A 56,244-nucleotide genomic window follows, 5' to 3' on the forward strand; every position below is an offset into this window, starting at 1 on the left:
GGCGGCCTCGCGCGGGTCTGGCTCGCCGAGCAGGGAGTGGCGCAGGTGCCGGCCCCGCCGGAAGAGATGGTGTTCTGGCTGGCGATCGACACCATCGCGGCGCAGCTGGACGTGGCGGAGGAGTCGCCGGAGCTGCGCGAACTGGTGGCGGGGCTGACCGGGCGGCACGAAGGATTCTTCGACGCGGTGTGGCGGGTCGAGCACCCGGCCACGGCGGAGGTACTGGAAGCGGTGGGGCGGCTGCATCCGGAGAAGAAGGCGGCCAAGGAGGCACGGAAGGCGGCCTTCAAGGCGAGGTCCCGGGCGTAGGGCGGGGACCGGGGGCGGGAGCTGCCGGCCCGGGCACGGGGAGGGGACGGGAGCTGCCGGCCCGGGCACGGGGAGGGGACGGGAGCTGCCGGCCCGGGCACGGGGAGGGGGCGGGCCGGGAGAGGTCCCCGGCCCGCCCGGAGGCGCGGTGGTGTCAGACCTGGTAGCGCGTGGTGTGGCGGAACGTGGTCGACGCCCCGTTGAAGCCGTACGTGCCCCGGTAGGACGGCGGGTTCTGGTACTCACCGAGGATGATGAGGGTGGCCGCGCACGACGTGTCGCTGGTCCGCTTGGCGGTGATCCTCAACTGCTGGCCCATCGAGCCGCCCGTGATCTCCCACGGCGCCCCGCAGATCCCGGACACGACGCGCCCGCCTGTGATCACGAAGGGGTACGTGTTCGGGTTGTAGCGCACTTCGAGCTCGAACGTGGTCGCCCCGTTGTGCAGCCGGAGCTTCGCGTCGGTCTGGAGTGCCTCGGCCGAGACGTCCCTGGACTCCTGGTCCGCGGCGTACGCCTCTTCGCGGGTCTTGACCTGTGTGCCCATCGGGTTCACGAAGCGGTGCTCCTGCTGGCCCGACCGGCCTTGCTGACCTGACTGGCCCGACTGACCTGACTGGCCCGGCTCGCCCTTGGACGACTTGCGTGTCTGGGTGCTCATGATCGGTGGTCCCTCCGTTCCTGTCCGGTGGCCATCAGGCCAGCTGCTCGGATATTTCGACGCGCAGCAGCCTGCGTACGTTCTCGATGTGGTTGACGACGGTCACGACCTGGGAGCCCGCGAAGAGCAGCCCGAGCGCCACGTTGTCGAGGGAGGTGACCAGGGAACCCGAGTCGCCGCCCGCCGAGATGTTCGTGGTGAGGATCTGGTCCTTGAAGCGCGCCGTACCCGCCGGGCCGTAGGTGACGTCGATGGTCGCGTCGACCGCCAGGATCCGGCCGAAGCTGATGTTGGTCGTCCGGCCGGTCTTCTTGACCAGGTTGCCGACGCCAACGTTGATCTTGCGCCGCCAGGCGCGCGGCGCGCCGCTGAAGTACTGCTCGCGGCTCGCGTCCTGGAAGTCGACCGCGCCGAGAGCAGCGTCGACGATGTTGTGGTGGCGTTCCAGGGGGAGTTGCGGGGCGAACTGGATCGGAATGAACCGGTCCAGGGTGGCGATCCGGTCCGCCGGGTTCTGCCCGCCGTCGGCGCGGCCCGGCTGGAGGATCGCGCTGCCCGCCGGAGCGCCGTTCGAGTCGGCGAGTACGTGGTTGTTGCTGAGGATGTAGAACTTGGCCGGGGCGCCCAGACCCGCGACGGGCGGGTCCACGGTGGCACCGGGCAGGAAGTCGTACACCACGCTGCCGAGCGTGCCCGCCGTCACCGCCGCGTTCCCGACGGAGAAGCCGGACGGGCACGGGCGCATCCGCCGCCTGAGCAGCTGAGGCTCGAACGTGGCCTGGCCGCCCCGCTCTTCGAGCATCGGCTGCGAGTAGCGTGCCGACCGATCGGCCGCCTGGCCGTCCGGGCGGTACTGGTCCTGCTCCTGACCAGCGGCACCGTACCGCTGGCCGTACGTCTGAGGCTGCGCCGACACATGGCCGACCGCGAGCACGTCGGTGGGCGTGCCGTCGTCCATCCGCTCCGGAACGACGTCGCGCTCGGGCAGCATCGACTCGGGAACCTTCTGGTTCACCAGGACGAGCAGCGCCGGCACGCCGGTGGGTTCTCCGTTGACCCACTTCACGCCGTGGCCGAAGCCGATCACGTTCGCCATCGGCGACTGCGGGCGCAGGAAGTCGGACATCGCCTGCTGGCGGGAACTGTCACTGACCTGCCCGCCGGTGGGTCCTCGCATCATCTCGGGCTGGCTCACGCCAGACCACCTCTTCCCCGGTACATAGGGGGTGCATGGACGTGCATGGAGTACGTGGAGGGTCACCCGGGGGCGCCGGGGGGCATCCTGGCGTGCAGGACGCCCCGGGACGTGCGGGGTCCGTGGGACTGCCGGTGCGTACGGGGACGCCGCTCGGGCACGCCGTCCGGGTCCTGTGCGGATCCTGTGCGGGGACGCCGGCCGCCTCAGGCTCTGTCGCCGCCCGTGTCCTGTGCGTCGATCTCGCCGATCGCGAGCACGCGCACCGGTACGCCTTCGACTTCCCTGGGCACCACGTCTTCGGGACGGAGCCGGTCGCGGGCCACGGTACGGGTCACGAAGACGACGATGACGTCCTCGCCCGAGTACTCGTCCCTGCCGGTGCCGACTCCCGTCACATTGGCCGGCTGGAGCAGCCGGCTCTCATGGAGGTCACGGGCCTGTCCTGCGTCCACATGGCTCGCCCCCTCGCAATCGCTGTGCGGTGGTTCCGGCGGGGCTCCCCCGAACCGAGGCCGGTAGGGCATGTCTATTGCCGCCGCCCCCGGCGGTCAAGGCATTCACCACGAAATCTTGGGAATCCAGGTGATCTGCCCGAGTTGACCTTCTTCTGCGAGGCGGCCGGTCCGCCTTCTACGAGGCGCCCGGTCCGCGCAGCGTCACCAGCTCGCGGCCCACGCACAGATGGACCAGACCGCCGCCCGCCGCCGCCCGTACTCCGCCCATCCGCTCCACCGGCATCGCCCACTCCAGCGCACCGGTGCGCGGGTCCAGGGCGTGCAGGCCCCAGCCGTCCGAACGCCTCCCGGGGGCGGCGGGCAGCGCGGGGTCCGGGCCCGACGCGTAGAGCAGGCCGTCGGCCACCAGCGGGGGCGCGGCGTCGTCGGCGTCGATCCGGCACACGTCCCCCCGCACCCACAGCTGATGCCCGGTCACCGCGTCCAGGGCGCGCAGGTCCCCTTGGGTGCCGGTGTGCACCAGCCCCGCGGTGGCGGTGGGGGTGACCGTCGCCCCGTCGCCCGCCGGACGCGACCAGAGCCGCGTTCCGGTCGCCAGATCCACCGCGGCCACCGCGGACTCACCCGGGTAGTACCGGATTCCGGACGAGCCCGCGTGCGCCTGGGGATGGACGGCACCCCCGGGCACCTCCCGCTCGACCGTGCCGTCCCGGTCGCGCAGGACGATCAGCGGGCCGTCCGCCGGCTCCCGCAGCGAGACTCGCCGCTCGGACGTGGCGACCGCGAGCCGGCCGCCGTGCTGGTGGACCGCCCAGGCCCCGGTCACCGTCCCCGCCCGGTGCCAGAGCGGACGGCCGTCGCGCACTGCGAAGCCGTACGCCCGCCACCGCCGCCCGTGCTCGTCGCGGCGCTCCCAGTCGGTGCTGTCGGCGGCATGCGTCACCAGGCAGACCGACGTGGCAGAGACCGTCAAGTGGGCCGATGCGCCGTCCAATTCACTCGAAGGCGAGTTCGGAACGAACGGCCTGAACGGGTTGCGGACGAGCGGACCACTCGCCCAGCGGCGCGCGCCGGACACCGCGTCCAGGGCCACGATCCCGGGCTCCCGGAGCGGCAGCCGCAGCACGAACACCATGTCGCCCTGCACCCGGACACCCGCCAGGTGCTCCTCCTCGTAGCGCCACCGCACCGTGCCGGTCGACGCGTCCAGCTTGGTCAGTGCCCCGCCCGCCCGCACGTACAACGCGTCGCCGTGCCGCAGCAGTTCACCCCCGTAACCGGGCGAGGCGTCGAGCGCGCGCGACCACACGCCGCGGCCGGAGCGCCACCCGGGGCCGGGCGCGGCCGTTCCGGCCGGCCGTTGCTCCGGCTTCGGGCCGCCGTCGAGCAGGGTGACGGCCGCCGCCGCCGATCCCGTCACCGCGGTCACCGCCGCCCCCGCCCAGGCAAGAAACCGGCGGCGGCGGGGAGCGGGGAGCACAGGCGCCTCCGGTTCCGGTTCGACTTCCGGTTCGGTGCGAGGTACGTCGCGCCGGCCCGGCGGGGGTGCGTCGGCGGGGGGCCGCGGGCGGGTGTCGGTGGCCCTTCGCGGGGTGCGGAACGCCTCCGGGATCTCGTCCTCGGGCTCCGGCGGCTGCGGCCCGGCCGCGACGAGTTCGGCCGTCGCCTCCTCGTGCTCCCGGATCACCCCGAGGATCGGCTCCTCCTGCCACCACGGCACCTGCCCCGCCCGCCGAGAGGTCCAGTCGAGCACCTCCGGGACGGTCGGCCGGTCCGCCGGGGCCGGTGCCAGACAGCGGCGCAGGAAGCCCAGCCAGGCCTCGTCCGGCACGCCGAGCAGGTCCGGCGGCTCGTTCAGGGTGCGGTGCAGCACCTGAGCGGCGCTCCCCGAGCCGAACGGATTGCGGCCGGTGCTGGAGAGCACGAGCAGCGCACCGAGCGCGAACACGTCGGCGGGCGGGCCCACCTGGCCGGCCATGTCGCGGGTCAGCTGTTCGGGCGCGAGGAATCCCAGCTTGCCGGTGGGTCCCCCGGCACCCTTCAACGGCTTCCCGTCCACGTCCACGGCACCCTTCACGAGCTTCGCGAGGCCGAAGCCGAGGACCTGGGGGCCGTCCCGGGTGATCACGACATGGGCGGGTTTGAGGTCGCGGTGCACCAGACCGGCGGCGTGCACCGCGGTGAGCGCCCCGGCCAGCGCCGCGCCGAGCGTGCCCAGCGCCGCCGAGTCCAGCGGGCCGAGCGTGCTGACCGTGTCCACCAGCGAAGGGCCCGCGCAGAACTCGCTGACCAGCCAAGGGGGTTGCGCCCCGGGGTCCGCGTCCAGGACGGCGGCCGTGTGCACGTCGTCGACGGACCGGGCCGCCGTGACCTCCTGGCGGAACCGCTCCAGGAAGTCCGGGTCTGCGGCGAGGCGCGGGTGCACGGTGGTGAGGGCGACCAGCCGCCCGCCGGGGCAGTGCGCGAGCTCCACCCGCCCGGCGGCGCCCTCGCCCAGTGGCGCCACGACCCGGTACCGCGCAGGCCCGGCTGCGGATGTTGCGGCTGCCATGCCCGTAATCCCTCCCGTACGCCCGGCCGAACCCCGGACGCTCTCTGCGACGCCCGGGAAGGGGTGCGCGGTTGCGGGGCCGCACCCGTGGTGACGCACTCCACGCCGACGGCGTCGTCCGCCCCGGCCGCCATCCGTCCCGGGGAAACACTGCCCTGCGCACCTTCCGTGGCGCGCACCGGGGTCGCGCGGCCGGAGCGCCCGCCCGGTCGAATCCGGCTCGAACGGCAGGGAGGGCGACTACTCGAAGGGGGAGTCGGGCCTGACGGCCCCGCACCGCTCGCAACGGGAAACCGGAGGGGGAGGAGACCGGCCGCGGGCCGTCCGGCACGCCCGGCCGGCACACCGTCGACGGGCTGTCCGACTTGGTGTTCCCGAGGGTTCCGCCGCCGGCGGCCGGGCGGTCCGCGGCAGGGACCCGGCGGGGCCCGTGGGACGGCCGTGACGGCCCGGACCAGGGAGGCGGCAGGGAGACGGGCATGGCATCTACCGTCCGGTGGGCGCATACTGGAGGTAATGACTAAGCCAGCCGGAGCCCGGCGACACCTGCCGTCCAGTCCCTTCAACGTCCCGGCCCCGGCCGCCCCGCCCATTGAGAACTACGAGGTGGGAGACCGGGTTTCGCATGATCAATTCGGACTCGGAAGAGTCGTGGGAGTCGAGGGAGACCACGCCGTCCTCATCGACTTCTCCGGGCGTCAGGGGCGGATCCTCAGCCCCTACTCCAAGTTGACCAAGCTCTGAGCCCCCGAGGCTCCGGGACAAAACGCCTCCGCCCCGTTACCCGATCATCACGATTGGGGCACGGAGCGGAGGCGTTTGCCGTGTGCGGGGGAGAAACCCCGTAGAGGGTGGAGCGGGGGGAACCGGGCGTCAGGCGGCGGTTCCGGTCGGTTCGGTCATCGCGTCCGCCCACTCGACGAGGAGCAGTTCGTACTCCTCCGAGGGCCAGGCCCCGGTCGTCGTCTGCGCGTCCACGAGCCGGCGGATCGCCGCGTTGGTCCGGTCCGCTTCGGAGCCGCCCGCGGTGGGCGGTGAGGTGGTGGACATGCTTTCCAGGCTACGGGTGGGCCAGGGGCCCCAAACGCCGATCGCGCGTGGTGTCTGTCACGTGAGCTTCTCCCGCGGCCCCGCCGCCCGGAGCGGCGGGGTGACCCCGCTTACAAGGCCTGGGCGGCGGGGTGACCCGGGTTACAGGGCCTGGGCGGCGGGCTTGACCATTCCCCGGACGGTGCGGGACTTCACGAAGTCGCCGAGGCCGGTCATCTCCCACTCGCCACTGAACTGCTTGATCATCTTGGCCATCATCACGCCCGTCTGCGGCTCGGCGCCGGTCAGGTCGAAGCGGACCAGCTCTTCGCCCGTGGCGCCGTCGAGCAGCCGGCAGTACGCCTTGGCGACCTCGGTGAACTTCTGGCCGGTGAAGGAGTTCACCGTGAAGACCAGCCCCGTCGCCTCCGCCGGGATGCGGCCGAGGTCGACCACGATCACCTCGTCGTCTCCCGCGCCCTCACCGGTGAGGTTGTCGCCGGAGTGCTTGATCGCGCCGTTCAGGATGGACAGCTTGCCGAAGTAGCAGCTGTCGATCATCTTGCGGTTGCCGTCGTAGGCGATGACCGAGGCGTCCAGGTCGATGTCCTTGCCGCGGAACGCGGGCTCCCAGCCGAGGCCCATCTTGACCTGCGAGAGCAGCGGCTTGCCGCCCTTGACCAGGGAGACGGTCTGGTTCTTCTGCAGGCTGACCCGGCCCTTGTCCAGGTTGATCTTCCCGTTGCCCGGGGCGGGCGCGGCCGGTGCTGCCGGGGCCGGTGCTGCCGGGGCGGCGGCGGCCTGCGGGGCGGCCTTCCGCGGGTCGTAGGACGGCGTGGGGGCCGACGGCGGGGCCGCGGGGGCGGCAGCGGGGGCCGGAGCGGCCGCCGGGGCGGGCTCCTCCACGCTCACGCCGAAGTCGGTGGCGATGCCCGCCAGCCCGTTCGCGTACCCCTGGCCTACCGCGCGGACCTTCCACGCGCCGTTGCGCAGGTAGACCTCGACGACGACCAGGGCCGTCTCGCTGCCCAGCTGCGCGGGCGTGAAGGTGGCGATCACGCTGTTGTCGTCGGCGCCGCGCACGGTGGCGGTCGGCTCGATGCCCTGGAAGGTCTGGCCCGCGGCGTCCGGGCTCGCGGTGACGACGATCCGCTCGATGCCGGCCGGCAGCGCACCGGTGTCCACCACGATCGCGTCCGGCGCGGTGCCGTTGCCGGAGCGGTAGGTCACGCCGGGGCCCGCGGGCTGGTTGAAGAAGATGAAGTCGTCGTCGGAGCGCACCTTGCCGTCGGCGGTGAGCAGCAGGCCCGACACGTCGAGCCGCACCGGAGCGGCAACGTCCACGGCCACGCGGGCGGTGGGAAGCGGAATGTTCGAGCCAGAGGTCATTGCGGTCATGCCCCAGGTAACGACCGGGAGGGCTTTGCCGTTCCCTTACCTTGCGACGAATTCCCCGAATGCCGCGAAGGCTGCCCTGACCAGCGGTTTCGCGGAGGACGCGGGCCGTGCGCCCCTGCCGGACCGGTAACGGGGGTTCAGTACGGCCACTGCGGCGGGTCCACGCAGAACGTACCGCCCAGGAAGTCGTGGTCCGGGTCCCCGGGCTCCGGCTCGCCGTGCTCGGCGAGCAGCTTCTGCGCGTACTGCTCGGAGTCGTCCTCGGGCAGGTAGCCCAGTGCCCTCGCCGAGGAGAGGTCCCAGCGCAGCCGGGTGTTGGCCGAGGAGCCGTACACCACCGTGTGTCCGACCGAGGGCGCGCTCAGCGCCGCGACGAACAGACGGGCCGCGTCCCCCGGACTGAGCCACACCGAGAGCATCCGTACCGAGGCCGGCTCCATGGAGCACGCGCCGATCCGCACCGACACCGTCTCCAGGCCGTCCCGGTCCCAGAACAACTGGGCCAGATCCTCGCCGAAGGCCTTCGACAGGCCGTAGTAGCTGTCCGGGCGGTGCGGGGTGTCCACCGGGACGAGCGGGCCGCCGGGGCCCGGCAGCGGGGTGAAGCCCACCGCGTGGTTGCTGGAGGCCTGGACGATGCGGCCGACACCCGCCTCCCTGGCCGCTTCATAGAGGTTGTACGTCCCCTCGATGTTCGACCGCAGGATCTTCTCGAACGGGGCCTCCAGGGAGATCCCCGCCAGATGCACCACGGCGTCCACCCCCGCCACCGCCTCGCGCAGCGCCACCTTGTCGCCCAGGTCCGCGGTCACCGCGGTCGGCTCGCCCTCGATGGGCGTGGCGTCGAAGAGCCGCAGCGTGTATCCGTACGCCGGGAGCAGCCCCCGCATCAGGGTGCCGATGCCGCCGGCCGCGCCGGTCAGCAGAAGAGTGCGGGAAGGGGCGGGCGATGCGGGCATGGAGAGAACTCCTGGGCCTGAGCGGTGTGCACGGGTCGGCGACCGTCGTGACGCTAGGTACCGGGCAGCCCCCCGTCAAGTACGGGACGCGACACGGCGATTCGTGGCTGGAGATGGCCTCGGCCGATGAGTTTTCGCGGCGGCTCCGGTCATCCCTGGTACGGCTCCGCACCATTCCGTCCGGCCTCAGGAGAGAGACCTCATGACCATCACCACGACCGCCGCCGCCACCGCAGTCGTGTTCGACCTCGCACCGGCCGCCCGCCAGGTGGTCCGGCTGCTCGACGGTGTCCCCGACGCGCGCCTGGACGCGCCGACCCCCTGCGCGGCGTTCACCGTACGGGACCTGCTGGCCCATCTCATGGGGGTGAGCGCCGAGTTCCGGGCGGCCGCGGGCAAACGGCAGGCGCCACAGCCCGCCGAAGGGCCCGCCCTGGCACCCGACTGGCGGCGGGCTCTGCCGCGCCGGCTCACGGCACTCGCCGAGGCCTGGCACGGGCGGGACGCCTGGCGGGGCACCACCCGGGCCGACGGGGTCACCCTGCCCGCAGGCGTCGCCGCGCAGGTCGCCCTCGACGAACTGGTGCTGCACGGCTGGGATTTGGCGCGCGCCACCGGTCAGCCCTTCCGCTGCGACCGCGCCAGCCTCCAAGTGGTGTACGCACTGCTCGCCCCGGAGGCGGACAACCCGGCACGGACCCCGATGTTCGGCCCCGTCGTCGACGTACCGTACGGATCGCCCTTCGTGGACCGGGTGGTGGGGCTGGGCGGACGCGACCCGCAGTGGACACCCAGCAGGGTGTAACAGCCACTTGAATCCCCTCGGGGGCTGACGGCGGACCCGCCCTCGTGCCTACCATGCGTGGCTGCGACGCACATCCCACTGCGTCACCATCCGCCCGAGGGGAATCAGCTTGCGTACCAAGGTACTTCCCAGCCTGTTCTGTGCCGGACTCATAGCCGCCACCAGCGTGCTCACCGGCAGCGCCGCCACCGCGGCACCCGCGGCCGCGGCACCCGCGGCCGGCAGCGCGAGGACCGCTGCCGCCGAAGCGGACGCCACGAGCATCCGCGAGAAGCTGGAGCGCATCGAAGGACTGCGCATCGTCTCCCAGACGGAGAAGGAGGGGCGCCCCTTCTTCACGCTCACCCTGAGACAGCCCGTCGACCACCAGAACCCCCGCCGCGGCACCTTCGAGCAGCAGTTCACGCTGTGGCACAAGGACGAGGCGGCCCCGATGGTCCACTTCACCGGCGGCTACACCCTCTCGTCCTCGACCAGGGAGCTGACCACGCTGCTGGGTGCCAACCAGGTCAGCGTCGAGCACCGCTTCTTCGCCAAGTCCGTCCCCGCGGGGAAGACCGACTGGCGGAAGCTGACCATCCAGCAGCAGGCCGCCGACGAGCACAACATCGTGCAGGCCATGAAGAGCATCTACCGGGCGAAGTGGCTGGGCACGGGCGCCAGCAAGGGCGGCATGACGCAGGTCTACCACGAGCGCTTCTATCCCGGGGACCTGGACGCCGTCGTCGCCTACGTCGCCCCCAACGACGCGGACAACCGCGACGACCACGTCTACGACAACTTCTTCAAGACCGTCGGCACCCCCGAGTGCCGCACCGCACTGGACGCCGTGCAGCGCGAGATGCTGGTCCGCCGCAAGAGCATCCTGCCGCTCTTCGAGGCCACCTCCAAGGAGCAGGGCCTCACCTTCCAGCAGCTCGGGACCACCGACAGGGCCTACGAGTTCTCCGTCCTGGACCAGGTCTGGAACTTCTGGCAGTCCGGCTCCTACACCAACTGCCCGACCGTCCCGGACGCGAAGAAGGCCACCGACAAGGAGCTCTACGACTGGTCGCTCGGCCACGGCCTGTCGATCTACTCCGACAGCGACGCGGGCCCCGCGGGCACCGGCCCCTACTACCGGCAGGCCGCCGCCCAGCTCGGCTGGGCCGACCTGAAGTTCAAGCACCTGCGGGACGTCCGCAATCACCCGGACATCTACCAGCCCAACTCCCTGCTCCCCGCCGACATGCGCACCTCGTACAGCGGCTGGGACGCCAAGGACGTCGACCGCTGGGTGAAGACCCGCGGCGAGCGGATGATGTTCGTGTACGGGCAGAACGACCCGTGGAGCGCGGAGCGCTACCGCCCCTCGCGCCACGACTCGCACCTGTACGTCGCCCCGAACACCAACCACGGCGCCCTGATCTCCAAGCTGACCCCGGAGCAGCGCGCCGAGGCGGAGGCCACCGTCAAGCGGTGGGCGGGCGTGAAGTAGCCCGTACGTGTCCGGCACGGCCGAGTGGTGCCGTGCCGGACACGCCGCCGGGCCATGAGGGCTCAGCCGCCCAGTGCGGCCTTCATCATCTTCTGGGCCACCGGGGCCGCCAAACCGTTTCCGCTGACTTCCGAGCGGGCCGCGCCGGAGTCCTCGATCATGACGGCCACCGCGACCTCCTTGCCCGTCGACGCGCTCTTCGCGTACGAGGTGAACCAGGCGTACGGCGTCTTGCTGTTGTTGAGGCCGTGCTGCGCGGTGCCGGTCTTGCCGCCGACCTCCGCGCCAGGGATGCGGGCGTTCGTGCCCGTGCCGTCCTCGACGACCGTGACCATCGCGCTGCGGAGCTGTTCGGCGGTCCGCTCCGAGACCACGCGCCGGGAGCCCGCCCCGTCCTCGTACTTCTCCAGGACGTCGCCGCCGGCCGTGGTCACCTCGGACACCATGTGCGGGGCCGGCATCTCGCCGCCGTTTGACAGGGCCGCCGACACCATCGCCATCTGGAGCGGCGTCGCCGTCACGTCGAACTGGCCGATGCCGGACAGCGCCGTCTGCGCCTTGTCCATGCCCTTGGGGTACACGCTCTCGTACGCCCGCACCGGCACGTCCAGCTGCTCGTTGTTGAAGCCGAACTTCTCCGCCATCGCCTGCACCTTGTCCTGGCCCAGGTCCACGGCCAGCTTCGCGAAGACGTTGTTGCAGGAGTACTTGAGCGCGGTGCGCAGGGTCGCGTTCTCGCAGGGCGCGGACCGGTTCTCATTGTGCAGGACCGTCCGGGTGCCGGGCAGGGTGTACGGGTCGGGGCTCCCTGTGGGGGTGTCCACCGACGCGTACAGCCCGTTCTCCAGCGCGGCCGACGCCACGACCAGCTTGAACGTCGAGCCGGGCGGCAGCGGCTGGCGCATCGCCCGGTTCGTCATGGCCTTGTCCTCGTCGCTGCCCGCGGTCAGCCTGCGCCACTCCTCGCCGCCGTCCTGCCCGCTGATCTTCGACGGGTCGTAGCTGGGGGTACTGACCATGCCGAGGATGCGCCCCGTCTTCGGGTCGATCGCGACGGCCGCGCCCTTCTTGTCGCCGAGCGCCTCGGCCCCGGCCTGCTGGACGGCCGGGTCGATCGTCGTCACCACGTTGCCGGGCCGGGTGGGCTTGCCCGTCAGCAGGTCGGCGGGGTTCTTCAGCCGGTTGTCCGTGCCGTCCAGCACGTCGCGGTAGATGCCCTCCAGCTGCGTGGCCCCGTACACCTGCGAGCTGTAGCCGGTCACCGCCGCGTACAGCTTGCCGTCGGTGTACGTGCGTTGGTAGGCGAGGTCGCTGCCCTCCGTCCTCGTCGATCCGGTGACCGGGGAACCGGCCACGATGATGTTCCCGAGCGGGTTCGCGTACTGCGCGACGATGTTCCGCCGGTTGTCCTTGTGGTCTGCGAGCGCCTTGCCTTCGTACGCCTGCACCCAGGTCACCCGCACCAGAAGGGCGAGGACGAGCAGCAGGCAGAAGACCGCGGCGTGCCTGATCGTCTTGTTCATCCTGCTCAGAAGGACGAGCGAGAGGCGTCCGGGTGTTCCCGTCACGCCCCGTTTCTCATGGTTTCTTCATCGGGACCGGCCGCCCTCTCACGGCGTGCCGGTCAGCGGGGCCGTCAGCGGGGGCCTCAGCAGGGCGTCAGCGGGGAGTCAGCGGGGCCGTCAGCAGGGCCGTCAGCGGGGCCGGATGAAGCCCGATTCGTAGGCCACGATCACCGCCTGGGTGCGGTCCCTGGCCCCGGTCTTCGCCAGTACCGCCGCCACATGGGTCTTCGCGGTGGCCGCCCCGAAGCCCAGGGCGGCGGCGATCTCCGCGTTGGTCAGGCCCTTGGCCATCAGCCGCAGCACCTCCAGCTCCCGGTCGGTGAGCCGGTTCACCCACGGCGGGGCCGCCGACCCGGTGTGTCTGCCGTACTCGGCGGCCAGCGCCCGCACCGCCGCCGGGAACAGGAGGCTGTCGCTCCGGGCGACCAGCCGGACCGCTTGCACCAGGTCCTCGGCCGCCGACCGCTTCAGCAGGAACCCGGCCGCGCCCGCGCGCAGCGCCTCGTACACATAGCTGTCGTTCTCGAAGGTGGTCACGACGACGATGCGGGGCGCCGGGTCGAGAGTGGCCAGCAGCTGCTCGGTGGCGCGGATGCCGTCGATCTCCGGCATCCGTACGTCCATGAGCACCACATCGGGGCGCAGCGCCCGCACCACCGAGACCGCCTCGGCGCCCGTGGCCGCCTCCCCGACGACCTCCAGATCGGGTTCCGCTTCGAGGATGACGCGCAGCGCGGTGCGGACCATCCGCTCGTCGTCGGCGAGGACGACGCGGACGGGAGGGGAACCGGGGGCAGGGTGGGTCATCGGGTGCCGCCTTCCTTGCGAGAGGTACGGGGGGACCGGCGGGTACGGCGTGCGCGGGCGGTGCGGGTGGCGTCGGAGGTGTCAGAGGACTGGGAGGTGTCAGAGGTGCAGGAGGTGCTGGAGGCGTCGGACGTGCGGGAGGCTTCGGACGTGCGGGAGGCTGCGGACGTGCGGGCCGCGCCGGTGTCCGGTGCGAGCGGCAGCCGGGCGTAGAGCCGCCACATCCCGTCCTGCGGCCCGGCCGTGCTGTGTCCGCCCAGCAGGATCGCCCGCTCGGCCGTGCCGCGCAGCCCGCGGCCGCCGCCGGGGCGCACCACGGGCCCGCCGGCCGGCAGGGGATTCTCCAGCACGATCTCCAACTCGCCTTCCGTCAGAGCGACATGGAGTGACACCGGGACCTGGCCGCCGTGCCGCAGCGCGTTGCTCAGGCCCTCCTGGACGATCCGGTACGCCTCCCGCGACACCGGGTCGGGGACTTCGGCCGGGTCGCACTCCCCGGTGCGCGCGACCGGCACGCCACTGCGGGCCACCAGGTCGTCCAGCGCGTCCAGGGCGGGGCCGGAGAAGTCCGCGCCGCCGTCCGCCGGACTGTCCTCGCCCCGCCTCAGCACACCCAGTACGGCGTCGAGTTCGCCGACCGTGCGGCGGGTGGTCTCCTCGATGGCGGCCAGTGCCTCCCGGACGAACTCCACGTCCGAGGCCCGCCCGCTGTCCAGCACCTTGCGGGCCGCCCCCGCCTGGAGGGTCACCGCGCTCAGCGCGTGCCCCACCGAATCGTGCAGCTCCCGCGCCAGCCGGTTGCGCACCGCGAGATCGGCGGCCCGCCGCTCCGCCGCCGCGAGCCTGTCGGCCGGGGTCGGCCCGAGCAGCACGGGCGCCGCCCGGGCCAGCAGCGCGGCCGACCCGGCACTCGCCGCCGCCAGCAGCACCATCGACACGACACCGATCACCGGCGAGAGCACGAGCGTCCAGGTGTCGCCGGTGAGCGGCGGGACGTCGAAGCCGGTGCCCCGCAGCGCAGGCACGAACGGCAGCACGACGAGCAGCACCGCGAACGGCGTCAGCGCGAGCGACGCCCCGCCGATCACCCCGCCGAGGGTCAGGTGCAGCGTGAACCACCCGGCGGTCCGCACCCGCGCCGCCCGCGTCCCCGCCGCCCCGCCCGCCAGCCCGTCGCCGCCGCCCGCCGCGTCGGGCAGCAGCTTCAGCGAGCGGACCGCCGCCACCGAGAGCGGCCTGGCCGGGGCGAACAGCCCGAAGACGGCGGTCATCGGCAAGGTGGCCAGCAGCGCCAGGAACTGCGCCGGTACGGAAACGAAGACGTTGGGCGCACCGACCACCGGACCGACCACCACCACCGCGACCAGGTAGAACGGCATCAACAGGGCGGCGCCCACGATCAGATGGAGCCAGCCCGCCCGCGCCCGCCGGCCCAGCAGCCACTCCAGCCGCGCAGGGCTCATGCGGTGTGCCGTCGCCGCAGGAAGAACGCGGTGCCGCCGCCCAGGGCGAGGAATCCGGTGATCATCTGGACAGCGTAGGTCAGCGTCAGCGCCGTGATGGGCCGCATTCCGTCGTCGCCCATGAGAGCGATGCCGAACAGCTGCCAGCCGCCCCAGCAGCCGAGCGCGGCCGACGCCGCCCAGGCCCCGGCCAGCGGCACCCTCAGCGGCAGCCCGCCGCCGAGCCGCAGGGCGAGCACCAGCAGACTCACTGCCAGGAGCAGGGCGAACGAGGCGTGCACACCGTCCACGATCCGCTCGTCGAGCGACAGCACGCCCGTCCCGTTCTCCCCGCCGCCCACCGCGAGGCCCGCGCCCGCACCGGCCGCCCGCACCGCGTGCGGTACGGCGACGAGCGCGGCCAGGACGGCGGTCACCACGGCCGTGGCGCGCACCACCACACTCTGCGGCGCGAGCCCGCGGACCGCCCCCTGCCACAGGTGCCCCCACCGCTCCCGGGCATACAGCACGAACAGCGCGCCCAGGGCGGCGCCCTGCACGAGGAAGCCGCCGTACACCACCCCGAAGACCCACTCGTCCAGGAACGGCGCACTGCCCGCGGGGGCGGGTCCGCCGCCGGTGAACACCTTGACCGCCAGCTGGACCGGGAAGGCCGTCATGATCGGAGCGAGCAGTCCGGTGGCCGCCCACATGGGCAGCGTGAGGACGGGAGCGGGAACCCGGCGTCCCCACGCCTGGGTGAGCAGCAGGGCCAGCACGATCACGCAGGTGTCCATCAGGACGGTGCCCGCGTTGACCAGCGCCATCGTGTCCGAGTGCGCCAGCAGGAAGCTCCCGTCGGGGATGCCCAGCCGGCCGCCCGCGATCCAGCTGACCTTGAGGGCCAGGTACGGGACGCAGGAGACGACGGCCAGGGCCCGCAGGACGCGACGGGCGGGCGACGGAGGGATGGCGCATGCAGCCTGAACTGCGGGTGCGGCGAGCGGAGTGTGTGTCATGCCCTTCACCCTCCCGGCCACGCGGCCCGGGTACGTCCTGCCTGCCGGTGATCCGCCTCCGCCGTGCGGGGGAGACGATTGCCCGTTGGCCGGGAATCCCCGTTGAGCCGGGAATGGCAGGGCGTCCGCCTTCGTTGCCCCCTTTGTTGACACTTGTACTTGTGCGATCCGAGAGAAGAAAACCCATGGTCACGCCCGCCACCGCCCCCGCTTCCGGCCCTCTGCGCGTGGAAATCTGGTCCGACATCGCCTGCCCCTGGTGCTATGTCGGCAAGGCCCGCTTCGAGAAGGGGCTCGAGGAGTTCGCGCACCGGGGCGACGTCGAGGTCGTGCACCGTTCCTTCGAGCTCGACCCGAGCCGCGCCAAGGACGACGTCGTCCCCGTGGTCGACCTGCTCGCCCAGAAGTACGGGCGCACCCGTGAGCAGGCGCAGGCGATGGAGGAGACCGTCGCCGCCAACGCGCACGCCGAAGGCCTGGGCTACCGCACCGAGGGCCGGGACAACGGCTCCACCTTCGACATCCACCGGGTGCTGCACCTGGCCAAGGCCCGCGGCCTGCAGAGCGAGCTGCTCGACCTCGCCTACCGGGCGAACTTCGCCGAGGAGCACTCCGTCTTCGACGACGAGGTCCTGGTGACGCTCGCGGTGCGCGCCGGGCTGGACGAGCAGGAGACGCGCGCGGTGCTCGCCGACCCGGCCGCGTACGCCGAGGACGTCAGGGCCGACGAGCGCGAGGCCGCCGAACTGGGCGCGAACAGCGTGCCGTTCTTCGTCTTCGACCGCCGCTACGGAGTCTCCGGCGGCCAGCCGGCCGAGGTCTTCACCCAGGCGCTGGAGCAGGCCTGGCGGAGCCGCGGCCCGCTGACGGCGCTCGCCTCCACGCCGGACGCCGACGGCGCGGCCTGCGACGCGGACGGCAACTGCGCGTAGCCGTCGCACCCGGGCGGACGAAGGGGAAGCCCGCGGAAGGGAGTTGACCGCCGCGCCGGGGTTTCCCGGTGGGCGGAAGCCGCCCGGCAAGGCGGGATTCCCAGTGGACGGGAGCCGCCGGGCGGGGCGGGATTTCCGGTGGACGGGGCGTTGGCCGGCGGGGCAGAGTTCCCGCATGACGTCTACTCCTCTCCGCAGCCTCGCCCCGGAAGAGTTCGCCCCCGAGACGACCTACCTCAACACCTCCTCGTACGGTCTGACCCCGCGCCGTACCGTCGAAGCGGTCAAGGCCCTCGTCGAGCAGAACGCCACCGGCACCACCCCCAACCCCGGCACCTACGAGTCCTTCGAGCAGGCGCGCGAGGCCTACGGGCGGCTGATGTCGGTGCCCGCCGCGCGGGTCGCCGTCGGCACCTCGGTCGCGGTGCACGTCTCGGTGATCGCGAACGCGCTGCCGACCGGCGCCGAAGTCCTGATCCCCGAGGGCGAGTTCGCCTCCCTCGTCACCCCCTTCTCGGTACGCGGCGACCTCAAGGTGCGGTACGTCCCGCTGGACGACCTGGCCGCCGAGGTCCGCCCGGAGACGGCCCTGGTGGCCTGGTCGGCGGTGCAGTCGGCGGACGGCCGGATCGCCGACGACGCGGCGGTCAGGGCGGCCGCCGCCGCCCACGGCGCCCGCACCCTCGCGGACCTCTCCCAGTCGGCGGGCTGGCTGCCCTCCTCGGCCGGGTCCTACGACTACACGGTGGCCGGGGGCTACAAGTTCCTGCTCTGCCCGCGCGGCGTCTCCTTCCTGACGGTCTCCGAGGACGCCCAGGAACACCTCGTACCGGTGCAGGCGGGCTGGGTGGCCGCCGAGGACACCTGGGCCAGCACCTACGGCCCGGTCACCGAATTCGCCCGCTCCGCCCGGCGCTTCGACGCCTCGGCGCCGTTCCTCTGCTACGAGGGTGCCGTCCGCTCCCTGGAGCTCGTGGAGTCGCTCGGGCTCGAAGCGATCGGCACCCACAACGCGGCGCTCGCCGGCCGCCTCCGGGCCGGCCTGAGCGACCTGGGCCGCACCCCGGTCGCCTCCCCGGGCTCCGCCGTGGTGGCCGTGCCCGGCCTCGGTGACCGGGCGGACGACCTGGCCCGCGCCGGAATCAGGGCCTCGGCCCGCGCGGGCAACCTCCGGCTGTCGTTCCACCTGTACAACGGGACGGCGGACGTCGAAAGGGTGCTGGAAGTGCTGGGGCGGGACTAGGGCCGGCCACCCGGCCCGGCATGGTCGGCCCGGCATGGTCGGGCCGGGTGGTTTCCGGGCAAGCTCCTGCGTCCGCAGGGGCGGGCGTGGGTAGACTTTTCCATGCCTCTCACGGAGCGGGACTTCGCAGGCGCCACCGAACTGCTCGACGTGATAAGGAAGTTGACCCGGCGCAAGCGCTTCCTGGAGCGCACCCCGGAGAACGAGGTGCGCGGCGAGCGTCCGCTGCCCCTGGTCTGCCTGATCCGCGACCAGGGACCGAACGGCTTCCTCGGAGACCTGGGCGAGAGATGGCGGGCGTCCGAAAGCCGGCACCGGGCGCCGCACTGCTACCTCGACGCCGGCGCCACCACCGCGGGGAACGGCGCGGGGGAGTCCGGCCCGGCGCATACGCCGGACGGCGGGTCCCGCCGGCCCGAGCAGCCCTCGCGGCCCGACCGGGGCTTACGGCCGGAGCAACCCTCACGGCCCGACCAGGCCCTACGGCCGGAGCAGCCCGAACCGCCGCCACCGCCCGAGCCGCTCCTTCCCTTGCTGAACCGGCTGGCCACCGCGCTCGGCAACGACACCCGCAGCCCCACGCGCCCCTTCCGGTTCGGTTTCTACCGGCTCGCCGCCTGGCTGACCACCGAAGACCTCTCGGAAGCGGCGCGGCAGGGCGAGAAGGACAGAGAGGTCGGCGAACTGCTCCGCGGCCGGGGCGCCGGGGCGCACCAGCTGGACCCCGGCGTGGTGGCCGACACGGTGAACGCCTCGCCCCCGCCGCTCAACTTCGTCGCCTCGCTGCTGCGGCTGTTCGCCGAGGTCGGCCGGCTGCTGGGCCTGCGCAGAACGGGCCTGGCGCAGGAGGCCCGCTGGTTCATGCGGCAGCCCTTCATGGCCCCGCACTCGACGACGTTCCGCGGGCTCGCGAGCCGCCTCACCCTGGACAACCGTGACTCCGAGGACCTGGCGGAGATCAAGAAGCTGCTGGTGCACGCCTTCCTCGAAGACCTGCGCAGGACCTACCGGCGCAGCCGCAGGCGGGTGTTCCCCCGCCGTGCGGGATGGCGGCGCACCGCGTACCTCACCGTCCTGCTGGACAACGTCACCGAGGAGAACGGCGGCTGGGAGCTCCTGCGGCTGATCACCCAGGTCCGCAACGTGACCGGTGACCTCGATCCGCTCCTGGTGGTCGCGGCCGGCGACGAGCGGCCCGCGATGCTCGAAGCGGGCGAGGGCGGCGCACTCCACCCCGCCACGGAGGCGCGGACCGCCCTGGAGGACTGGGAGGACCATCTGCCCCGCAAGCGGCAGCAGCTGGCGGACAGCGCCCGCTACGTGTGGATCGCGCTCCCGCCCGCGCAGAGCGCCGCCGCGCCGTCCAGGGGCCGGCGGACCGCGGCCTTCGAGGCGCCCGCGCCGCCCGTACTGAGCCGGCGGGGGGTCGGGGAGGCACTGGCGGCAGGCCTGCTGGCGCTGGCGCTGCTGCCGGTGACCCTGAGCGTGGCCGACGAGTGGGGCGCCGACTGCACCTACTTCAGGGACGCCCTGTACGAGGGGGTCTCGGTGCGCACGGCCGAGCTGGCCCCCGGGGTCAGGCAGTGCATCGGCTACAGCGACAACGAGGTGCAGGTCTTCGGCGTCAACAAGCGGCTGGTGAAGGCCCAGAGAGCGCTTTTCGAGCAGAACCGCAAGGCGGCGGAGAAACACCGCGAACGGCCCGAGCGCCCGTACGTCACCCTCGTGCACTTCGTCGGCCTCACGCACCACAAGGACGACCCGGACACCGACCACGCGGCCGCCGAGGAACTGGAGGGAATGCTCCTGCGGCAGCGGGCGCAGAACGACATCAAGTCCCTCGGGGAACCGCTGCTCCGCGTCGTCGTCGCCAACGGCGGCGACGGGATGCGCCAGGCCCCGCAGGTGGTGCGGGAGATGCTCCGGCCGCTGTTCGAGGAGGACCCGTCGGTGATGGCGGTGGTCGGTCTCGACCGCACGGTGAGGGAGACCAAGGAGGCGATCACCGAGATCGGCCTGGCCGGAGTTCCGACGATCAGTACCACGCTCACCGGCACGGGTCTTGGCACCCTTTCGCCCCTCTACTTCCAGATGGTCCCGGACAACACGGTGCAGGCCCGGCTGATCGCCGAGTACGCCCTCCACCGCGGCGCCGGGAAGGTGGAACTGCACCATCCGGAGCAGGCCGACGAGTACGTGAGCACCCTGCTCGGCGCGACCAGGAAGGAACTGGCCCGGCTGAAGATCCCGCAGGGCGACGCTCCGTGGAAGGGCAGGGCCGACGGCGTGCCCTCGCTGTGCGCGGGCAACCGGGACCGCAGGCAGGAGATGGTCTTCTACATCGGCCGCGAGGGCGCCTTCGGCGAGTTCATGCGGGCCGCCACCAAGGGGTGCACCGACCTGGCGGACCTGCCGCTGATCGTCGCGGCCGACGCGGTGTCCCGGTTCGTCGCACAGGGCAACCGCCTCGCCGATCCGGACCTGGCCGGGCGGCCCATGTCGTACGTGGGGATGGGCAGCCTCGTCACGCTGGCCGGGAAGTCGTGTGCCGAGAAGGGGGAGCCCGCGGCGGCGCTGGGAAAGGGGGACTCGCTGCAGAGCTTCTGCGCGGGCTACCGGGAGCTGCGCGACGAGCTGGAGGCGGAGTTCCCGCCGGAGAAGGACGGCACGTCCGAGGGGCCCACGACGCCGTGGCCCGCCGAGCGCACGGGCATGGCGTACGACGTGGCGGAGCTGGTCGTGCACACGGTCTCGGAGGTGCGCAAGCAGCTGGAGTCGCAGCACCGGCCCGCCTCGCCGCACCGGGCGGCAGTCGCCCAGCAGCTCAGGGACACCACGTTCCAGGGCGCGACCGGCCCGGTCGATTTCGGCACGTCGCGGATAGGCAACGAGCGCATCCTCGCCGTCCTGCGGATCGACAGCATCTCCGCGCTGAAGGACTCGCCCGCCTGCGACTTCCTGCTGGGCGACCTCCCGGGCAAACTGCGACCGGACCCGCGGACCCACTGCCCGGTGTAGCGGCCGGTTCAGTGCGGCGGCCCTTCCGCGACCGCCGCACCGGACATGTCCGGCAGCCTCAGCCGTCCGCCCCGGTCCGCCGGCCGCGCGCCCACACCACGGCCCCGCCGCCCGCGGCCAGCAGCAGCGCGCCGCCGCCCACCAGGTACGGTGTCGCCGGACTCCCGCCGGTCTCCGCCAGGTTGACCGGTGCGGCCGCCACCGTCTGCGGTGCGGGCGCCGCAACTGCCGGAGCCGCCGGGGGCTTCGGGGCCGCCGGTACCTCGCGCTGCACGGTCTGCACCTGCGGAGTGGTGCAACTCGTCTCCGCCAGCGTCACCACGCCCTCCACCTCCGCCACGTTCAGCTTCAGCGGATTCACCGACACCTTGAGCTCCAGCGCCGCGGCCGCGGCCGTCCGCGTCGTCGTGTCCGTCTTCGACAGGGTCAGGGTCACTTCGCCGACCGCCGGGACCCGCACCCTGCTCACCCCGCCCGCCGTCAGGGTGATCCGTTTGCCCAGCACCGTGACCCGGCCCAGCGCGTTCGCCCCGGCCTCGGGGCGGGCGCCCGCCACGCACACCGCACGCGAGGTGATCTTCTCGACCTCGATGAGGGAGAGCAGGGGAAGTCCGGGGACGTGGACCTTCGCGTGGGCGAGTTCCGCGCGGCCCTCGGCCCGGTCGCCCGTCACGTCGGCCTTCGCCGTGGCGACGTCCGCCTTCAGCATCGACACCGGCTGCCCCTTGTCGACACCGTCGACGGTCACGGCCAGCGCGGTGCGGGCCGCGGTGCCGGGCGCGCGCACCTCGTTGAGGGAGGTCCGCAGCGGCACGTTCACCGACTTGTTGAGGAGCGACACGTCGAGTCCGGCGCGCAGTACGGACGCGCCGGCCTTCCCGCCGGAACCGCCGGAACCAGTGGCGTGCGCCGGAGCCGCCGCCAGCAGCGCCATCGGCCCGGCGGCCAGGGCGAACGTCAGCGCCCCTGCGGCGGAACGGCGTGCGGGCATGCGGAAGAGAGAGCTGTTCAAGGTGGTGGAACCCCCACGAGTAATTGGTGCCGTCCGGCCCACCCGCCACGGGGGACACCGTGGGTGCGGCCGACGACCGGGACACCGGAATCCTTACGCACGGAGAGTGAATGGGGAGACACCTGGGGTGAGTTCACTCCAAAGGGGAGTTTCCGGCCGTGCGTTCGTTTCCTCGCGTCCGCTCCGGCACGGTGTTCGTGCCCACCCCGGCAGAATCACCGTCCCGGGGAGGCGCACCAGGGGTACGTACCCCTGCCGGAGCCGCCCCCGCGTCAACCGCGCGCCCCGCCACCCCTGTTCGCTCCGGCTGCCGCCCTCACTCCACCACTCGCCCGTTCAGCACCACGTGCCGCGGCGCCCCCAGCACCCGTACGTCCGCCCGCGGATCCGCCTCGTACACCACCAGGTCCGCCGGAGCTCCTTCCTCCAGCCCAGGCCGGCCCAGCCAGCGCCTGGCACCCCACGCGGTGGCGTTCAGCGCGTCCAGGGCCGGAATGCCCGCCCTGACCAGCTCGGCGACCTCCTCGCCGACCAGCCCGTGCGGCAGCGAGCCCCCGGCATCGGTGCCGACGAAGACCGGGATGCCCGCGTCGTAGGCGGCGCGCACGGTGTCGTACCTGCGGGCGTGCAGTTCCCTCATGTGGGCCGACCACCGCGGGAACTTGGCCTCGCCGCCGTCCGCGAGGTGCGGGAAGGTCGCGATGTTCACCAGCGTCGGTACGATCGCCACCCCGCGCTCCGCGAAGAGCGGCAGGGTGTCCTCGGTCAGCCCCGTCGCGTGCTCGACACAGTCGATCCCGGCCTCCACCAGGTCCCGCAGCGAGTTCTCCGCGAAGCAGTGCGCGGTCACCCGCGCGCCAAGACGGTGCGCCTCGGCGATGGCGGCCTCCACCTCGCCGCGCGGCCAGCACGGGGTGAGATCCCCGGCCTCCCGGTCGATCCAGTCACCGACGAGCTTCACCCAGCCGTCGCCGCGCCGCGCCTCGGCCGCCACATAGGCCACCAGATCGCCCGGCTCGATCTCGTGCGCGTAGTTGCGGATGTAACGGCGGGTCCGGGCGATGTGCCGGCCCGCCCTGATGATCTTCGGCAGATCGGCGCGGTCGTCGACCCACCGGGTGTCCGCCGCCGAACCGGCGTCCCGCAGCAGCAGCGCCCCCGCCCCCCGGTCGGTGAGCGCCTGCTTCTCGGTGGTCTGCGCGTCCACCGCCCCGTGCGCATCGAGCCCCACATGGCAGTGCGCGTCCACCAGGCCGGGCAGCACCCATCCCTCGATCACCGCGAAGCCGTCGCCGGGGGGCCGCTCGTAGGTCAGCCGGCCGTCCACCGCCCAGACCTCCTCGCGTACGTCCTCGGGCCCGGCCAGCACCCGCCCCTTCACGTGCAGCACCTCGTGATCACTCATGCCGAGCACTGTACGAGCGGCCAGCTACCCTCGGCCGGGTAGCACCGCACACTGATCCGAAGAGAGCTCTCCCGTGACCGTGAAGCCCCCGCACACTCCGCACCCGCTGCTGGACCTGCCCCCCGTGACCGCAGCGGACTTCGCCCGCATCGAGCGCCGCGTCGCCGCCCTGCTGCGCACCGAGCAGGACGTGGTGATCATGCAGGGCGAGGCGCTGCTGCCCCTGGAAGGCTGCATCAGGGCCGGGGCCCGGCGCGGCTCGACCGCGCTGAACATCGTCACGGGCCCCTACGGGCAGACCTTCGGCAACTGGCTGCGGGACTGCGGCGCCACCGTGATCGACCTCGCCGTGCCGTTCCACACGGCGGTCACCGCCGCCCAGGTCGCCGAGGCGCTCGCCGTGCACCCGCAGACCGACTTCGTCTCGCTGGTGCACGCCGAGGCGGCCACCGGCAACACCAACCCGGTCGCGGAGATCGGAGAAGTCGTGCGCGCGCACGGAGCCCTGTTCTCCCTGGACGCGGTCGCCTCGGTCGGCGCCGAGCCGGTGGAACCGGACGCGTGGGGCGTCGACATGTGCGTCATCGGCGCGCAGAAGGCGATGGGCGGCCCGGCCGGGGTCTCCGCGGTCTCCGTGAGCGCCCGCGCCTGGGAGCGGTTCGCCGCCAACCCGGACGCGCCCCGCGCCTCGTACCTCTCGCTGCTGGACTGGAAGCAGCGGTGGATCGACGGCGGCCGCAAGGCGCTGATGTTCGCCCCCGCTCAGCTGGAGATGCTGGCCCTGGACGCCTGCCTGGAGCGCATCGAGACCGAGGGGCTCGACGCCGTCATGGCGCGGCACGCCACGGCCGCCGCGGCGACGCGGGCGGGTGCCCTCGCGCTCGGCGGCGGCATCGAGCCGTTCGTGTACGAGGCCCAGGACGCGGCCCCCGTCGCCACCACCCTGCGCGTGACCGGCTCCCTGGACGCCTCCGAGGTCGTCGCGAGGGCCCTTGCCCTCGACCCGGCGGTCCCGCTGGTCGCGGGCGGCGGTGCGCTCGCCAAGGAGATGCTCCGGGTCAACCACTACGGCGCGGACGCCACCCGCGAGGCGGTGCTCGCCTCGCTGACGGCGCTGGGCAGTGCGCTGGAGGAGCTCGGCGCGCCGGGAGGGAAGACCGCTTCTGCCCGGAGTGCCGTGGCGGAAACCTGGCCCGGCTAATAATTCACAGGTAATTGTCGACGGGATTGCATGCCATTCCCTGGAATTCACAGAAGTTCACAGAAAACGGGAAGCTGCTTATTCACCGCAGCTTCCCGTTTTCTTATGCCCGCTCTTCCCGGGCCTAAACGCCAAGATTTCGTAGGGGGTTCACAGGTGTTTCGGGCGTGTGACCGACCCCACATGCAAGACGATTTGCCCGGTAATTTCCGGGCAAATCGTCTTCATTTGCGATCGGTGTGCCGACGGCTCGCGCTCGCGCGATAACACGTTCAGTGCTTTTGGCCAACCCCGCACCACCATGCATTTTTTGAATTTGCTCGGTAAATTTCACCGACATGACTGCCGCACAAGCAGACCCAGTAACCACATCAGTTTTGGAGATCGACAGCCCGCGAGTGGAGGACGGAGCTGCGATCTGGCGCATTGCCCGCGACTCCGAGGTCCTGGACCTGAACTCCTCGTACAGCTACCTCCTGTGGTGTCGCGACTTCGCGACGACCTCGGTGGTCGCCCGCGACCGGCCCGGTGGCGACCCGATTGCGTTCATCACCGGCTACGTCCGCCCGGAGCGCCCCGAGACGCTGGTCGTCTGGCAGGTCGCCGTGGACGACGCGCACCGCGGCCGCGGCCTGGCCGGCACGCTGCTGGACGCGCTGACCCTGAAGGTCGCCGCCAGCCACGGCATCAGCACCGTCGAGACGACCATCACGCCGGACAACGTCCCGTCCGACCGGTTGTTCACCTCGTACGCGGAGCGCCGTGGCGCGACCGTGAGCCGCGAGGTCCTCTTCGACGAGGGCGTCTTCCCGGCCGATTCGGGCGAGAGCCACCTGCCCGAGGTGCTGTACCGGATCGCCCCGGTCGCGGCCTGAGCCGTACGCGCACCGTCCCTCGCGGGCATGCCCGCGCACTTCTTCTTCGTACACCCTCTCCCCATCCCAGGAGATCGCTGTGACCATCACCCCCCCTGCCCTGAGCGTCTTCGAAACCCTCGAGTCCGAGGTCCGCAGCTACTGCCGCAGCTGGCCCGCCGTGTTCGACCGCGCGCAGGGCAGCCACCTCCACGACGAGGACGGCCACACCTACCTCGACTTCTTCGCCGGCGCCGGGTCCCTCAACTACGGGCACAACAACCCGGTGCTGAAACGGGCCCTGATCGACTACATCGAGCGGGACGGCATCACCCACGGCCTGGACATGGCGACCACCGCCAAGCGCGCCTTCCTGGAGACGTTCCAGAACGTGATCCTGCGCCCGCGCGACCTGCCGTACAAGGTGATGTTCCCCGGTCCGACGGGCACCAACGCCGTCGAGGCCGCGCTGAAGCTGGCCCGCAAGGTCAAGGGCCGCGAGTCGGTCGTCTCCTTCACCAACGCCTTCCACGGCATGTCGCTGGGCTCGCTCGCCGTCACCGGCAACGCGTTCAAGCGCGCCGGAGCGGGCATCCCGCTGGTGCACGGCACCCCGATGCCGTTCGACAACTACTTCGACGGCACGGTCCCGGACTTCATGTGGTTCGAGCGCCTCCTGGAGGACCAGGGCTCGGGCCTCAACAAGCCCGCCGCCGTGATCGTGGAGACCGTGCAGGGCGAGGGCGGCATCAACGTCGCCCGCGCCGAGTGGCTGCGCGCCCTCCAGGACCTGTGCCACCGCCAGGACATGCTGCTGATCGTCGACGACATCCAGATGGGCTGCGGCCGCACCGGCGCGTTCTTCTCCTTCGAGGAGGCGGGCATCCAGCCGGACATCGTCACCCTGTCGAAGTCGATCAGCGGATACGGCATGCCCATGTCGCTCTGCCTGTTCAAGCCGGAGCTCGACGTGTGGGAGCCGGGCGAGCACAACGGCACCTTCCGCGGCAACAACCCCGCCTTCGTCACCGCCGCCGCCACGCTCAACGCCTACTGGGCGGACGGGCAGATGGAGAAGCAGACCCTGGCACGCGGCGAACTCGTCGAGCGCGCCCTGCTCGCCATCGCCGACGAGAACGCCGAGGCCGGCGTGAGCTTCCGCGGCCGCGGCCTGGTCTGGGGCATCGAGTTCACCGACAAGGACCGCGCCACCGCCGTCTGCCGGCGCGCCTTCGAGCTCGGCATGCTCCTGGAGACCTCGGGCCCGCAGAGCGAGGTCGTGAAGCTGCTTCCTGCGCTCACCATCTCCGCCGACGAGCTCGACCAGGGCCTGCGCATCCTGGCGCGCGCGGTCCGCGAGACCGCCTGACCCCTCGTCACGCGCGGTCCGCGAGACCGCCCGGCGCCCCGTCGCCGCACGCCCACCGAGTCAAGAGAAAGGCCCACGTCACCGTGATTGTCCGCTCGTTCAAGGACATCGAAGGAACCGACCGCCATGTGAAGGCGAAGACCGGCACCTGGGAGAGCAAGCGCATCGTGCTCGCCAAGGAGAAGGTCGGCTTCTCCCTGCACGAGACCACCCTCTACGCGGGTACGGAGACCCAGATGTGGTACGCGAACCACATCGAGGCCGTGCTGTGCGTCGAGGGTGAGGCGGAGCTCACCAACGACGAGACGGGCGAGACCCACTGGATCGAGCCCGGCACCATGTACCTGCTGGACGGCCACGAGCGCCACACCATGCGCCCGAAGACCGACTTCCGGTGCGTGTGCGTGTTCAACCCTCCCGTCACCGGACGGGAGGACCATGACGAGAACGGCGTTTACCCGCTGCTGACCGAGGAGGCCTGAACCATGACCGACGTACTCACCCAGCCTGCGGGCTCCATGACCGGCGACCTCTACCCGACGCGCGGTGCCACCGAGGTGACCACCCCGCGCCAGGACCCGGTCGTCTGGTCGGCGCCCGGCACCGAGGGCCCCCTCTCGGGAAGCGACCTGGCGGGCTTCGAGCGGGACGGCTTCCTCGCCGTCGACCAGCTCATCTCGGACGAGGAGGTCTCGCTGTACCGCGCGGAGCTGGACCGGCTGGTGGCCGACCCGGCGGTGCGGGCCGACGAGCGCTCCATCATCGAGCCCTCGTCGCAGGACGTACGGTCGGTCTTCGAGGTCCACAAACTCAGCACGGTCTTCGCCCAGCTGGTGCGCGACCCGCGGGTGGTGGGCCGGGCCCGCCAGATCCTCGGCTCGGACGTCTACGTCCACCAGTCGCGGATCAACGTCAAGCCGGGTTTCGGCGCCTCCGGTTTCTACTGGCACTCGGACTTCGAGACCTGGCACGCCGAGGACGGTCTGCCGAACATGCGGACCGTGTCCGTCTCGATCGCGCTGACCGAGAACCTGGACACCAACGGCGGGCTGATGATCATGCCCGGCTCGCACAAGCACTTCCTGGGCTGCGCGGGCGAGACGCCGAAGGACAACTACAAGAAGTCCCTCCAGATGCAGGACGCGGGCACCCCCTCGGACGAGGCGCTGACCCGGATGGCGGACGCGCACGGCATCACGCTCTTCACCGGGCGGGCCGGCTCGGCCACCTGGTTCGACTGCAACTGCATGCACGGCTCCGGCGACAACATCACGCCGTACCCCCGCAGCAACGTCTTCATCGTGTTCAACAGCGTGGAGAACACGGCGGTGGAGCCCTTCGCGGCCCCCGTCCCCCGACCGGACTTCATCGGGGCGCGGGACTTCACTCCGGTGAAGTAGCTTCCCGCGCGCGTACGTTGCCGGGGCGGGACCTCCTCGTGGGGTCCCGCCCCGGCTGCGCGGCGCACCTCACGCGGTCAGCGCGGGATAGTCCGTGTAGCCCTTCTCCGTACCGCCGAAGAAGGAGGCCGGGTCGGGGGTGTTGTACGGGCCCTCGGCCGCGAGGCGGGCGGGCAGGTCGGGGTTGGCGAGGAACAGCGCGCCGAACGCGAGCACGTCGGCCGCCCCGTCGTCCAGCAGGGCGAGCGCCCGGTGGTCTGTCGGGCCCTCGGTGAACGGGTTGAGCACGAAGGGCCCGCCGAACGTGGCCCGCAGTACCCCGGTGAGCGCGCGGAACTCGCCGGTGGCCTCGGTGACGTGCAGGTACGCGAGACCGAGGGGTGCGAGCGCGCCGACCAGGGCCTCGTACGTCTCGGCGACATCGGTTTCGGTGATGTCGTTGTACGGGTTGCCGGGGGACAGCCGGATCGCGGTGCGCGACGCGCCGATCTCGGCGGCGACCGCCCGGGCCGTCTCGACGGCGAACCGGATGCGGTTCTCGACGCTGCCGCCCCACTCGTCGTCGCGCAGGTTGGTGCGGTGCGCGAACGTAAAGGTTGGTCGGCCAAGTAAATGCCCGTGGTCATACTGTAGCGGATTAATTGGCCGACCAAGTTAAAGTGGAGGAATCAGCGGGGGACGACACCGATCAGCGGGAGACGACACTGTGGGCAGGACGTCCGCAGGGCCGCGCCCGGCCCCGTACCAGATCCGAGGAACACCGATGACTCTCGAACCCGCCGCCTGCCCCGGCCTGACGGCCGGCGGTCCGGTCAGCCACACCCTGTCCGTGGTGGCCAGGCTGCACCGGGTCGCCGCCGGGCGGGTGCTGCGCTGCCTGGGGCTCTACCCCGGGCAGGAGTTCGTGATGATGCGCCTGTGGGAGGCGGGACCGGTCCGCCAGTCGGAACTGATCAAGGCCGTCGGCCTCGACCCCTCCACCGTCACCAAGTCTCTGCAGCGCCTGGAACAGGCGGGCCACGTCCGTCGCTGCCCCGATCCGAAGGACCGCAGGGCCTCGCTGGTGGAGGCCACGGAGGAGAGCGGCGTACTGCGCGAGCGGGTGATGGGCGCCTGGGCCGAACTGGAGGAACAGACCCTGGCGGGACTGGCGGAGGAGGAGCGGACGGAACTGCTCCGCCTGCTGGACAAGGTGCAGGGCAACCTGTGCCCGATGGCGGCGGAGGACGAGGGCGAGCCGAGCTGCGGCTAGTACCGATCACCCCCGCCCCTGTGGGACGGCGCCGCCCACCCCCACCCCCTTGGGCGGCGGGGCCGCGCGCACCCCTTCTCCTCCGTCCCCTTGGCCGGCGGGGCCGCCCGCACCCCTTCTCCCCAGCCCCCTTGGGGCGGCGGGGCCGCGCGCACCCCTCTACCCCCCAGCCCCCTTGGGCGGCGGGGCCGCCCCCCGGGGGCGGAACGGGCGGGCAAGGGGGCGGCCCCCCGGCGGAGCCGAACACCTGGGCCCCGCCCCACCCCGGCCCCCGCCGCAAAAGTTCCGCGCCGTTCCGGCCCCGGGAATTCGCCCGGCGGATCCTGCGGGTCAGGACCTGGGAGCACGTCCGCCGTATCGCGCCGGGCACCCGCTACGCGCGCCCCAGCGCCCTCCGCAGCTCCCGCAGAAAACCGTCCGTCGTCGCGCGGTCCCGCACCGCCACCCGCAGCCAGCCCTCGTCCAGCCCGGGAAACGTGTCCCCGCGCCGCACCGCGAAACCCGCGCCGCGCAGCCGCTCGCGGACCGCGGCGGCCCCTTCGAGCCGTATCAGTACGAACGACCCGCGCGGCCGCGGCACCACCTCCACGCCGTCCGTCCCGGTCAGTCCGGCCACGAGATGGGCCCGGTCCGCCTCGATCTCCCGGGCCGCCGCGTCCGCCTCGGCCAGCCCCCTGGGCGACACGCACGCCTCCGCCGCCACCAGCGCCGGCGTGGACACCGGCCACAGCGGCTGCGCACGCTCCAGCAGGGCGACCGTCTCGGGCGCCGCCGTCAGGTAGCCGATCCGCAGCCCCGCCAGACCCCACGTCTTGGTGAGACTGCGCAGCACCACCAGGCCGGGCACGTCCGTCCGGCCCACCAGCGCCTCGGGCTCGCCCGGCACCGCGTCCATGAACGCCTCGTCCACCACCAGCGTCCGCCCCGGACGGGCGAGGCGGGCCAGCAGGGCGGCCGGGTGCAGCACCGACGTGGGGTTGGTGGGATTCCCGACCACCACCAGATCGGCCCGGTCGGGAACCGACGCCGCATCGAGCCGGAACCCGTCCCCGGCCCGCAGCAGCACGCGCCCCACCTCGTGCCCGGCATCCCGCAGCGCCGCCTCCGGCTCGGTGAACTGCGGATGCACCACCACCGGGTGACGGGCCGCCACCGCACGCGCGATCAGTACGAACGCCTCCGCCGCCCCCGCCGTCAACAGCACCCGCTCCACCGGCAACCCGTGCCGCGCCGCCACCGCCGCCCGCGCCGGACGCCCGTCCGGATACGCGGAGAGGGTGTCCAGGGACGCGGCGATGCGTTCCTTCAGCCAGTGCGGCGGAGTGTGCGCGCGCACGTTGACCGCCAGATCCGTCAGCCCGGCCGTGCCCCGCACCTCCGCGTCGCCGTGGTGCCGCAGGTCGTGGACCGGGGTTCGCGCAGTGGTGTGCATGTCCGCCTCAGCTGGATGTGTGGTGCGTGAGGGCCACCGCGCACGTCGCCATGGCGGGCCGTCCCACGGGGTTCGACTTCCTTTTGGGTACGAGGAGTTCACTCCCGGCGCCCCCGGCGACGAGTGCGGCCGCCTCCGCCACGGAGGGCGTGCCGACCGCGCTGAGTGCCCGCCCGGACGGATGCGGCACCCGCACGCGGGCGAGTTCCGCCGCCCCGTACGCCAGCACCGGCACGTCCAGTCGGCGCGCGCACTCCACGATCGCCCGCTCGCGGACCTTCACGTCGACGGTGGCGAGCGCGGTCACGGCGGCGAGCGGCAGCCCGGCCCCCGCGAGCGCGCCGGCGACCAGCTCGTACAACTCGTCGGCGGGCGCGTCCTCACAGGCCCCCACCCCGACGGTCACCCGCCCCGGACCCTCCGCCGGTACCGGACTCGTCACCCGTCCCGGAACCGGTACCCGCCCCGGACCCTCCACCGGTACCGGACTCGTCACCCGCTCCGGAACCGGTATCCGCCCGGGGTCCGTCGCCCCGTTCCGGCCGGTCACCGGACATCCTTTCGCGCGGCGAACCGGCCGCGTCCGAGGTGCGCGCTCCCGGGCCCATCGGCTAGCAAGAGCACATGGCCGTCTTTGTCGCGCTCGGCGCGTTCCTGATGACGCTGGTCGGAGGCTGGGTCGCCCAGCGGGTCACCGACCGGCGGCACCTCGTGCTGGGCCTGGCGGGCGGACTGATGCTCGGCGTGGTCGGTCTCGACCTGCTGCCCGAGGCCCTGGAAGCAGCGGACAGCGAACTCTTCGGCGTCCCCGCCGCGCTGCTGCTGTTCGTCGGCGGATTCCTCGCCGCACACGTGGCGGAACACCTGCTCGCCTCCCGCCAGGCCTCGCACGGCGCGGACCAGCACGCCCGTGTCCCCGAGATCGGGCTCACCGCGGCCGGCGCCATGGTCGGCCACAGCCTGATGGACGGCATCGCACTCGGCGCCGCCTTCCAGGTCGGCGGCAGCATGGGGCTCGCCGTCGCGGTCGCGGTGATCGCCCACGACTTCGCCGACGGCTTCAACACGTACACCCTGACCAGCCTGTACGGGAACGCCCGCCGCAAGGCACTGGCGATGCTGTTCGCGGACGCGGCGGCCCCGGTGGTGGGCGCGGCTTCCACCCTCCTGTTCACCCTGCCGGTCGAACTGCTCGGCTGCTATCTCGGCTTCTTCGGCGGCGTACTGCTGTACCTGGCGGCGGCCGAGATCCTGCCCGAGGCCCACCACGACCACCCGTCCCGCTCGACACTGCTGTGCACGGTGGCGGGCGCGGGCTTTATCTGGCTGGTGGTAGGCCTGGCGGGGGAGTGAGTACACGCTCATGACCGCCCGCACCGCTCCACGAACCGGTACGCCATCTCCGGAGCGGCCGCCCAGTGCGTATGCAGATAGCTGGCGTGCACCCCGTCCTGTACGAAGCCCTCGACGCGGCGCTGCGGATGCGTGATGCCCCATGCGGGCGCGGCCCCCGCCCCCGGCTCGATGACCGTACGGTGGAACTCGTGCCCGCGCAGCCGTGTCCCGGCGGCAGCCAGCGCACTGTCACCGACGGCCACGGCCTCCCGGTACCCGAGCGTCAGCTTCTCCGACATCCGCGCCTCGGCGTCCAGCACGCCGCACATGGGCTGCCCGTCGAGCGAGCGCGCCAGATACAGCAGCCCGGCACACTCGGCGGCGATCGGCGCCCCGGAACGGGCGAGCTCGGCGACGGCCTTCCGCAACGGCTCATTGGCCGACAAATCCGGCGCGTACACCTCGGGGAACCCGCCCCCGATCACCAGCCCCCGCGTCCCCTCGGGCAGTTCCTCGTCGTGCAACGGATCGAACGGCACCACAGCGGCCCCGGCAGCACCGAGCAACTCCGCATGCTCCGCATACGAGAACGTGAACGCCGCCCCGGCCGCCACCGCCACCACCGGCCTCCTGCCCGCTGCGGCGGCCCTCACCTTCTCGCCGGGATCCCAGGGCCGGACCCCCGTGCCACCGGCTCCCCGGGCCAGAGCCAGTACCGCCTCCAGGTCCACACCCCCACGCACCTGCTCGGCAAGCGCCGCCACCGCCTCGACTGCCTCCGCCTGCCGCTCGGCAACCGGCACAAGCCCCAGATGCCTCGAAGGAGTCCGCACCTGCCTGGCCCGCCGCAGGGCGCCCAGCACGGGAACCCCCGACCCCTCCAACGCCTCCCGCAGCAGCTCCTCGTGCCGGTCCGAGCCCACCTTGTTCAGGATGACGCCCCCGATCCGCACCTCCGGGTCCCACGACGCGAACCCGTGCACCAGCGCCGCCACCGACCGCGACTGCGAGGACCCGTCGACCACCAGTACCACCGGCGCCCGCAGCAGCTTCGCCACCTGCGCCGTCGACGCCAGCTCGCCCTGACCCGCGGCCCCGTCGTACAGGCCCATCACGCCCTCGACGATCGCCAGATCGCACCCGGCAGCCCCGTGCTCGAAGAGCGGAGCGATAAGCTCCGGCCCGCACATGTACGCGTCCAGGTTGCGCCCCGGCCGCCCCGTCGCCAGCGCGTGGTAGCCCGGATCGATGTAGTCCGGCCCCACCTTGTGCGGCGAGACAGCGAGCCCGCGCCGGGTGAAGGCAGCCATCAGCCCCGTCGCGACGGTGGTCTTCCCACTGCCCGACGACGGCGCGGCCACCACGATCCGTGCTACCACTCGATGCCCCGCTGCCCCTTCTGACCCGCGTCCATCGGGTGCTTCACCTTCGACATGTCGGTGACCAGATCGGCGGCGTCCAGCAGCGCCTGCGGCGCGTTCCGGCCGGTGATCACCACGTGCTGCGTGCCCGGCCGGTCGCGCAGCACCCGTACGACCTCGTCCACGTCGATCCACCCCCAGTGCAGCGGGTACGCGAACTCGTCCAGCACGTAGAACTTGTACGTCTCTGCCGCCAGGTCCCGCTTGACCTGCTCCCAGCCCTCCCGGGCCTTCTCCTCGTTGTCGCTCTGGTCGTCGCGCTGCACCCACGACCAGCCCTCGCCCATCTTGTGCCAGGCGACGCTCCCGCCCTCGCCCGTGGCGCCGAGCGCCTTGAGCGCGTTCTCCTCACCGACCTTCCACTTCGCCGACTTCACGAACTGGAACACCCCGATCGGCCAGCCCTGGTTCCAGGCCCTGAGCGCCATGCCGAACGCGGCCGTCGACTTCCCCTTGCCGATGCCCGTGTGCACCATGAGCAGCGGCCGGTTGCGGCGCTGGCGGGTGGTGAGCCCGTCGTCGGGTACGGATTCCGGCTGTCCCTGCGGCATTTAAGCGGCCTTCCTCGACGCGCCACGACCGGCGCCCTGTACGTCCTTGACCAGCCCGGCGATGGAGTCCGCCCGCAGCTCGTCCAGCGTGACGGCGGTGCCGCCCAACTCCCTTGCCAGCTCGGCCGCGAGACCGAGCCGCACCATCCCCGACTCGCAGTCCACGACGACCGAGGCGATGCCCTCGGCCTCGTGCAGCCGTGCCGCCCGCCCGGCCAGCGCCACGGGCTCTGGACCCCCGGTCGCCCGCCCGTCCGTCACCACCACCAGCAGCGGCCGCCGCGACGGATCCCGCAGCCGCTCCACCCGCAGCACGTCATGCGCCTTCAGCAGGCCTGCCGCCAGCGGAGTACGGCCGCCCGTCGGCAGCAGTTCAAGACGCGCCGCCGCGGCGTCCACCGACGACGTCGGCGGCAGCGCCACCTCCGCCTCCTTGCCCCGGAAGGTCACCAGGCCGACCTTGTCCCGCCGCTGGTAGGCGTCCAGCAGCAGCGACAGCACCGCACCCTTCACCGCGCTCATCCGCTGCCGGGCCGCCATGGACCCGGAAGCATCCACCACGAAGAGCACCAGATTCCCCTCGCGCCCCTCCCGTGTCGCCTGCCGCAGATCGTCCCGGCGCACCACGAGACCGCGCCCGCTGCGCCCGCGCGCCCGCTGGTGCGGCGCGGCGGCCTGCACGGTGGCCGCCAGGTGGAGCTTGGTCAGCGTGCCCCGGGGCCGTACCGCACCCGTCGTACGGCCGTGCTCGGTGCGCGCCCTGGACCTGCGCCCCGCCGCACCCTCGCCGAGGCCGGGCACGCTCAGCATCTTTGTGCGGAACGGCTCGGCGGCCGTGGCGGCGGGCTGCTCGCCCGCGCCCTTCCCGGTCGGGGCGGGCTGCTGCTCGGGCTGGTCCGCCGGCGGCTCGGGCGTCTCGCCCTGCTCCGACCCGCCCTGCTCCGGAGCGTCGGGGCTGCCGCCGCCGTCACCGTCGCGCTGCGGCGGGAGACCGCCGCCGCCCGGCCCGTCAGGGTCGGTGTCAGGGTCGTCGCCGTCCCCGTCGGTCTGCGGGGGGCTGTTCTGCTCCAGCGTCTCGTCGAGCTTGTCCTCGTCGAGGCCGGGAGCGTCGAACGGATTGCGCCGCCGCCGGTGCGGCAGCGCCAGCAGCGCGGCCTGCCGTACGTCCTCCTCAGCCACGTCCTCGCGCCCGGCCCACGCGGCCAGCGCGGTCGCGGTGCGGGCCATCACGATGTCCGCCCGCATGCCGTCGACCTCGAACGCGGCGCAGGTCGCGGCGATCTGACGGAGGGCGTCATCACCGAGGCGGACGTGCGGCAGCAGGGCCCGTGCCGCGACGATCCGTTCCCGGAGGTCGGCCTCCTCCCCGGCCCACTTGGCGGCGAACCCCGCCGGGTCGTCGTCGTAGGCGAGCCGACGGCGTACGACCTCCACCCGCAGATCGGTGTCCCGGGACGCGGCCACCTCCACGGTCAGCCCGAACCGGTCGAGCAACTGCGGCCGCAGCTCGCCCTCCTCGGGGTTCATCGTCCCGACCAGCAGGAACCGCGCGGCATGCCGTACGGACACACCCTCGCGCTCGACGTACGACGCGCCCATGGCGGCGGCGTCGAGCAGGAGGTCCACCAAATGGTCATGGAGGAGATTGACCTCGTCCACGTACAGAATCCCGCGGTGGGCGTCCGCGAGCAGTCCCGGCTCGAACGCCTTCACGCCCTCGCTGAGCGCCCGCTCGATGTCCAGCGCACCCACCAGGCGGTCCTCGGAAGCGCCGACCGGCAGCTCCACGGTCCGGGCGTCCCGCGACACGCCGCCGGCACCCGGATGCGGCCCATCGGGACACGCCGGGTCGGGTGCCGCCGGATCACACGAGAACCGGCACCCCGCGACCACCGCCACCTGCGGCATCAGTGCCGCCAGCGCGCGCACGGCGGTGGACTTCGCGGTCCCCTTCTCACCGCGCACCAGCACCCCGCCGACCGCCGGGGACACGGCGTTGAGCAGCAGGGCGAGCCTCAGGTCGTCCTGTCCGACGATCGCGGTGAAGGGGTAGGGCGTACTCATGCGGCCTCCATAGTGGTTCCTGGCACAGCTGTCACAGCCGCAACCGCTGTTGCGCGTACGGCACTTCTCATCCGCGTACCTCCGGCGCCCCCGGCGGCACGAAGGGCAACCCGACCGGCGCCCCCGACTCGATCAGCCGCCACAGTCCGTCCGTGTCCGCGTGCTCCTCGATCAGGTCGCCGAGCTTGTTCAACTGCTCCTCGCGCAGCGCCCCGAAGCTGGTGTCCGGCGCCGGCACGAACCGTCGCCCGGTGGCCGCCGCGACCTCCCGCAGGAACGCGCGCCGGAAGGTGTCGCTCTCCAGCGACCCGTGCCAGTGCGTACCCCACACGGCACCCCTCCGGCACCCGTCCAAGAAGGCTTCCCCGCCCAGGACTTCGGCCACCCCGTGGTGGATCTCGTAGCCCTCCACCACCTCCCCGAGCGCCGAACCCACCGGCCGCGCCAAGGTCTTCTCCCGGGCGAACCGCACCCGCACCGGCAGCAGGCCCAGGCCGTCCACCACTCCCGCCCGGGACTCCACCTCGTCCTCGATGCGCTCCCCGAGCACCTGGAACCCCCCGCAGATCCCCAGGACCGGCAGCCCCTCGGCCGCCCGCCGCACCAGGGCGTCGGCGAGCCCGCGCTCCCGCAGCCACGCCAGCGCCCTGACCGTGCCCCGCGTCCCCGGCACCACCACCAGGTCCGCGTCGGCCAGCTCCTCGGCCCGGTCCACGAAACGCACGACCACGCCCGGCTCGGCGGCCAGCGCGTCCACATCGGTGAAGTTCGACATCAGCGGCACCGCGCACACCGCGACCCGCAGCACGTCCTCACCGAACGGCGGCGCGACCACCGATTCCCGTACCGCACCGCGCATCGAGACCCGCAGCCCGTCCTCCTCGTCGATGCCGAGCCCGTGCGCGTACGGCAGCACGCCGTACGTCCTGCGCCCGGTGAGGTTCTCCAGCATGTCGAGCCCCGGCTCCAGCAGCGAGACGTCACCGCGGAACTTGTTCACCAGGTACCCCGCGATCAGCCGCTGGTCCTCACCGGCGAGCAGCGCGGTCGTACCGAAGAAGGACGCGAAGACGCCGCCCCGGTCGATGTCGCCCACCACCACGACGGGGAAGTCCGCGGCGCGGGCGATGCCCATGTTCACGATGTCGGTACGGCGCAAATTGATCTCGGCGGGGCTCCCCGCCCCCTCGCAGATCACCGCGTCGTAACTCTCGCGCAGCTCGGCCAGGCACTGTGTCACCGTGCCGAGCAGCGCCTCGCGGTGGCCGCCCTGGACACCCTCGCCGTACTCCTTGCCGCCGGCCGTGCCGAAGAAGCCGCGCGCGCTCATCTCGCCCACCGGCTTGCCCAGCAGCACCACCTGGCTGGAGCGGTCGCTGCCCGGCTTCAGGAGTACGGGGTTCATCAGCGCGGTCGGCTCGACGCGGGCGGCCTGGGCCTGCATCGCCTGGGCGCGCCCGATCTCCGCGCCCTCGCGGGTCACGAACGAGTTCAGCGACATGTTCTGCGCCTTGAACGGGGCGACCTTCACCCCCTGGCGCACCAGCCACCGGCAGATTCCCGCCGTGACGACGCTCTTGCCCGCGTCCGACGTGGTCCCCGCCACCAACAGCCCGCCACCGCTCATGCCTTCGTCCCCTTCGCGCGCCCGCGGGCTGCCCGCCCGAGGGCGAGGCGCCCGGCCGCACACACGGCAAGGGCCAGCAGGTTCACCCGGAGCGAGAGCCGCACCGCGCGTTCGATGTCCGCCACCTCGACGGGGCGGCCCGTCTCCCCGTTGAGCACGGCCCGGTTCTCGACGCGTCCTGCGTAGGCGAGCGTGCCGCCCAGCCGCACGCCCAGCGCGCCCGCGAACGAGGCCTCCACGGGGCCCGCGTTGGGGCTGGGGTGGCTGGCCGCATCCGCGCGCCAGGCCCGCAGCGCCCCCCGCGGGTCGTCCCCGGCGAGGACCGCGAGGGCGGCCGTCAGCCGGGCGCCCGGCCAGCCCGCCACGTCGTCCAGGCGCGCGGAAGCCCACCCGAAGCGCCGGTGGCGCGCCGACTTGTGTCCGACCATCGCGTCCAGGGTGTTCACTGCGCGGAACGCCACCAGCCCCGGCACCCCGCCGACCGCCCCCCACACCAGCGCGCCCACCACCGCGTCCGAGGTGTTTTCGGCGACGGACTCCACCACGGCACGCGCCATCTGCTGCCCGTCCAGGGCCTGCGGGTCCCGGCCGCACAGGTGCGGCAGCCGCTCGCGCGCCACGTCGAGGTCGCCCGCGGCGAGCGCCCCGCCGATCGCCCCGGCCTCGCGGCCCAGCGACGTACCGCCGACGACCGACCACGTGGCGGCGGCGGTCAGCACGACGGAGGCGACGGGGGAGTGGCGCACCGCCCGTGCGGCGAGTGCGGCGGCCCCGGCGGCGGAGCCGACGCAGAGAAGGGTGTGCAGTGCGCCGCGCCCCCGGTCGTCGCGCCACAGCGCCTGCTCGACCGCTCCTGCGGCACGGCCGAAGGCGGCCACCGGGTGGCCCCTGCGCGGGTCGCCGAGCAGCAGGTCGCCGAGGAATCCGGCGGCCGCGCCCCAGGCGAAGACATGGGCGGGGGAGGACAGGGCGGACGGGGCAGGCACAAGGGCTGAACCGCGTGAACCGCAGCCGGGCATGGCGAAGTGTCCTTAACTCAGGGTCCGCGCCCTGGTTCGACGTGACGAGCGGCTGGGAGTTCCTGGCTTCGTGACGACCGGGGTCGCACGTGACAGTGGCGGGACCGCGCCGGATTCGCACCGGCTTCCTCTCCATGCCGCCGTATTGGCTCGGGCAGTCCACCACGCCCTGCGAACAACCGTCAACCTGGGGTTGACCTGCGGGAGGCGGTGCGCCGAAGCACCACCCCGCACGCGACGAGCCGCCCCGCGCACGGGGCGCGGGGCGGCTCGAAGGAATGCGGACGTCCGGGGCTCGCGGGCGCCGGAGGACGGCGGGGCGTCAGATGACGATCAGGTAGATCCCGTACGCCACGGCCGCCGCGCACAGCGCGAAGCAGGCGTACGCGCCGGTGCGCGCCGCGGTCGCCGAACCGCCGGAGGCGGCGGCCGACTGCTGCTTGGAGAGGCCCACGATGCCGAGGGTGAACAGGCCCACCAGGGAGACGGTGGCCACGAGGCTGACGCCGAAGACGCTGCCGAGAGCTGCCCAGTCGATGTTCATGCGGTCGCTTTCCTAGAGTTCCGGGGCCGCTCAGACCGAGGCGGCCGGGCGGGCCGGTTCGGCGGGGCTCGCGGCGGGGGAGTGCAGGGTGGCCCTGAGGCCGTCGGTGGCCAGGAGGCCGGCGGGGGGCGGGGTGACGGCCGCGATGGCGGTGGTGACGACACCGGCGGGTTCGGACGCGGACTGCGTCGAGTCGAGGTCGTCGGCGGTGACCGGCTTGCGGCGGGACAGCACCCAGATCGCCGCGGAGCCCGCGACCAGCAGCACCGCGGTGGCGGTGACGCCCCAGGCGCCCTGCCCGGTGAGGAACTCCGCCCCGGCGGCGACAAGGCCGGCGGCCGGGAGGGTCAGACCCCAGGCGACGAACATCCGGGTCGCGGTCGACCAGCGGACCACGCCGCCCTTGCGGCCGAGACCCGCACCCATCACGGAGCCGGAGCAGACCTGGGTGGTGGAGAGGGAGAAGCCGAGGTGCGAGGAGGCCAGGATGACCGTGGCGGCACCGGTCTGGGCAGCGAAGCCCTGCGGCGGCCTGAGGTCGGTGAGGCCGGTGCCCATGGTGCGGATGATGCGCCAGCCGCCGAGGTAGGTGCCGAGCGCGATGGCCACACCGGCCGAGACGATGACCCACATCGGGGGGTTGGAGCCCGGGGCCAGGACGTTGCCGGTGACCAGGGCCAGGGTGATGACACCCATGGTCTTCTGCGCGTCGTTGGTGCCGTGCGCCAGCGAGACCAGGCCGGCCGAGGCGATCTGACCCGCCCGGTAGCCCTTCGCGGTGGACTTCTCGTCCGTCTTGCCCGCCAGCTTGAAGGTGAGCTTGGTGGCGAGGTACGCGGCGAGACCGGCGACGAGCGGTGCCGCGATGGCGGGCAGCAGCACCTTGGTGATGACGACGCTGCCGTTCACGCCGGAGGTGCCGACCGACATCAGGGTGGCGCCGATGAGGCCGCCGAAGAGTGCGTGGGAGGAACTGGACGGCAGGCCGATCAGCCAGGTCAACAGGTTCCAGAGGATCGCGCCGACGAGCGCCGCGAAGATCACTTCCGTGGTGATGCCGCTCTCGTTGATGAGCCCACCGGAGATCGTCTTGGCGACCTCGACGGAGAGAAACGCACCAATGAGGTTGAGCACGGCGGACATGGCCACCGCCGTCTTGGGCTTGAGTGCGCCGGTCGAGATGGTGGTGGCCATCGCGTTGGCAGTGTCGTGGAAACCGTTCGTGAAATCGAACACGAGAGCGGTGACGATCACGATTCCGAGGAGGAGCGTGATGTGTTCCATTTACCCAGGCAATCGTTTGAGGTCAGTGGCTGTAGGAACGTAAGCAACCTGAGTGAACGGAAGATGAACTGAGAAGGGCGTTGTGGTGACCCGAAACGCGGGACCGCTGCCCCGAAAATCACCGGAACGGCGGCGCGGCCGGGCGGCGCCCGGGTCGTCAACCGTGCGCGAAGGTGCTCAACCGCCCGAGTGAGCCGCGGAAGAGATCCTGGTCACCCGGAGGTGGCCCCGGCCGTCACCGAACTGCGCGAGTCGTCCCGTACGGCTGACCGGGCGCGACGGCTTGGCACCGGCCCCGCGCCGTCCCCGCGGGCGGCTGGCAGGATGCGGCCCATGACGAGCGACGAGGCGCATGCGGCGTACGGAGCCGATGGGGTGGACGGAACCGGCGGGGCGTACGGAACCGGCGGGGTGGACGGGACGCGACCGCCGGAATCACCCGACGCGGTGGCACGCGCCTGGCGGGACCTGGTGGACACCGCGCGCCGCTCGGTGGCGGACGGCCTGGTCGTCGGCACCTCGGGCAACGTCTCGGTCCGGGTCGGCGGACTGATCCTCCTCACCCCGAGCGGCGTCCCCTACGACCGGCTCCGCCCGGAGGACGCCGTCGGCGTCGGCCTCGACGGCCGCCAGATCCTCGGCGCACTCACCCCCACCAGCGAACTCCCCCTGCACCTCGCCCTCTACCGGGCGACCGGCGCGCGCGCAGTCGTGCACACCCACGCCGTGCACGCCACCGCCGTCTCCACCCTGGTCGACCGGCTGCCGCTGGTCCACTACATGGCCGCCGCCATGGGAGGCGAGATACGCACCGCGCCCTACGCGACCTACGGGACCGAGGAGCTGGCCCAGAACGCGCTGCGCGCGCTGCGCGAGCGGACCGGCTGCCTCCTGCGGAACCACGGCACCCTCACCTACGGCGACACCCTCGACCAGGCCTACGACCGCACCGCCCAGCTGGAGTGGATGTGCCGCCTGTGGCTCACCGCCTCCTCCGTCCCCGGGCGCTCCCCGACCCTCCTGAGCGACACCGACCTGGACGAGGTCAAGGAACAGCTGCGGGACTACGGGCAGCGGGGCTGAGGGCCGGGGCCGCGCAAGATCACGTTATTCATCACTCAATACCGGCCACGTCCTGCGGGCCATGCCTCCCGGCCACGGACACCGGGCACGGCTCCGGGCGGCGTGCCCCCGGCGGGCCCCGCCCACTGGCCGTGCGGGCCGGCAGTACGGACACTGAAGCGGTGCACCCGGCTAAAGCGACGGCAGCGGCCGTCACCACCCTGATCGGCATCGGCGCCGCCGCGGTCGCGGCCGCCCGGTACGCCGGCGACGCCGCCCTCAAGGCCTCGCCCGGCCGGCCCCTGGCCGCCGAAGCCCGCGTCACCGTGCACTCCACGGCCCCCGGCGAGGTCACGCTGACACGCGGCCTCGGCACGCTGCGGCCCGGTGTGTACGGGCTGGAGGGCGAGGGGGTGCACGCGGTCGTCGGCCCCGTCCTGGAAGCGGCACCGCACGAGGCGGACACGGTCGTACGCCGCCTGGAACGGGTCACCCGGGGCTCCCTCGCCCCGGGCACCAAGGTCAGGCTGACCCCGTGCGTCCACACCGGCGACCCCCACTCCGCACTCGGCATCCACTTCACCGACGTCGACGTCATGGGCGAACTCGGGCCGCTGCCGGCCTGGTTCGTGCCCGGGAGCCGCACCACCTGGGTGATCGCCGTGCACGGCCTCGGCACCACCCGTGAACACCCCCTCAACGTCCTCGGGCTCCTGCACCGCTATCGGATCCCGGTCCTCGACCTCGCCTACCGGGGCGATGCGGGCGCACCTCCCTCCCCGGACGGCCTCGGCCACCTCGGGGACTCGGAGTGGCGCGACCTGGACGCGGCGATCCGGCACGCCGCGCGGCAGGGCGCCCAGCGCCTCATCCTCTACGGCTGGTCCACCGGGGCCGCGATGGCGCTGCACGCGGCGACCACCTCGGCGGTCCGCCACTTGGTCTCCGGACTGGTCCTCGACTCCCCGGTGCTGGACTGGGAGGCCACCGTCCGCTCCCTCGCCTCGGTACGCCGCGTCCCGGCGGCGATCCTGCCGCTCGCGGTTCGGGCGGCGCAGGGCAGCACGGGGCCGCACGGCGACCGGCTGCGCGAGGCCGCCGCACCGGGCGGGCTGCGCGTGCCCGCGCTGATCTTCCACGGGCCCGGCGACACCGTCGCACCGTGGGGCCCCTCGCGCGACCTGGCGGCCGCCCGCCCCGACCTGGTCACCCTCCACCCCGTGCCCGACGCGTCCCACGGGGCGATGTGGAACGCGGACCCCGCCGCCTACGAGGAGTCCCTCCGCCGCTTCCTCACCCCGCTGATGTAGCCCCGCCACGGCCCGGCGGGCCGCGCCGTCACGCGGCTGCACGGCCCGTCCTCGTACCCCCGCCGGGCAGTCGCCAGGACGGATGCGAGGCCGGGCACGAGGCCCGCCGGGCTGACCGGAACGGAGCCGGGGGGACACGTTCCGTTTGGGCTTTCGGGCGGTCAGCGGTGACACTGCTCCACGTGACGTCCCGTACACCGCGCGACTCCAGGCTCCGACTTGTCCGCCCGCGACCCCTCGCCACCGCCCGCAGGGCCGTGACGAACCGGCGTACCCGCCCGGCACCCCGCCCTCCCGAGGGCACCCCGGCCCAGGCGGAACTGGCCCGTCACGCCCGAGCCGTCCTCGCCGACGCGGCAAGGGTCGCCCGCTGGGCCGACACCGAGCGCGCCCGGGGCGCCGCCCCCCGCCCCGGCCAGGCCGGCACCCTCTCCGACGCCTCCGCCGAGCGCGCCGCCGAAGCGCTGCGCCTGACCGAGGCCCAGGTCCGCGCGGGCTGGGACCGCGCCCGCCTCGCCGGCCTCGTCGAGATCCACGGCGCCAACGCCCGCCCCGGGTGGCGGCTGCGTGCCTGGGACCGCGACGACGCGGCGGTGCTGCGCGGCTGGGTCGCCCTGTTCGACGCCTGGTCGATCGTCCACCCCGCGCCCGAGGGCATCACCCCGGTGACCGTCGCCGAGGTCGTGGAATCCGTCCCCCAGGTGCTCTCCCTCCTCCAGCTCTCGGCCGGCCCCGTCCTCGTACCGGCCCTGCTCGACCTGCTCGAGCAGCGCGTCGCCGAACTGCACGAGGAGCGCTGCGAGGTCCCGCCGCCCCTGCACGGCATCCCGGCGCAGTCCACCCCGCACACCGCTCCCGCCCCGCTCTCCTCCCTCCTCGACTGGGCACTCGCCGGCCTGGCCTCCGTCGGCGCCCTGACCCTCGGCGAGGGCCAGGCGACCCTGACCCCGCTCGGCAGCTGGGCGGTCTGGGTCAAGCTGGAGCAGATCTGCGTCGCCGCGCAGAGCCCCGCGGGGAACATCGAGCAGTCCGCCGACGCCATGCTGGCCGGCTGCGCCCGGCTCACCCCGGGACCGGCCCGCGCCGAGTACCGGGCCTGGCTGGCCGCCCGGACCGTCGGCACCGCCGTCCTCGAACTCCTCGAAGTGGCCCGCGGCGAGGACGCCCTGCTCCGCGGACTCGCCTTCGAGGCCCTGCGCGTCGTCGGCGCGCCCGCCGAGTCCGAGGTGCGGGCCGCCGCCGACGAGATCGCGCTGCGCCCCTACGCGCTGCTGTGGCTCGCCGAGCACGAGGGCGTCGACCCCGAGGAGGCCCACGACCGGCTCACCCGCGAGGAGTCCACCTGGCTCTGGGTCGACACCGCGGCGGCCGTGGCCGACCACGGCGAGAGCGAGCTGCTGGTCCGCCACCTCGAATCGGCCGTCCAGGGCAGCGTCCCCGCCCTGCTCGACGAGGTCCGGTCCGTGGGCCACCCGCGCACCGTCCAGGTCCTGGTCGCGCTCGCCGCCGCACACCCGGACCCGGCCCTCGCGAAGGCCGTGCGCCGGGCCGCATTCCAGGTGCACACCGGCGGCGTCTGACCGGACGGACCCGCCCCCGGGACAGAGGACCCGCCCCCGGACGCACCCGCACCCCGGGGGGGCACCAACGCGGTGGCCGCCCGGTCAGGCGGCCCCGGGGGAGTGCGCGCCCGGCCGATAGGTGCCGAAGCTCCAGATGTTGCCCTCGGCATCCCTGACCATGTAGTCGCGGGAGCCGTACTCCTGGTCGGTGGGCGGCATCAGCACCTCAAGGCCGAACGCCTCGGCCCGCTCGAAGTGGGCGTCGGCGTCCTCCACCACCACATAGGCGCTGGCCGGGCCCGCCTCGTCCATCAGTTGCGCGAAGAGCCCCGGGCGGCCCTTGGAGCCCAGCATCACCACGCCGTTGCCGTACGCCAGCTCGGCGTGCGTGACCACGGACGGATCGTGCTCGTCCTCGTACAACGCGATCTCCCGGAAGCCGAACGCCTCCTTCAGCATCCGGATCGCCGCCTTCGCGTCGGCGTACAGGTAGGTCGGACTGATCTGCGCGAGCTCGGACATCTCGGCCCCTCGGTCGTCCGCCGCACCGGGTGGTGTGACGTGGATCTCAGTCTGGCACCCGGCACTGACAATCGGCCTCCCGGCAGCCGTCGCCGCAGCCCGGGCGGGGGAGAGGGTCAGCGGAAGGTGTTGCACCGGCCCATGTCGCCGGACTCGAACCCGGTGTAGAACCACTGCTGGCGCTGGGCCGCCGACCCGTGCGTCCAGGTCTCCGGAGTCACCCGCCCCTGGAACTTCTCCTGGATCCTGTCGTCGCCGACCGCCGCCGCCGCGTCCAGCCCGTCCCTGATGTCGTCGTCCGTCAACCGGGTGATCAGCGGCCTGCCCGTCTTCTTGTCCGGCGTACGGGTCGCGTGCCGCGCCCACACTCCGGCGTAGCAGTCCGCCTGGAGCTCCACCCGCACCGCGTTGCTGTTCGCGCCCTGCCGGCCGTCCTGCGAGCGGGCCAGTGTCCCCATCGTGTTCTGGATGTGGTGCCCGTACTCGTGCGCCACCACGTACGCCTGCGCGAACGGGCCGCCGGAGGAGCCGAACTTGGTCCGCAGCTCGGTGAAGAAGCCGAGGTCCAGATAGACCTGCCGGTCACCGGGGCAGTAGAAGGGGCCCACCGCCGAGGAGGCGGTGCCGCACGCCGTGCCGACCCGGTCGGTGAAGAAGACCGTCTTGGCGTCCCCGTACCGCGCACCGCGCCGGTCGAACTCCTGCCGCCAGAAGTCCTGCACGCTGTTGACGACACCGAGGATCCGGCAGTCCTCCTTGGTGTTCGCGTCCCGGCCCGTCCTGCAGTCCTGCTGCACCTGGGCCTGCGAGGAGGCGGACGTGGCCGGTTCCTCGTCGCCGGAGGAGAGCCCGAGCTGGTCGGGGCCCACCCCGAAGAGCACTCCCAGGATCAGGGCGATGAAGCCGACGACGCCTCCGCCGATCGTGGCCTTTCCCCCGGGAATCCGGCTGCCGCGGACATCCCGGACCTCCGATGAGTCCAGATTGGCGTCGTCGTCGAACTGCACGGGGCCACACCACCCTCTGCTTGCGCTGCCACAACCGGCCCGGCGACGGCGATCCGCCACCCTGCGCCGAGTATCGGGCAATTCATCCCGATGCGCCCTTGGGCGCAGCGCGCCACCCCGCACCCCGCCGGGCACCGGCCGCCCGGCCGGCGGCGCTCCCTGCCGGGAGCGACGCGGCGGACCCGTCCTGCGGCACCACCGGCCCCGGTCCCCGAAAAGGGTTTGCGGGCGCCCGTTAGACTGAGCCGTATGGCTCTTCTCCTTGCGCATTAGCGGCGTCGAAGCAGCAGTCCGCCCGCCCGCAGCGCGCCGCCGCCATCCCTGGTGAGCCGCGCGCGGCACCCCTCACACTTCCGCCGTCAGACCCGCACAGGAGTACTTCCGTGATCACCGCCTCCGGCATCGAGCTGCGCGCCGGCGCCCGCATCCTCATCGAGAACGCTTCCTTCCGCATCGCCAAGGGCGACCGCATCGGCCTCGTCGGCCGCAACGGAGCGGGCAAGACCACCCTCACCAAGTGCCTCGCCGGCGAGGGAACCCCCGCCGGCGGCACCATCACCGCCTCCGGTGAGGTCGGCTACCTGCCGCAGGACCCGCGCACCGGCGACCTCGACGTCCTCGCCAAGGACCGCATCCTCTCCGCCCGTGACCTCGACTCCGTCCTGCGCAAGATGCGCGAGAACGAGCAGAAGATGTCCACCGGGCAGGGCGCCACCCGCGAGAAGGCGATGAAGAAGTACGAGCGCCTGGAGACGGAGTTCCTCACCAAGGGCGGTTACGCGGCCGAGGCCGAGGCAGCCACCATCGCCGCCGCCCTCGGTCTGCCCGACCGGGTGCTCGGCCAGCCGCTGCACACCCTCTCCGGCGGTCAGCGCCGCCGCGTCGAACTGGCCCGGATCCTCTTCTCCGACGCCGACACCCTGCTCCTCGACGAGCCCACCAACCACCTGGACGCCGACTCCATCGTCTGGCTGCGCGACTACCTGAAGGCCTACCGCGGCGGCTTCATCGTCATCTCCCACGACGTGGAGCTGGTCGAGACGGTCGTCAACAAGGTCTTCTACCTGGATGCCAACCGCGCCGCCATCGACGTCTACAACATGGGCTGGAAGCTCTACCAGCAGCAGCGCGAGGCCGACGAGAAGCGCCGCAAGCGCGAGCGCGCGAACGCCGAGAAGACGGCCAAGGTCCTCCACTCGCAGGCCGACAAGATGCGCGCCAAGGCCACCAAGACGGTCGCCGCCCAGAACATGGCCAAGCGCGCCGACCGCCTGCTCGCCGGCCTGGACGCCGTCCGGGTCTCCGACAAGGTGGCCAAGCTGCGCTTCCCGGAGCCCGCGCCCTGCGGCAAGACCCCGCTGATGGCGGAGGGCCTGTCCAAGTCGTACGGCTCCCTGGAGATCTTCACCGACGTCGACCTGGCCGTGGACAAGGGCTCGCGCGTCGTCATTCTCGGCCTCAACGGCGCCGGCAAAACGACTCTCCTCAAGCTGCTGGCGGGCGCCGAGAAGCCGGACACCGGGAAGATCATCGAGGGCCACGGCCTGAAGATGGGCTACTACGCGCAGGAGCACGAGACGCTCGACCCGGACCGCACGGTCCTGGAGAACATGCGCTCCTCGGCCCCCGACCTGGATCTGGTCGAGGTGCGCAAGACGCTCGGTTCCTTCCTCTTCTCCGGCGACGACGTCGACAAGCCGGCCGGGGTCCTCTCCGGCGGCGAGAAGACCCGGCTGGCGCTGGCCACCCTGGTCGTCTCCTCGGCCAACGTCCTGCTCCTCGACGAACCGACCAACAACCTCGACCCGGCCAGCCGCGAGGAGATCCTCGGCGCCCTGCGCACCTACAAGGGGGCCGTCATCCTCGTCACCCACGACGAGGGCGCCGTCCACGCGCTGGAGCCGGAGCGGATCATCCTGCTGCCCGACGGCGTCGAGGACCTGTGGGGGCCGGACTACGCGGACCTGGTGGCGCTCGCCTGATACGGGGGTGGCTCCGGCATAGGCCGGCGGCAAAGACCCTGGCCATGGCCCCGGCGGAGCCCCCGGCCGGGGGCTCCGCCTGATCCACTTCGGCTGGATCATTCGGCCTACGCGTGATCCTTCATCTGAGTGAGCGCCTCTCGTACCCCGGCGCGTCACAGGACACTTCAGGGCCCGCCCCGCGCCGGGGCGGGCCCTCGCCGTCGCACTGATCGTTTTAAGGCGCTGACCTGGCCATTCCCGGTAGCGGGTGAATTCTCGTATGGCGAACGACACGCGGAATTCGCTATTCCGGGCGCTGTTCTCACTTCCTCCACGGCGAACCTTGTTGTACGGACCTTGCGGAATGGGTGGCCAGGAAGCCCGGTAGGGGTGATCATGAGAAGTCCAGAGCGCACTTCCTTGAGGAGGCACGGGTGGCCGAGACTCTGAAGAAGGGCAGCCGGGTTACCGGCGCCGCGCGCGACAAGCTCGCGGCAGACCTGAAAAAGAAGTACGACTCCGGTGCGAGCATCCGGGCGTTGGCCGAAGAAACCGGCCGCTCCTACGGATTCGTCCACCGGATGCTGAGTGAGTCCGGCGTCACGCTGCGGGGACGCGGCGGGGCGACGCGTGGCAAGAAGGCCTCGGCCTGACCGTCACACCTCACCGTTCCACCGGTGCGGGGTCACAGCGTGGGGCCGGTCGTTCACGCGGCCGGCCGGGTGGTTACTGTGCAGTCACTTAGCTGGTGACGGCATACGCAACCGAACCCGGAGGCACCCCATGGCTTCACTCGACCCCGTACTCGACAAAGACGGCGTGCAACTCACCGTCGAGGACGCCGTAGCCACGGTGACCCTGGCCAACCCGGCCAAGCGCAACGCCCAATCTCCCGCTCTGTGGCGGGCGTTGACGGCGGCCGGGAAGGCGTTGCCCGGGAATGTCCGGGTGGTCGTGCTGCGCGGAGAGGGCAAATCCTTCTCCGCCGGCCTCGACCGGCAGGCGTTCACTCCCGAGGGCTTCGACGGTGAGCCGTCCTTCCTCGACCTCGCGCGTGGTTCCGAAGCGGACCTCGACGCGGAGATCGCCGCGTACCAGGAGGCTTTCACCTGGTGGCGGCGGGCCGACCTGATCAGCATCGCCGCGGTCCAGGGCCATGCCATCGGGGCCGGCTTCCAGCTCGCGCTCGCCTGCGACCTCCGGGTCGTCGCCGCGGACGTGCAGTTCGCCATGCGGGAAACCAGCCTCGGCCTGGTACCCGACCTCACCGGCACCCACCCCCTGGTGGGCCTCGTCGGCTACGCCCGCGCGCTCGAAATCTGTGCCACCGGCCGCTTCGTCCACGCGCAGGAGGCCGAGCGCACCGGCCTCGCCAACCTCGTCGTACCGAACGACGAACTCGACAGCGCCGTCCGCGACCTGACCGCCGCCCTGCTCGCCGCGCCCCGTGACGCGGTCATCGAGACGAAGGCCCTGCTCCAGGGAGCTTCGGACCGTACGTACGACGAGCAGCGCGTCGCGGAGCGGGCGGCCCAGGGGCGCCGGCTGCGGGACCTCGCGGGCCTCTCCGACTGAGCGGCCCCGCCGTCAGTCCCGTACGTCGGTGACCAGTACGGCCACCGAAGGGCGCCCCGGCAGCGTGTCCCCCAGTGCGGCGCGCACCGCCAGGGCCACCTCCCGCGCACGGCGCCCGCCGGCCACCGCCAGTTCGACACGGACGTGCGGGCGGGGGAGTGCCGTGCCGTCGTAGGTCACCGCCCGGCTCCCGAGCACCGGGGTCAGGCCCGCCACACCGGGGACGGCGGCGGCGATCCGCGCCGCCTCGTCCGCCAGGTCCGCGCCCTCCCCGCTCCCCGGCTCCGGCCGCCCGCCCCCTGACCGCCCGAACAGAGCAACTTCCTCGGGTTCTTCCGGTACCTCACCGGGCGCGTGCCCCGGGACGCCGGCCCGGCCGCCGGGCGCATGCCCCGCTGCCTCCGTCTGGGCGCGCCCAGGCGCCGCGTCCCCGGCCCGTCCCGGCGCACCGTCCAGCAGTCCCGTCACCCGCAGATCCACCGCGGTCACCGCCAGCCCGAGCCGCTCGGCGGCGGCCGCGAACAGTGCTGCCCGCAGCCGCTCCGCCGTCACCGGAAGAGGCTCCTCGGGCGCGGCCTCGAACTCCGCGCGCACGCACAGCGGACCGGGCGGCAGCGCCCCCGGCGGTGCGGGCACGGCGGGGGCGCCGTGCGGGGCGTCCGGGGCGGCGGGACCTACCCGGAGCGTGCCCAGGGCCGCGCCCCCGATCCCCTCGCAGGCCCGGCGCAGGACGGTCTGCGCCGCCCGCTCCGCGAGCCAGGCGCCGTCCCCCTCGCTGCCCAGTGGCAGCAGCCTGCCCAGGGCGAGGCGCTGTCGTACTGCCCGTGTCAGTCCACCGTCGGGTGCTGTGGGTGCCATGCCACCACCCTGCCGCATTCCCGGCGCGACATCGGGCAACCGGACTTAATGTGGCAACGGAGTCCAGTACCGCGTACCCCCACGAAAGGGACAAACGGCGATGGCTGACACCGAACGACAGAGCTCCATACGGCCCGGTGGACTGGAGAAGGAAACCTCCGGCGCCGGACGGACCACCGCGGCAGCTGCGAGCAGTCCGCAGCGAGGCGGCGGCAATCCCGCCACGCGGGGTCGCACCACCATCGCCGACGGCGTGGTCGAGAAGATCGCCGGCCTCGCGGCCCGCGAAGTGCCCGGCGTCCACGCGATGGGCGGTGGGCTCTCCCGCACCTTCGGTGCGGTCCGTGACCGGGTGCCGGGCGGCAACGCCAAGTCCGTCAGCAGGGGAGTCAAGGCCGAGGTCGGCGAGGTCCAGACCGCGCTCGACCTGGACATCGTCGTCGAGTACGGCGTCCCCATCGCCGACGTGGCACAGGCGGTCCGGGAGAACGTGGTCTCCGCCGTGGAGCGGATGACGGGCCTCGAAGTCGTCGAGGTCAACATCGCGGTCGGCGACGTGAAGCTGCCCGACGAGGAGGAGGACGAGCCGGAGCCGAGGCTCCAGTGACGTGCCGGCACACGGGACCGGGGCGCTCGGCATCGGACGGGTGCCGAGCGGGGAGCCGGCGGTGCATGGGCCTATGGCGTACCACGTACGTCGCACACACGAGAGTGAGGGCGGTTCGATGAGTCTGTCCGTGGTCGGCCTGGTGGTCGGCATCGCGCTCGGATTCGCCGGGTACTTCGGCGGATTCGGAGCGTTCGTGATCGTCGCGGCACTGGGTCTGATCGGTTTCCTGGTCGGCCGGTTCCTCGACGGCGATCTGGATCCCTCGGAGTTCTTCCGTCCGCGGGACCGCGACCGCGAGGACCGTCCCCGGCCCGGGCCCCGGCCGCGGTGACCCCGGTGGCGGCCGCCGCCGGCACGGCGGCTTCCGGGCGCGCGACCGCGCCTGGTGCTGCCCCGGCCGCCGAACGGGGCGGCCTGTGGATCGCGGACGGGGTCGTCGCGAAGATCGCCGGACGGGCGGCCGGCGAAGTGCTCGACGCGCCGCCCGACGGCAGGCCGCCGCACGCGGAGGTGGCCGTGCGGGACGGCGAGGCGAGAGTACGGGTCGCGGTCGAACTCGGCTATCCCTCGGACGTGGGCGCGCAGTGCGACCGGGTGCGTCGACAAGTCGCTTCCAGGGTAAGCGAGTTGGCGGGAATGGAAGTACCCGAGGTGACGGTGACGGTCGAGCGGCTGCACCGGGCGGCCCCGGCTCCCGGGAGGACGATGTGAGCGAACACGTACCCACGCTGGGGCCGGAGCGCGAGACCGGGGCGCGCGGGCGCACGGTCGCCCCCGGCAAGCGATTCCGGTCCGCACGGCGGATCCCGGCCGCACTCGTGGCAGCGGTGCTGCTCGGTGCGTGCGGACTGCTGCTGTACGACGTGGTGGCGGTCCGGTCCGGGCAGTCCGGCATGCATTGGCGGCGCGAACTCGCCGGGCAGCTGGCCCGGCGGCCGCTCGACCAGGTGTGGGTGCAGGTCGCCGCCGGCCTGCTGGTCGCGCTCGGGCTGTGGCTGGTGGTGCTCGCGGTGACACCGGGGCTGCGGTCGCTCCTGCCCATGCGGGCGGACGCCGCCGAACCCGAGGTACGGGCCGGTCTCCACCGCGGTGCCGCGGCCCTGCTGTTGCGCGACCGTGCGATGGCGGTGCCCGGGGTGCAGGACGCCCGGGTACGGGTCGGGCGCGGGCGGGTGACGGTGCGGGCGGTCTCGCATTTCCGCGAACTGGCCGATGTGCGCGAGGACTTGGGAGACGCGATGCGGGCGGGGGTGGCCGAACTGGGGCTGGCCCGGGAGCCCGGACTCGCGGTGCGGGTGGAACGGGTCGCGGCTGCGGGCGGAAAGCGGTGAACAGGACGTGCTGACATCGGTGAACAGGGTGCTGCTGGGACTGACGGGGCTGGTGCTGACCGCGCTCGGCGGGGCGGCGCTGGTGGCGGGTCTCGGAGCGGACGTTCCTTCGTGGTGGCCCTTCTCGGGCCGGGACGACGTGCTGCTGAGCGCGGCGGACCGGTCCCGGTGGCGGGACGAGGGCTGGTGGTGGCCGGTGGTGATCGGGGTGCTGGCGGTGTGCGCGCTGCTGGCGCTGTGGTGGCTGGTGGCGCAGTTGCGGCGGAGGCGGCTGGCGGTGCTGAGGGTGTCGGGCGGGGACACCGGGGCGGTGCTGCTGCGTGGCCGGGCACTGGAGCGGGTCCTCGGCGAGGAGGCGGAGGCCGTCCCCGGCGTGGAGCGGGCCGAGGTCGCGGTGACGGGCAGGCGGGACGCGCCGCGGGTGCGGGTGGGTCTGACGCTGGGCGAGTCGGCCGCCCCTGCCGGGACCGTGGCGGAGGTGGCGCGGGGGGCGGTGGCCAGGGCGCGGGAGTCGGTGCGGGTGGGGAGGTTGCCGGCGGAGGTGCGGGTGAAGGGGATGGGGCGGGGGGTGCGGAGGGTGTCGTGAGGTGGGGTGTAGGTGGGGGAGGGGGTGCGGGGTGAGCGGGGCGTAGGCGGGGCGGGGGCGAGGTATTCGGCTCCGCCGGGGGCCGCCCCTTGCCCGCCCGTTCCGCCCCCCGGGGGGCGGCCCCGCCGCCCAAGGAGGGGTGGGGAGGGCGGGGCGGGCAGCCCCGTCGAAGGGGGCGGCGGCCGGCAGGGCGGCCCCCGGCGCACAACGGGGCTGGAGGGAAGGAGGGCGGGGGCGGCCCCCGTCGCCCAAGGGGGCGGGGTAATGAGGCGAGGTCAGAAGCTGTGGCGGGCGCCGCCGTCCACGGGGAGCATGGTGCCCGTCACGTAGGAGGCCGCGGGGGAGAGCAGGAAGGCGGCCGCGCGGCCGAACTCCTCGGGGGTTCCGTAGCGGCGCAGCGGGATCAGGGACTCGCTGCGGGCGCGTGCCGCCGCAGGATCGGGGGCCAGGCCGTCCAGGGAGCGGACGCGGTCCGTGTCGATACGGGCGGGCAGCAGGCCGACCACCCGGATGCCCCGCGGGCCGAGTTCGACGGAGAGGGACTTGGCGAAGCCCGCCAGGCCGGGGCGCAGGCCGTTGGAGATGGTCAGGCCCTGCACCGGCTCGTGGACGGAGCTCGACAGGACGAAGCCGATGACACCGCCCTCCCCGAGGGCTCCCGCCGCGGTGCGGGCGAGCCGGACCGCGCCCAGGAAGACCGCCTCGAAGGCCTCCCGCCACTGGGCGTCCGTGGTGTCGGCGGCGGAACCCGCCGGAGGTCCGCCCACGCTGATGAGGATGCCGTCGAAGCGGCCGAAGCGGGACCGCGCCTCGGCGATGAGCCGCTCCGCCGTCGCCGGGTCCGCGTTGTCGGCGGCGAACGGCTGCGCGTTCGCTCCGAGCTCCGCGGCCGCGTCCGCGAGGGCCTTCTCGTCGCGCGCCGTCATCAGTACCTTCGCGCCGTCCGCCGTCAGTTCGCGCGCGGAGGCGAACCCGAGGCCCCGGCTCGCTCCGGTGACGACGTACACACGGTCCTTCAGTCCAAGATCCATGGCGCTATCCTGCACCCTCGATGCCGGCTCCCGCGTCCCGGGCCTCCGCCCCGGCCAGCGCGAGGGCCGCGCCCACCAGGCCGATGTGGCTGAACGCCTGCGGGAAGTTGCCCAGTTGGCACCGCGACACCGGGTCGTACTCCTCGGCGAGCAGCCCGACGTCGTTGCGCAGAGCGAGCAGCCGCTCGAAGAGTTCGCGGGCCTCCTTGTCCCGGCCGGTCAGCAGCAGCGCGTCCGCCAGCCAGAACGAGCAGACCAGGAAGGCACCCTCACCGCCCGGCAGCCCGTCCACCCCCTGGCCGTCCGCCCCCTCGTCCGTGCTGTAGCGCCGGATGAAACCGCCGTTCGCGCCCAGCTCGCGGCGCACCGCGTCCACGGTGCCCACCACCCGCGGGTCGTCCGGCGGCAGGAAGCCCACCTGGGGGATGAGGAGGGTCGCCGCGTCGAGCTCGGTGGCCCCGTAGGACTGGGTGAAGGTGTTGCGCTCCGGGTCGTAGCCCTTCTCGCAGACCTCGCGGTGCACCTCGTCGCGCATCGCCCGCCAGCGCGCCGCGTCGCCCGGCAGCGAAGGGTCCTCCTCCAGGGTGCGCACCGCACGGTCGGCGGCCACCCAGGCCATCACCTTGGAGTGCACGAAGTGGCGGCGGTGACCGCGCACTTCCCACAGTCCTTCGTCCGGCTCGCGCCACATCGTCTCCAGGAAGCCGAGCAGGCTGAGCTGGAGCTGCCAGGCGTGCGGGGTGGGGACCAGGCCGGCCTTGCGGGCCACGTAGAGGGAGTCGATGACCTCGCCGTAGACGTCCAGCTGGAGCTGGTCGGCGGCGTCGTTGCCGATCCGGACCGGAGCGGAACCCTCGTACCCGCGCAGCCAGGGCAGTTCCGTCTCCGGCAGCCGCCGCTCGCCCGCCAGCCCGTACATGATCTTCAGGTCGGCGGGGTCCCCGGCCACCGCCCGCAGCAGCCAGTCGCGCCAGTGGGCGGCCTCCTCCAGGTACCCGGCGGAGAGCAGCGCGCCGAGGGTGAGGGTGGAGTCGCGCAGCCAGCAGTAGCGGTAGTCCCAGTTGCGGACGCCACCGATCTCTTCGGGGAGCGAGGTGGTGGGGGCCGCGACGATCCCGCCGGTGGGCGCGTACGTGAGGGCCTTGAGAGTGATCAGGGAGCGGCGGACGGCGTCCTGGTAGGGGCCTGTGTAGGCGCAGGTCTCGGCCCACTTCTGCCAGTCCTCGCGGCTGTGCTCCAACGCCTCGAACGGGTCGATGAGCGCCGGGCGCGGCTCGTGGGAGGGGTGCCAGGTGAGCACGAACGCGACCTTCTCGCCCTCGCGCACGGTGAAGGAGGACTGGGTGCTGTACTGCTGCCCCCACGTCTTGACCTCGACCTGCGCGGGCCGTGCCTCGGTGCGCAGCCACACCGCGTCCGGGCCGGCGACCGCGACCCGGTGGCCGTCGGTGCGGCGCACCCACGGGACGATGTTGCCGTAGTCGAAGCGCAGCCTGAGCGTGGAGTTCATGGTGACCTCGCCGGACAGCCCCTCCACGATGCGCACCACGTCGGGCGCGGTGTCGCGCTGCGGCATGAAGTCCGTGACCTTGACCGTGCCGCCGGAGCCGGTGCCCGAGCGGGTCTCCCACACCGTCTCCAGGATCAGCGAGTCGCCCGCGTAGGAACGGGAGGCGCACTCGCCGGCCCCCTCGGGGGCGAGTCGCCAGTGGCCGTTCTCCTCGTCGCCGAGCAGCGCGGCGAAACAGGCGGCGGAGTCGAAGCGGGGCAGGCAGAGCCAGTCGAGGGAACCGTTTCGGCCGACCAGGGCCGCGGTCTGGAGGTCCCCGATGAGCGCGTAGTCCTCGATGCGTTGGGTCACGCTGAGGCGTCTTCCCGGTGCCGGAGGGAATTAAGCAGCACGTCCGGTGCGCGGGCAGGTGCGCGAAGTGGTCCTGGTCACAGGGGCACGGGTGTTACGCCGAGGTGGTGGCGGACCTCTCGGCGGCGGCCGGGTCCGCCGCATCCGCCGCGTCCGTCCGGTCCTTGGGGTCCGCGCCATCCGCCGGATCCGCCGGGGCGCCGGCGGCGAGGGCCGACGCGGCCGCGTCCCGCTCGCGCTTCTCCCTGCGGACGAGCACCACCAGGCCGACCGGTACCGCCGCCGCGAACAGCCACCACTGGATCGCGTACGCCATGTGCGGGCCGA

The 56,244-nt window shown here is 72.8% G+C and carries 53 protein-coding genes, 1 pseudogene and 1 riboswitch (2 of these 55 only partly in view); of the genes and pseudogenes, 25 read left to right on the forward strand and 29 right to left on the reverse strand.

What is annotated here, in order from left to right:
- Positions 1-309 carry the end of a hypothetical protein gene (locus tag ACFWVV_RS04355; RefSeq protein ID WP_384349653.1) on the forward strand. It extends 1,170 nt beyond the left edge of the window, so only the last 309 of its 1,479 coding nucleotides appear in the window; its start codon lies off the left edge, out of view; the stop codon is at positions 307-309.
- Positions 310-463: 154 nt separating this feature from the next.
- Here the strand turns inward: ACFWVV_RS04355 and ACFWVV_RS04360 are convergent, their stop codons facing one another.
- From ACFWVV_RS04360 to ACFWVV_RS04375, 4 genes are all read right to left on the reverse strand, one after another.
- Positions 464-970: a hypothetical protein gene (locus ACFWVV_RS04360; protein ID WP_384349656.1), complete on the reverse strand. Its 507-nt coding sequence runs from the start codon at positions 968-970 to the stop codon at positions 464-466.
- A gap of 34 nt (positions 971-1,004) precedes the next feature.
- A complete protein-coding gene (locus ACFWVV_RS04365; protein WP_384349659.1) occupies positions 1,005-2,165 on the reverse strand; it encodes a hypothetical protein in 1,161 nt (386 codons plus the stop codon).
- Positions 2,166-2,371: 206 nt separating this feature from the next.
- The gene (locus ACFWVV_RS04370; RefSeq protein ID WP_384349662.1) at positions 2,372-2,620 is read right to left on the reverse strand and encodes a hypothetical protein; all 249 of its coding nucleotides are present in this window, start codon (positions 2,618-2,620) and stop codon (positions 2,372-2,374) included.
- A gap of 178 nt (positions 2,621-2,798) precedes the next feature.
- On the reverse strand, positions 2,799-5,174 hold the full coding sequence (locus ACFWVV_RS04375) for a PQQ-binding-like beta-propeller repeat protein (RefSeq protein WP_384349665.1): 2,376 nt from the start codon (positions 5,172-5,174) through the stop codon (positions 2,799-2,801).
- 516 nt (positions 5,175-5,690) lie between these two features.
- On the opposite strand from ACFWVV_RS04375, the gene ACFWVV_RS04380 reads away from it, so the two are divergent.
- The gene (locus ACFWVV_RS04380) at positions 5,691-5,918 is read left to right on the forward strand and encodes a hypothetical protein (protein ID WP_384349668.1); all 228 of its coding nucleotides are present in this window, start codon (positions 5,691-5,693) and stop codon (positions 5,916-5,918) included.
- 129 nt (positions 5,919-6,047) lie between these two features.
- Here the strand turns inward: ACFWVV_RS04380 and ACFWVV_RS04385 are convergent, their stop codons facing one another.
- The 3 genes from ACFWVV_RS04385 to ACFWVV_RS04395 all read right to left on the reverse strand — a co-directional run bounded on the left by ACFWVV_RS04385 (position 6,048) and on the right by ACFWVV_RS04395 (position 8,560).
- On the reverse strand, positions 6,048-6,224 hold the full coding sequence (locus tag ACFWVV_RS04385) for a hypothetical protein (protein ID WP_384349670.1): 177 nt from the start codon (positions 6,222-6,224) through the stop codon (positions 6,048-6,050).
- A gap of 141 nt (positions 6,225-6,365) precedes the next feature.
- Positions 6,366-7,601 (reverse strand): TerD family protein, encoded by a 1,236-nt coding sequence (locus ACFWVV_RS04390; protein WP_384349673.1) that lies wholly within the window; start codon positions 7,599-7,601, stop codon positions 6,366-6,368.
- A gap of 137 nt (positions 7,602-7,738) precedes the next feature.
- Positions 7,739-8,560 carry an NAD-dependent epimerase/dehydratase family protein gene (locus ACFWVV_RS04395; RefSeq protein WP_384349676.1) on the reverse strand — a complete coding sequence of 274 codons (822 nt, stop codon included), beginning with the start codon at positions 8,558-8,560 and terminating at the stop codon, positions 7,739-7,741.
- Positions 8,561-8,762: 202 nt separating this feature from the next.
- Between ACFWVV_RS04395 and ACFWVV_RS04400 the strand changes: the two genes are divergently transcribed.
- Positions 8,763-9,365, forward strand: coding sequence for a TIGR03086 family metal-binding protein (locus ACFWVV_RS04400; RefSeq protein WP_384349679.1), 603 nt, complete (start codon positions 8,763-8,765; stop codon positions 9,363-9,365).
- Between the two features lie 109 nt (positions 9,366-9,474).
- A complete protein-coding gene (locus ACFWVV_RS04405; protein WP_384349682.1) occupies positions 9,475-10,842 on the forward strand; it encodes a S28 family serine protease in 1,368 nt (455 codons plus the stop codon).
- A gap of 62 nt (positions 10,843-10,904) precedes the next feature.
- Here the strand turns inward: ACFWVV_RS04405 and ACFWVV_RS04410 are convergent, their stop codons facing one another.
- From ACFWVV_RS04410 to ACFWVV_RS04425, 4 genes are all read right to left on the reverse strand, one after another.
- On the reverse strand, positions 10,905-12,365 hold the full coding sequence (locus ACFWVV_RS04410; protein ID WP_384349839.1) for a peptidoglycan D,D-transpeptidase FtsI family protein: 1,461 nt from the start codon (positions 12,363-12,365) through the stop codon (positions 10,905-10,907).
- Positions 12,366-12,536: 171 nt separating this feature from the next.
- Entirely contained in the window at positions 12,537-13,214 is a 678-nt protein-coding gene (locus ACFWVV_RS04415) for a response regulator (protein ID WP_384349684.1), read from the reverse strand.
- Complete coding sequence (locus tag ACFWVV_RS04420; protein ID WP_384349687.1) at positions 13,211-14,677, reverse strand: sensor histidine kinase; 1,467 nt, start codon at positions 14,675-14,677, stop codon at positions 13,211-13,213. The genes ACFWVV_RS04415 and ACFWVV_RS04420 overlap by 4 nt, the downstream gene beginning before the upstream one ends.
- Positions 14,674-15,675: a hypothetical protein gene (locus tag ACFWVV_RS04425; RefSeq protein WP_384349690.1), complete on the reverse strand. Its 1,002-nt coding sequence runs from the start codon at positions 15,673-15,675 to the stop codon at positions 14,674-14,676. Before ACFWVV_RS04425 ends, ACFWVV_RS04420 begins: the two co-directional genes overlap by 4 nt.
- Positions 15,676-15,896: 221 nt before the next feature.
- Between ACFWVV_RS04425 and ACFWVV_RS04430 the strand changes: the two genes are divergently transcribed.
- From ACFWVV_RS04430 to ACFWVV_RS04440, 3 genes are all read left to right on the forward strand, one after another.
- Complete coding sequence (locus tag ACFWVV_RS04430; RefSeq protein ID WP_384349842.1) at positions 15,897-16,607, forward strand: DsbA family oxidoreductase; 711 nt, start codon at positions 15,897-15,899, stop codon at positions 16,605-16,607.
- A gap of 175 nt (positions 16,608-16,782) precedes the next feature.
- Entirely contained in the window at positions 16,783-17,850 is a 1,068-nt protein-coding gene (locus ACFWVV_RS04435; protein WP_384349692.1) for an aminotransferase class V-fold PLP-dependent enzyme, read from the forward strand.
- Between the two features lie 102 nt (positions 17,851-17,952).
- A complete protein-coding gene (locus tag ACFWVV_RS04440; protein ID WP_384349695.1) occupies positions 17,953-20,868 on the forward strand; it encodes a hypothetical protein in 2,916 nt (971 codons plus the stop codon).
- 58 nt (positions 20,869-20,926) lie between these two features.
- Here the strand turns inward: ACFWVV_RS04440 and ACFWVV_RS04445 are convergent, their stop codons facing one another.
- Both ACFWVV_RS04445 and ACFWVV_RS04450 read right to left on the reverse strand, forming a co-directional pair.
- On the reverse strand, positions 20,927-21,880 hold the full coding sequence (locus ACFWVV_RS04445) for an SCO1860 family LAETG-anchored protein (RefSeq protein WP_384422605.1): 954 nt from the start codon (positions 21,878-21,880) through the stop codon (positions 20,927-20,929).
- 316 nt (positions 21,881-22,196) lie between these two features.
- Complete coding sequence (locus ACFWVV_RS04450; RefSeq protein WP_384349701.1) at positions 22,197-23,285, reverse strand: amidohydrolase family protein; 1,089 nt, start codon at positions 23,283-23,285, stop codon at positions 22,197-22,199.
- A 73-nt stretch (positions 23,286-23,358) separates the two neighbouring features.
- On the opposite strand from ACFWVV_RS04450, the gene ACFWVV_RS04455 reads away from it, so the two are divergent.
- The 5 genes from ACFWVV_RS04455 (at position 23,359) to thpD (ending at position 28,109) form a co-directional block, all read left to right on the forward strand.
- Entirely contained in the window at positions 23,359-24,486 is a 1,128-nt protein-coding gene (locus ACFWVV_RS04455; RefSeq protein WP_384349704.1) for a pyridoxal-phosphate-dependent aminotransferase family protein, read from the forward strand.
- Between the two features lie 338 nt (positions 24,487-24,824).
- A complete protein-coding gene (gene ectA / locus ACFWVV_RS04460; protein WP_384349707.1) occupies positions 24,825-25,361 on the forward strand; it encodes a diaminobutyrate acetyltransferase in 537 nt (178 codons plus the stop codon).
- Positions 25,362-25,440: 79 nt separating this feature from the next.
- Positions 25,441-26,709 carry a diaminobutyrate--2-oxoglutarate transaminase gene (gene ectB / locus ACFWVV_RS04465; RefSeq protein ID WP_384349710.1) on the forward strand — a complete coding sequence of 423 codons (1,269 nt, stop codon included), beginning with the start codon at positions 25,441-25,443 and terminating at the stop codon, positions 26,707-26,709.
- 83 nt (positions 26,710-26,792) lie between these two features.
- Entirely contained in the window at positions 26,793-27,191 is a 399-nt protein-coding gene (locus ACFWVV_RS04470; RefSeq protein ID WP_362415251.1) for an ectoine synthase, read from the forward strand.
- 3 nt (positions 27,192-27,194) lie between these two features.
- Positions 27,195-28,109: an ectoine hydroxylase gene (gene thpD / locus ACFWVV_RS04475; protein ID WP_384349713.1), complete on the forward strand. Its 915-nt coding sequence runs from the start codon at positions 27,195-27,197 to the stop codon at positions 28,107-28,109.
- Positions 28,110-28,178: 69 nt separating this feature from the next.
- Here the strand turns inward: thpD and ACFWVV_RS04480 are convergent.
- A pseudogene (locus ACFWVV_RS04480) lies at positions 28,179-28,694 on the reverse strand (alkene reductase); the annotation flags it as partial.
- Between the two features lie 178 nt (positions 28,695-28,872).
- On the opposite strand from ACFWVV_RS04480, the gene ACFWVV_RS04485 reads away from it, so the two are divergent.
- Complete coding sequence (locus tag ACFWVV_RS04485) at positions 28,873-29,361, forward strand: MarR family winged helix-turn-helix transcriptional regulator (protein WP_384349716.1); 489 nt, start codon at positions 28,873-28,875, stop codon at positions 29,359-29,361.
- Between the two features lie 373 nt (positions 29,362-29,734).
- Here the strand turns inward: ACFWVV_RS04485 and cobC are convergent, their stop codons facing one another.
- Together cobC and ACFWVV_RS04495 are read right to left on the reverse strand one after the other, a co-directional pair.
- Positions 29,735-30,793 carry an Rv2231c family pyridoxal phosphate-dependent protein CobC gene (cobC, locus tag ACFWVV_RS04490; RefSeq protein ID WP_384349717.1) on the reverse strand — a complete coding sequence of 353 codons (1,059 nt, stop codon included), beginning with the start codon at positions 30,791-30,793 and terminating at the stop codon, positions 29,735-29,737.
- 7 nt (positions 30,794-30,800) lie between these two features.
- Positions 30,801-31,199: a cobalamin biosynthesis protein gene (locus ACFWVV_RS04495; protein ID WP_384349720.1), complete on the reverse strand. Its 399-nt coding sequence runs from the start codon at positions 31,197-31,199 to the stop codon at positions 30,801-30,803.
- Positions 31,200-31,417: 218 nt separating this feature from the next.
- Here ACFWVV_RS04495 and ACFWVV_RS04500 point away from each other — a divergent pair, with 218 nt between their 5' ends.
- Entirely contained in the window at positions 31,418-32,146 is a 729-nt protein-coding gene (locus ACFWVV_RS04500; protein ID WP_384349723.1) for a ZIP family metal transporter, read from the forward strand.
- A gap of 8 nt (positions 32,147-32,154) precedes the next feature.
- On the opposite strand, the gene ACFWVV_RS04505 is transcribed toward ACFWVV_RS04500, so the two are convergent.
- The 7 genes from ACFWVV_RS04505 to ACFWVV_RS04535 form a co-directional block, all read right to left on the reverse strand.
- Positions 32,155-33,507 (reverse strand): cobyrinate a,c-diamide synthase, encoded by a 1,353-nt coding sequence (locus tag ACFWVV_RS04505; RefSeq protein ID WP_384349725.1) that lies wholly within the window; start codon positions 33,505-33,507, stop codon positions 32,155-32,157.
- Positions 33,501-34,100, reverse strand: coding sequence for a cob(I)yrinic acid a,c-diamide adenosyltransferase (gene cobO / locus ACFWVV_RS04510; RefSeq protein ID WP_384349727.1), 600 nt, complete (start codon positions 34,098-34,100; stop codon positions 33,501-33,503). The genes ACFWVV_RS04505 and cobO overlap by 7 nt, the downstream gene beginning before the upstream one ends.
- Positions 34,101-36,164: a putative cobaltochelatase gene (locus ACFWVV_RS04515; protein ID WP_384349730.1), complete on the reverse strand. Its 2,064-nt coding sequence runs from the start codon at positions 36,162-36,164 to the stop codon at positions 34,101-34,103.
- Between the two features lie 67 nt (positions 36,165-36,231).
- Positions 36,232-37,791 carry a cobyric acid synthase gene (locus ACFWVV_RS04520; protein WP_384349733.1) on the reverse strand — a complete coding sequence of 520 codons (1,560 nt, stop codon included), beginning with the start codon at positions 37,789-37,791 and terminating at the stop codon, positions 36,232-36,234.
- A complete protein-coding gene (locus ACFWVV_RS04525) occupies positions 37,788-38,810 on the reverse strand; it encodes a cobalamin biosynthesis protein (RefSeq protein ID WP_384349736.1) in 1,023 nt (340 codons plus the stop codon). Before ACFWVV_RS04525 ends, ACFWVV_RS04520 begins: the two co-directional genes overlap by 4 nt.
- A 36-nt stretch (positions 38,811-38,846) precedes the next feature.
- Positions 38,847-38,989, reverse strand: a riboswitch (cobalamin riboswitch).
- A 143-nt stretch (positions 38,990-39,132) separates the two neighbouring features.
- Positions 39,133-39,354 carry a hypothetical protein gene (locus tag ACFWVV_RS04530; RefSeq protein ID WP_384349739.1) on the reverse strand — a complete coding sequence of 74 codons (222 nt, stop codon included), beginning with the start codon at positions 39,352-39,354 and terminating at the stop codon, positions 39,133-39,135.
- 30 nt (positions 39,355-39,384) lie between these two features.
- Positions 39,385-40,638 carry an anion permease gene (locus ACFWVV_RS04535; RefSeq protein ID WP_384349740.1) on the reverse strand — a complete coding sequence of 418 codons (1,254 nt, stop codon included), beginning with the start codon at positions 40,636-40,638 and terminating at the stop codon, positions 39,385-39,387.
- A gap of 333 nt (positions 40,639-40,971) precedes the next feature.
- Here ACFWVV_RS04535 and ACFWVV_RS04540 point away from each other — a divergent pair, with 333 nt between their 5' ends.
- From ACFWVV_RS04540 to ACFWVV_RS04550, 3 genes are all read left to right on the forward strand, one after another.
- Positions 40,972-41,721 (forward strand): class II aldolase/adducin family protein, encoded by a 750-nt coding sequence (locus tag ACFWVV_RS04540; protein ID WP_384349743.1) that lies wholly within the window; start codon positions 40,972-40,974, stop codon positions 41,719-41,721.
- Positions 41,722-41,882: 161 nt separating this feature from the next.
- Positions 41,883-43,010: an alpha/beta hydrolase family protein gene (locus ACFWVV_RS04545; protein WP_384349746.1), complete on the forward strand. Its 1,128-nt coding sequence runs from the start codon at positions 41,883-41,885 to the stop codon at positions 43,008-43,010.
- 182 nt (positions 43,011-43,192) lie between these two features.
- A complete protein-coding gene (locus ACFWVV_RS04550; protein ID WP_384349748.1) occupies positions 43,193-44,590 on the forward strand; it encodes a hypothetical protein in 1,398 nt (465 codons plus the stop codon).
- 84 nt (positions 44,591-44,674) lie between these two features.
- Here the strand turns inward: ACFWVV_RS04550 and ACFWVV_RS04555 are convergent, their stop codons facing one another.
- Together ACFWVV_RS04555 and ACFWVV_RS04560 are read right to left on the reverse strand one after the other, a co-directional pair.
- Positions 44,675-45,094 carry a VOC family protein gene (locus tag ACFWVV_RS04555; protein ID WP_384349751.1) on the reverse strand — a complete coding sequence of 140 codons (420 nt, stop codon included), beginning with the start codon at positions 45,092-45,094 and terminating at the stop codon, positions 44,675-44,677.
- A gap of 116 nt (positions 45,095-45,210) precedes the next feature.
- Complete coding sequence (locus ACFWVV_RS04560; RefSeq protein ID WP_384349754.1) at positions 45,211-46,101, reverse strand: neutral zinc metallopeptidase; 891 nt, start codon at positions 46,099-46,101, stop codon at positions 45,211-45,213.
- Between the two features lie 383 nt (positions 46,102-46,484).
- Between ACFWVV_RS04560 and ACFWVV_RS04565 the strand changes: the two genes are divergently transcribed.
- The 3 genes from ACFWVV_RS04565 to ACFWVV_RS04575 all read left to right on the forward strand — a co-directional run bounded on the left by ACFWVV_RS04565 (position 46,485) and on the right by ACFWVV_RS04575 (position 49,640).
- Complete coding sequence (locus ACFWVV_RS04565) at positions 46,485-48,083, forward strand: ABC-F family ATP-binding cassette domain-containing protein (RefSeq protein ID WP_384349757.1); 1,599 nt, start codon at positions 46,485-46,487, stop codon at positions 48,081-48,083.
- Between the two features lie 416 nt (positions 48,084-48,499).
- Positions 48,500-48,718 (forward strand): helix-turn-helix domain-containing protein, encoded by a 219-nt coding sequence (locus ACFWVV_RS04570; RefSeq protein WP_019060653.1) that lies wholly within the window; start codon positions 48,500-48,502, stop codon positions 48,716-48,718.
- Between the two features lie 130 nt (positions 48,719-48,848).
- Positions 48,849-49,640 carry an enoyl-CoA hydratase/isomerase family protein gene (locus ACFWVV_RS04575; protein WP_384349760.1) on the forward strand — a complete coding sequence of 264 codons (792 nt, stop codon included), beginning with the start codon at positions 48,849-48,851 and terminating at the stop codon, positions 49,638-49,640.
- A 12-nt stretch (positions 49,641-49,652) separates the two neighbouring features.
- Here ACFWVV_RS04575 and ACFWVV_RS04580 read toward each other — a convergent pair whose 3' ends face one another.
- Positions 49,653-50,498, reverse strand: a complete 846-nt coding sequence (locus ACFWVV_RS04580) for a nucleopolyhedrovirus P10 family protein (RefSeq protein ID WP_384349763.1) — start codon at positions 50,496-50,498, stop codon at positions 49,653-49,655.
- A 100-nt stretch (positions 50,499-50,598) separates the two neighbouring features.
- On the opposite strand from ACFWVV_RS04580, the gene ACFWVV_RS04585 reads away from it, so the two are divergent.
- The 5 genes from ACFWVV_RS04585 (at position 50,599) to amaP (ending at position 53,025) form a co-directional block, all read left to right on the forward strand.
- Positions 50,599-51,105, forward strand: coding sequence for an Asp23/Gls24 family envelope stress response protein (locus ACFWVV_RS04585; RefSeq protein WP_384349765.1), 507 nt, complete (start codon positions 50,599-50,601; stop codon positions 51,103-51,105).
- A gap of 118 nt (positions 51,106-51,223) precedes the next feature.
- On the forward strand, positions 51,224-51,439 hold the full coding sequence (locus tag ACFWVV_RS04590; protein ID WP_384349768.1) for a hypothetical protein: 216 nt from the start codon (positions 51,224-51,226) through the stop codon (positions 51,437-51,439).
- A 5-nt stretch (positions 51,440-51,444) separates the two neighbouring features.
- Complete coding sequence (locus tag ACFWVV_RS04595) at positions 51,445-51,819, forward strand: Asp23/Gls24 family envelope stress response protein (RefSeq protein WP_384349771.1); 375 nt, start codon at positions 51,445-51,447, stop codon at positions 51,817-51,819.
- Positions 51,816-52,439: a DUF6286 domain-containing protein gene (locus ACFWVV_RS04600; protein WP_384349774.1), complete on the forward strand. Its 624-nt coding sequence runs from the start codon at positions 51,816-51,818 to the stop codon at positions 52,437-52,439. The genes ACFWVV_RS04595 and ACFWVV_RS04600 overlap by 4 nt, the downstream gene beginning before the upstream one ends.
- A gap of 7 nt (positions 52,440-52,446) precedes the next feature.
- Positions 52,447-53,025, forward strand: coding sequence for an alkaline shock response membrane anchor protein AmaP (gene amaP / locus ACFWVV_RS04605; protein ID WP_384349776.1), 579 nt, complete (start codon positions 52,447-52,449; stop codon positions 53,023-53,025).
- Between the two features lie 275 nt (positions 53,026-53,300).
- On the opposite strand, the gene ACFWVV_RS04610 is transcribed toward amaP, so the two are convergent.
- The 3 genes from ACFWVV_RS04610 to ACFWVV_RS04620 form a co-directional block, all read right to left on the reverse strand.
- The gene (locus ACFWVV_RS04610) at positions 53,301-54,056 is read right to left on the reverse strand and encodes an SDR family oxidoreductase (RefSeq protein WP_384349779.1); all 756 of its coding nucleotides are present in this window, start codon (positions 54,054-54,056) and stop codon (positions 53,301-53,303) included.
- 4 nt (positions 54,057-54,060) lie between these two features.
- Complete coding sequence (locus ACFWVV_RS04615) at positions 54,061-55,917, reverse strand: glycoside hydrolase family 15 protein (RefSeq protein ID WP_384349782.1); 1,857 nt, start codon at positions 55,915-55,917, stop codon at positions 54,061-54,063.
- A gap of 94 nt (positions 55,918-56,011) precedes the next feature.
- A protein-coding gene (locus tag ACFWVV_RS04620) for an SURF1 family protein (RefSeq protein ID WP_384349784.1) crosses the window boundary here: on the reverse strand, positions 56,012-56,244 show its final stretch. Its footprint extends 640 nt past the window's final position; 233 of the gene's 873 nt are visible here — the last part of the coding sequence; its start codon lies beyond the right edge, outside the window; its stop codon occupies positions 56,012-56,014.

It is taken from the genome of Streptomyces sp. NPDC058663, assembly GCF_042716745.1.
In the GTDB taxonomy this organism is placed as follows: domain Bacteria; phylum Actinomycetota; class Actinomycetes; order Streptomycetales; family Streptomycetaceae; genus Streptomyces.

Coding starts and splice junctions, on each gene's coding strand:
- ACFWVV_RS04385 (WP_384349670.1), bottom strand. CDS start 6,224: ATGTCCACCACCTCACCGCCCACCGCGGGCGGCTCCGAAGCGGACCGG.
- ACFWVV_RS04520 (WP_384349733.1), bottom strand. CDS start 37,791: ATGAGCGGTGGCGGGCTGTTGGTGGCGGGGACCACGTCGGACGCGGGC.
- ACFWVV_RS04535 (WP_384349740.1), bottom strand. CDS start 40,638: ATGGAACACATCACGCTCCTCCTCGGAATCGTGATCGTCACCGCTCTC.
- thpD (WP_384349713.1), top strand. CDS start 27,195: ATGACCGACGTACTCACCCAGCCTGCGGGCTCCATGACCGGCGACCTC.
- ACFWVV_RS04515 (WP_384349730.1), bottom strand. CDS start 36,164: ATGAGTACGCCCTACCCCTTCACCGCGATCGTCGGACAGGACGACCTG.
- ectA (WP_384349707.1), top strand. CDS start 24,825: ATGACTGCCGCACAAGCAGACCCAGTAACCACATCAGTTTTGGAGATC.
- ACFWVV_RS04610 (WP_384349779.1), bottom strand. CDS start 54,056: ATGGATCTTGGACTGAAGGACCGTGTGTACGTCGTCACCGGAGCGAGC.
- ACFWVV_RS04395 (WP_384349676.1), bottom strand. CDS start 8,560: ATGCCCGCATCGCCCGCCCCTTCCCGCACTCTTCTGCTGACCGGCGCG.
- ACFWVV_RS04410 (WP_384349839.1), bottom strand. CDS start 12,365: ATGAACAAGACGATCAGGCACGCCGCGGTCTTCTGCCTGCTGCTCGTC.
- ACFWVV_RS04375 (WP_384349665.1), bottom strand. CDS start 5,174: ATGGCAGCCGCAACATCCGCAGCCGGGCCTGCGCGGTACCGGGTCGTG.
- ACFWVV_RS04580 (WP_384349763.1), bottom strand. CDS start 50,498: ATGGCACCCACAGCACCCGACGGTGGACTGACACGGGCAGTACGACAG.
- cobO (WP_384349727.1), bottom strand. CDS start 34,100: ATGCCGCAGGGACAGCCGGAATCCGTACCCGACGACGGGCTCACCACC.
- ACFWVV_RS04590 (WP_384349768.1), top strand. CDS start 51,224: ATGAGTCTGTCCGTGGTCGGCCTGGTGGTCGGCATCGCGCTCGGATTC.
- ACFWVV_RS04540 (WP_384349743.1), top strand. CDS start 40,972: ATGACGAGCGACGAGGCGCATGCGGCGTACGGAGCCGATGGGGTGGAC.
- ACFWVV_RS04435 (WP_384349692.1), top strand. CDS start 16,783: ATGACGTCTACTCCTCTCCGCAGCCTCGCCCCGGAAGAGTTCGCCCCC.
- ACFWVV_RS04525 (WP_384349736.1), bottom strand. CDS start 38,810: ATGCCCGGCTGCGGTTCACGCGGTTCAGCCCTTGTGCCTGCCCCGTCC.
- ACFWVV_RS04400 (WP_384349679.1), top strand. CDS start 8,763: ATGACCATCACCACGACCGCCGCCGCCACCGCAGTCGTGTTCGACCTC.
- ACFWVV_RS04380 (WP_384349668.1), top strand. CDS start 5,691: ATGACTAAGCCAGCCGGAGCCCGGCGACACCTGCCGTCCAGTCCCTTC.
- cobC (WP_384349717.1), bottom strand. CDS start 30,793: ATGCACACCACTGCGCGAACCCCGGTCCACGACCTGCGGCACCACGGC.
- ACFWVV_RS04390 (WP_384349673.1), bottom strand. CDS start 7,601: ATGACCGCAATGACCTCTGGCTCGAACATTCCGCTTCCCACCGCCCGC.
- ACFWVV_RS04420 (WP_384349687.1), bottom strand. CDS start 14,677: ATGAGCCCTGCGCGGCTGGAGTGGCTGCTGGGCCGGCGGGCGCGGGCG.
- ACFWVV_RS04450 (WP_384349701.1), bottom strand. CDS start 23,285: ATGAGTGATCACGAGGTGCTGCACGTGAAGGGGCGGGTGCTGGCCGGG.
- ACFWVV_RS04530 (WP_384349739.1), bottom strand. CDS start 39,354: ATGAACATCGACTGGGCAGCTCTCGGCAGCGTCTTCGGCGTCAGCCTC.
- ACFWVV_RS04415 (WP_384349684.1), bottom strand. CDS start 13,214: ATGACCCACCCTGCCCCCGGTTCCCCTCCCGTCCGCGTCGTCCTCGCC.
- ACFWVV_RS04485 (WP_384349716.1), top strand. CDS start 28,873: ATGACTCTCGAACCCGCCGCCTGCCCCGGCCTGACGGCCGGCGGTCCG.
- ACFWVV_RS04585 (WP_384349765.1), top strand. CDS start 50,599: ATGGCTGACACCGAACGACAGAGCTCCATACGGCCCGGTGGACTGGAG.
- ACFWVV_RS04555 (WP_384349751.1), bottom strand. CDS start 45,094: ATGTCCGAGCTCGCGCAGATCAGTCCGACCTACCTGTACGCCGACGCG.
- ACFWVV_RS04360 (WP_384349656.1), bottom strand. CDS start 970: ATGAGCACCCAGACACGCAAGTCGTCCAAGGGCGAGCCGGGCCAGTCA.
- ACFWVV_RS04500 (WP_384349723.1), top strand. CDS start 31,418: ATGGCCGTCTTTGTCGCGCTCGGCGCGTTCCTGATGACGCTGGTCGGA.
- ACFWVV_RS04575 (WP_384349760.1), top strand. CDS start 48,849: ATGGCTTCACTCGACCCCGTACTCGACAAAGACGGCGTGCAACTCACC.
- ACFWVV_RS04440 (WP_384349695.1), top strand. CDS start 17,953: ATGCCTCTCACGGAGCGGGACTTCGCAGGCGCCACCGAACTGCTCGAC.
- ACFWVV_RS04425 (WP_384349690.1), bottom strand. CDS start 15,675: ATGACACACACTCCGCTCGCCGCACCCGCAGTTCAGGCTGCATGCGCC.